General features: G+C 62.4%; 44 protein-coding genes and 4 tRNA genes. 34 read left to right on the top strand and 14 right to left on the bottom strand.

Going from position 1 to position 57,671, the window contains the following annotated elements:
• The first annotated feature begins 489 nt into the window (after window positions 1-489).
• The 10 genes from F8A90_RS12505 (at window position 490) to F8A90_RS12460 (ending at window position 10,009) form a co-directional block, all read left to right on the top strand.
• Window positions 490-566: transfer RNA gene (locus tag F8A90_RS12505), tRNA-Pro, on the top strand.
• An 86-nt stretch (window positions 567-652) separates the two neighbouring features.
• Window positions 653-729: transfer RNA gene (locus F8A90_RS12500), tRNA-Arg, on the top strand.
• 93 nt (window positions 730-822) lie between these two features.
• Window positions 823-897 (top strand) — tRNA-His (locus F8A90_RS12495).
• 68 nt (window positions 898-965) lie between these two features.
• Window positions 966-1,040 (top strand) — tRNA-His (locus F8A90_RS12490).
• 315 nt (window positions 1,041-1,355) lie between these two features.
• Complete coding sequence (gene tig, locus F8A90_RS12485; protein WP_043331301.1) at window positions 1,356-2,708, top strand: trigger factor; 1,353 nt, start codon at window positions 1,356-1,358, stop codon at window positions 2,706-2,708.
• A gap of 122 nt (window positions 2,709-2,830) precedes the next feature.
• A complete protein-coding gene (gene clpP, locus F8A90_RS12480) occupies window positions 2,831-3,451 on the top strand; it encodes an ATP-dependent Clp endopeptidase proteolytic subunit ClpP (protein ID WP_166018744.1) in 621 nt (206 codons plus the stop codon).
• A gap of 85 nt (window positions 3,452-3,536) precedes the next feature.
• Entirely contained in the window at window positions 3,537-4,826 is a 1,290-nt protein-coding gene (gene clpX / locus F8A90_RS12475) for an ATP-dependent Clp protease ATP-binding subunit ClpX (protein ID WP_043331299.1), read from the top strand.
• Window positions 4,827-5,058: 232 nt separating this feature from the next.
• Entirely contained in the window at window positions 5,059-7,467 is a 2,409-nt protein-coding gene (gene lon, locus F8A90_RS12470; protein ID WP_200017351.1) for an endopeptidase La, read from the top strand.
• A 177-nt stretch (window positions 7,468-7,644) separates the two neighbouring features.
• Window positions 7,645-7,917 carry an HU family DNA-binding protein gene (locus tag F8A90_RS12465; RefSeq protein WP_043331296.1) on the top strand — a complete coding sequence of 91 codons (273 nt, stop codon included), beginning with the start codon at window positions 7,645-7,647 and terminating at the stop codon, window positions 7,915-7,917.
• A 277-nt stretch (window positions 7,918-8,194) separates the two neighbouring features.
• The gene (locus F8A90_RS12460; protein WP_200017350.1) at window positions 8,195-10,009 is read left to right on the top strand and encodes a SurA N-terminal domain-containing protein; all 1,815 of its coding nucleotides are present in this window, start codon (window positions 8,195-8,197) and stop codon (window positions 10,007-10,009) included.
• Between the two features lie 213 nt (window positions 10,010-10,222).
• On the opposite strand, the gene F8A90_RS12455 is transcribed toward F8A90_RS12460, so the two are convergent.
• On the bottom strand, window positions 10,223-11,179 hold the full coding sequence (locus F8A90_RS12455; RefSeq protein WP_200017349.1) for a LysR family transcriptional regulator: 957 nt from the start codon (window positions 11,177-11,179) through the stop codon (window positions 10,223-10,225).
• Between the two features lie 264 nt (window positions 11,180-11,443).
• Between F8A90_RS12455 and F8A90_RS12450 the strand changes: the two genes are divergently transcribed.
• The 3 genes from F8A90_RS12450 (at window position 11,444) to F8A90_RS12440 (ending at window position 15,443) form a co-directional block, all read left to right on the top strand.
• Entirely contained in the window at window positions 11,444-12,442 is a 999-nt protein-coding gene (locus F8A90_RS12450) for an NADP-dependent oxidoreductase (protein WP_200017348.1), read from the top strand.
• Window positions 12,443-12,822: 380 nt separating this feature from the next.
• Window positions 12,823-13,974, top strand: a complete 1,152-nt coding sequence (locus F8A90_RS12445) for an iron-containing alcohol dehydrogenase (protein WP_200017347.1) — start codon at window positions 12,823-12,825, stop codon at window positions 13,972-13,974.
• A 212-nt stretch (window positions 13,975-14,186) separates the two neighbouring features.
• Entirely contained in the window at window positions 14,187-15,443 is a 1,257-nt protein-coding gene (locus tag F8A90_RS12440) for a CobW family GTP-binding protein (protein ID WP_200017346.1), read from the top strand.
• Window positions 15,444-15,472: 29 nt separating this feature from the next.
• Here the strand turns inward: F8A90_RS12440 and F8A90_RS12435 are convergent, their stop codons facing one another.
• The 4 genes from F8A90_RS12435 to queC are packed head-to-tail and all read right to left on the bottom strand — an operon-like array spanning window position 15,473 to window position 18,100.
• Window positions 15,473-15,760 (bottom strand): YkgJ family cysteine cluster protein, encoded by a 288-nt coding sequence (locus tag F8A90_RS12435; protein ID WP_084208108.1) that lies wholly within the window; start codon window positions 15,758-15,760, stop codon window positions 15,473-15,475.
• On the bottom strand, window positions 15,757-16,656 hold the full coding sequence (locus F8A90_RS12430; RefSeq protein ID WP_200017345.1) for a 6-carboxytetrahydropterin synthase: 900 nt from the start codon (window positions 16,654-16,656) through the stop codon (window positions 15,757-15,759). Before F8A90_RS12430 ends, F8A90_RS12435 begins: the two co-directional genes overlap by 4 nt.
• 8 nt (window positions 16,657-16,664) lie before the next feature.
• Window positions 16,665-17,357: a 7-carboxy-7-deazaguanine synthase gene (gene queE / locus F8A90_RS12425; RefSeq protein ID WP_200017344.1), complete on the bottom strand. Its 693-nt coding sequence runs from the start codon at window positions 17,355-17,357 to the stop codon at window positions 16,665-16,667.
• A complete protein-coding gene (gene queC, locus F8A90_RS12420) occupies window positions 17,357-18,100 on the bottom strand; it encodes a 7-cyano-7-deazaguanine synthase QueC (RefSeq protein WP_200017343.1) in 744 nt (247 codons plus the stop codon). The genes queE and queC overlap by 1 nt, the downstream gene beginning before the upstream one ends.
• Window positions 18,101-18,832: 732 nt before the next feature.
• On the opposite strand from queC, the gene F8A90_RS12415 reads away from it, so the two are divergent.
• A complete protein-coding gene (locus tag F8A90_RS12415) occupies window positions 18,833-20,560 on the top strand; it encodes a putative bifunctional diguanylate cyclase/phosphodiesterase (RefSeq protein ID WP_200017342.1) in 1,728 nt (575 codons plus the stop codon).
• Window positions 20,561-20,780: 220 nt separating this feature from the next.
• Here the strand turns inward: F8A90_RS12415 and F8A90_RS12410 are convergent, their stop codons facing one another.
• Window positions 20,781-21,743, bottom strand: coding sequence for a LysR family transcriptional regulator (locus F8A90_RS12410; protein ID WP_200017341.1), 963 nt, complete (start codon window positions 21,741-21,743; stop codon window positions 20,781-20,783).
• Window positions 21,744-22,125: 382 nt separating this feature from the next.
• Here F8A90_RS12410 and F8A90_RS12405 point away from each other — a divergent pair, with 382 nt between their 5' ends.
• From F8A90_RS12405 to F8A90_RS12390, 4 genes are all read left to right on the top strand, one after another.
• On the top strand, window positions 22,126-23,523 hold the full coding sequence (locus F8A90_RS12405; RefSeq protein ID WP_442778908.1) for an MATE family efflux transporter: 1,398 nt from the start codon (window positions 22,126-22,128) through the stop codon (window positions 23,521-23,523).
• A gap of 488 nt (window positions 23,524-24,011) precedes the next feature.
• Window positions 24,012-25,271 (top strand): D-amino acid dehydrogenase, encoded by a 1,260-nt coding sequence (locus tag F8A90_RS12400; protein ID WP_166018733.1) that lies wholly within the window; start codon window positions 24,012-24,014, stop codon window positions 25,269-25,271.
• Window positions 25,272-25,404: 133 nt separating this feature from the next.
• A complete protein-coding gene (locus F8A90_RS12395; RefSeq protein ID WP_043331285.1) occupies window positions 25,405-25,788 on the top strand; it encodes a RidA family protein in 384 nt (127 codons plus the stop codon).
• A gap of 230 nt (window positions 25,789-26,018) precedes the next feature.
• A complete protein-coding gene (locus F8A90_RS12390; RefSeq protein ID WP_200017340.1) occupies window positions 26,019-27,245 on the top strand; it encodes a LysR family transcriptional regulator in 1,227 nt (408 codons plus the stop codon).
• A 146-nt stretch (window positions 27,246-27,391) separates the two neighbouring features.
• Here F8A90_RS12390 and F8A90_RS12385 read toward each other — a convergent pair whose 3' ends face one another.
• From F8A90_RS12385 to phhA, 3 genes are all read right to left on the bottom strand, one after another.
• Entirely contained in the window at window positions 27,392-28,585 is a 1,194-nt protein-coding gene (locus F8A90_RS12385) for an amino acid aminotransferase (protein ID WP_166018731.1), read from the bottom strand.
• A gap of 1 nt (window position 28,586) precedes the next feature.
• Entirely contained in the window at window positions 28,587-28,925 is a 339-nt protein-coding gene (locus tag F8A90_RS12380) for a 4a-hydroxytetrahydrobiopterin dehydratase (protein ID WP_054555480.1), read from the bottom strand.
• 67 nt (window positions 28,926-28,992) lie between these two features.
• Window positions 28,993-29,868, bottom strand: coding sequence for a phenylalanine 4-monooxygenase (gene phhA, locus F8A90_RS12375; protein ID WP_200017339.1), 876 nt, complete (start codon window positions 29,866-29,868; stop codon window positions 28,993-28,995).
• A gap of 424 nt (window positions 29,869-30,292) precedes the next feature.
• Between phhA and F8A90_RS12370 the strand changes: the two genes are divergently transcribed.
• On the top strand, window positions 30,293-31,846 hold the full coding sequence (locus tag F8A90_RS12370) for a sigma-54-dependent transcriptional regulator (protein ID WP_043331281.1): 1,554 nt from the start codon (window positions 30,293-30,295) through the stop codon (window positions 31,844-31,846).
• Between the two features lie 348 nt (window positions 31,847-32,194).
• Window positions 32,195-32,716 (top strand): MarR family winged helix-turn-helix transcriptional regulator, encoded by a 522-nt coding sequence (locus F8A90_RS12365; RefSeq protein WP_200017338.1) that lies wholly within the window; start codon window positions 32,195-32,197, stop codon window positions 32,714-32,716.
• 7 nt (window positions 32,717-32,723) lie between these two features.
• Here F8A90_RS12365 and cfa read toward each other — a convergent pair whose 3' ends face one another.
• Window positions 32,724-33,902, bottom strand: a complete 1,179-nt coding sequence (cfa, locus tag F8A90_RS12360; RefSeq protein ID WP_200017337.1) for a cyclopropane fatty acyl phospholipid synthase — start codon at window positions 33,900-33,902, stop codon at window positions 32,724-32,726.
• Window positions 33,903-34,445: 543 nt separating this feature from the next.
• Window positions 34,446-34,823 (bottom strand): hypothetical protein, encoded by a 378-nt coding sequence (locus F8A90_RS12355; protein ID WP_175088637.1) that lies wholly within the window; start codon window positions 34,821-34,823, stop codon window positions 34,446-34,448.
• 430 nt (window positions 34,824-35,253) lie between these two features.
• Here F8A90_RS12355 and fdhA point away from each other — a divergent pair, with 430 nt between their 5' ends.
• Together fdhA and argE are read left to right on the top strand one after the other, a co-directional pair.
• Window positions 35,254-36,462 carry a formaldehyde dehydrogenase, glutathione-independent gene (gene fdhA / locus F8A90_RS12350; RefSeq protein WP_200017336.1) on the top strand — a complete coding sequence of 403 codons (1,209 nt, stop codon included), beginning with the start codon at window positions 35,254-35,256 and terminating at the stop codon, window positions 36,460-36,462.
• A 232-nt stretch (window positions 36,463-36,694) separates the two neighbouring features.
• On the top strand, window positions 36,695-37,933 hold the full coding sequence (argE, locus tag F8A90_RS12345; RefSeq protein WP_325096919.1) for an acetylornithine deacetylase: 1,239 nt from the start codon (window positions 36,695-36,697) through the stop codon (window positions 37,931-37,933).
• Between the two features lie 82 nt (window positions 37,934-38,015).
• Here argE and F8A90_RS12340 read toward each other — a convergent pair whose 3' ends face one another.
• Entirely contained in the window at window positions 38,016-38,954 is a 939-nt protein-coding gene (locus F8A90_RS12340; protein WP_200017335.1) for a LysR family transcriptional regulator ArgP, read from the bottom strand.
• 135 nt (window positions 38,955-39,089) lie between these two features.
• On the opposite strand from F8A90_RS12340, the gene F8A90_RS12335 reads away from it, so the two are divergent.
• Both F8A90_RS12335 and hppD read left to right on the top strand, forming a co-directional pair.
• Window positions 39,090-39,695, top strand: a complete 606-nt coding sequence (locus F8A90_RS12335; RefSeq protein WP_200017334.1) for a LysE/ArgO family amino acid transporter — start codon at window positions 39,090-39,092, stop codon at window positions 39,693-39,695.
• 356 nt (window positions 39,696-40,051) lie between these two features.
• Window positions 40,052-41,131, top strand: a complete 1,080-nt coding sequence (gene hppD / locus F8A90_RS12330; protein WP_200017333.1) for a 4-hydroxyphenylpyruvate dioxygenase — start codon at window positions 40,052-40,054, stop codon at window positions 41,129-41,131.
• Window positions 41,132-41,246: 115 nt separating this feature from the next.
• Here hppD and F8A90_RS12325 read toward each other — a convergent pair whose 3' ends face one another.
• On the bottom strand, window positions 41,247-41,735 hold the full coding sequence (locus F8A90_RS12325; RefSeq protein ID WP_043331273.1) for an Lrp/AsnC family transcriptional regulator: 489 nt from the start codon (window positions 41,733-41,735) through the stop codon (window positions 41,247-41,249).
• A gap of 557 nt (window positions 41,736-42,292) precedes the next feature.
• On the opposite strand from F8A90_RS12325, the gene F8A90_RS12320 reads away from it, so the two are divergent.
• Together F8A90_RS12320 and gltS are read left to right on the top strand one after the other, a co-directional pair.
• The gene (locus F8A90_RS12320) at window positions 42,293-44,017 is read left to right on the top strand and encodes a 2-isopropylmalate synthase (protein WP_200017332.1); all 1,725 of its coding nucleotides are present in this window, start codon (window positions 42,293-42,295) and stop codon (window positions 44,015-44,017) included.
• 457 nt (window positions 44,018-44,474) lie between these two features.
• Window positions 44,475-45,665: a sodium/glutamate symporter gene (gltS, locus tag F8A90_RS12315; RefSeq protein ID WP_233593315.1), complete on the top strand. Its 1,191-nt coding sequence runs from the start codon at window positions 44,475-44,477 to the stop codon at window positions 45,663-45,665.
• Between the two features lie 143 nt (window positions 45,666-45,808).
• Here the strand turns inward: gltS and F8A90_RS12310 are convergent, their stop codons facing one another.
• The gene (locus tag F8A90_RS12310; RefSeq protein ID WP_166018720.1) at window positions 45,809-47,305 is read right to left on the bottom strand and encodes an SLC13 family permease; all 1,497 of its coding nucleotides are present in this window, start codon (window positions 47,303-47,305) and stop codon (window positions 45,809-45,811) included.
• 523 nt (window positions 47,306-47,828) lie between these two features.
• Between F8A90_RS12310 and galE the strand changes: the two genes are divergently transcribed.
• The 8 genes from galE (at window position 47,829) to F8A90_RS12270 (ending at window position 57,364) form a co-directional block, all read left to right on the top strand.
• Window positions 47,829-48,851, top strand: coding sequence for a UDP-glucose 4-epimerase GalE (gene galE, locus F8A90_RS12305; protein ID WP_054555473.1), 1,023 nt, complete (start codon window positions 47,829-47,831; stop codon window positions 48,849-48,851).
• Window positions 48,852-49,036: 185 nt separating this feature from the next.
• Window positions 49,037-49,864, top strand: coding sequence for a 3'(2'),5'-bisphosphate nucleotidase CysQ (gene cysQ, locus F8A90_RS12300; RefSeq protein ID WP_200017331.1), 828 nt, complete (start codon window positions 49,037-49,039; stop codon window positions 49,862-49,864).
• 79 nt (window positions 49,865-49,943) lie between these two features.
• Entirely contained in the window at window positions 49,944-51,794 is a 1,851-nt protein-coding gene (locus F8A90_RS12295) for a phosphoethanolamine transferase (RefSeq protein WP_200017330.1), read from the top strand.
• Window position 51,795: 1 nt separating this feature from the next.
• The gene (locus F8A90_RS12290) at window positions 51,796-53,148 is read left to right on the top strand and encodes a UDP-glucose dehydrogenase family protein (protein ID WP_200017329.1); all 1,353 of its coding nucleotides are present in this window, start codon (window positions 51,796-51,798) and stop codon (window positions 53,146-53,148) included.
• Window positions 53,145-54,278 carry a glycosyltransferase family 4 protein gene (locus tag F8A90_RS12285; protein ID WP_200017328.1) on the top strand — a complete coding sequence of 378 codons (1,134 nt, stop codon included), beginning with the start codon at window positions 53,145-53,147 and terminating at the stop codon, window positions 54,276-54,278. Before F8A90_RS12290 ends, F8A90_RS12285 begins: the two co-directional genes overlap by 4 nt.
• 245 nt (window positions 54,279-54,523) lie before the next feature.
• A complete protein-coding gene (locus F8A90_RS12280; protein WP_200017327.1) occupies window positions 54,524-55,036 on the top strand; it encodes a DUF2489 domain-containing protein in 513 nt (170 codons plus the stop codon).
• A 20-nt stretch (window positions 55,037-55,056) separates the two neighbouring features.
• Window positions 55,057-56,211, top strand: a complete 1,155-nt coding sequence (locus F8A90_RS12275) for an amidohydrolase (protein ID WP_200017326.1) — start codon at window positions 55,057-55,059, stop codon at window positions 56,209-56,211.
• Between the two features lie 277 nt (window positions 56,212-56,488).
• Entirely contained in the window at window positions 56,489-57,364 is an 876-nt protein-coding gene (locus F8A90_RS12270; protein WP_043335655.1) for an OmpA family protein, read from the top strand.
• Window positions 57,365-57,671: the final 307 nt, after the last annotated feature.

Raw genomic sequence — 57,671 nt, 5'->3', positions numbered from 1 at the left:
CATCCGCAGGTCAGATGACGGCGCCTAGTCACAGGCGGGAGTGGGGCATGTCATGCGGTTATCGCCTTGAGTCTTCATCGGTAGAGGCGCAAGGAAAGGTAAAGGGTCCAAGCAGAGGCAGAAACAGATAGGGAGTGGCAAAGGGTGAAGCAGAGAGCGGAGTAAGGAGAAGGGTAGGGCGTATGGTAAAGAGTGGATGGCAGAGAGGTAGAAGGCATGAGGACAATAGTCAGTCCACCGGCGGTACTCAGCCGTCGCAAGTGATCACTGCGTCAGTGACAGAGTCGATGACAGGCATGGCGTCTTGTATCAGCAAGGAGAGATATTGGAGGCTGCAGCGCTGAATGCTCATGAGAGGTCATTGGCATGACAGCGCGAGGGGCAAACGATTCTCTTGGAAAGAATTCACGTAAGGGCTTGACCGCAGACGAAAGTTCGGTAGAATACGCCTCGCATCGACGGGGTTCGACGGTCGGTTGAAGACGGTTTCGGGATATAGCGCAGTCTGGTAGCGCGCCTGCTTTGGGAGCAGGATGTCGGGGGTTCGAATCCCTCTATCCCGACCACTTGGATACAACGTATCGCAAGGCTTCGGTCTTTTGAGACAGTATTCAGGGCTTTGTCCGGAGGTTGACTCGCAGTATCAGTTTCTGCGCCTATAGCTCAACCGGATAGAGCAACGGCCTTCTAAGCCGTAGGTTGCAGGTTCGAGTCCTGCTGGGCGTGCCATCGAGATGACGTTTGTCATCGAAGTGGATGTCGGAATGCTCTTCATAGAGCCTGATGACTGCGACCAGACGATGTGAAGATGTTCATGCAGTGGTGGGTGTAGCTCAGTGGTAGAGCCCCGGATTGTGACTCCGGTGGTCGTGGGTTCGAACCCCATCATCCACCCCATTGCATGTCAGCTTGAGCAGTATCAACGAGATGGAGACGACAGGCTTTCTGTCCAACCTCCAGAAGTGGTGGGTGTAGCTCAGTGGTAGAGCCCCGGATTGTGACTCCGGTGGTCGTGGGTTCGAACCCCATCATCCACCCCACGTCTCGATGAATATCAGGATGCTGCCTGGCCCACTTGGGCGGGCGGCATGCCGCAAAAGGGGGAGAAGGCCAATGGCTTTCTCCTCCTTTTTTTTGGTTTTTTCGCACTGCTCCATGCATGACGATTCCGGGTTGCCGGGCGCTCCAGGTGCCTGTCTGGCGGGTAGGTGGAGCAGAAAATGGCCGGGGTCCTTGAATAACTTGGACCAAGGCACCATATGAAAGGGTCATATCCGCGCTTGCCAGCGCGTGGCGGGGTTTCTACAATCTTCGCCTTTATGATTCGAACGCCACCAGTGGGTAGAGGAACTTTCATGCAAGCTTCTGTCGCAACGACTTCTCCGATCGAGCGCACGGTCACCATCACGGTGCCGGCTTCTGAAGTCGACCAGGCCGTCAACGCCCGTCTTCTGGAAACCGCCAAGACCGTTCGTCTGAACGGCTTCCGCAAGGGCCACGTGCCGATGGCAGTGGTGCAACAGCGTTACGGCAAGGACGTGCGCAACGAAATCGTTGGCGAGATCATGCGCCAGCATTACGTGACCGCCGTCACCGAAAACGAACTGAACCCGGCTGGCTGGCCGAAGATCGACGCGACCGTCGATGAAGCCGGCAAGGATCTGGAGTTCGTCGCGACTCTGGAAATCTACCCGGAAATCGAACTGAAGCCGATCGAAGGCGCTGAAATCGAGCGTCCGCAGGCGGAAGTGACCGACGCCGACGTCGAAGAGATGATCGAGACCCTGCGCAAGCAGAACGCCTCCTGGACCGACGTCGAGCGCGCTGCCGCTGACGGCGACCAGGTCAAGATCGACTTTGAAGGCTTCCTCGGTGAAGAGGCCTTCGAAGGCGGCAAGGCAGAAGGTCACGAGCTGGTGCTGGGCTCCAACAGCTTCATCCCGGGCTTCGAAGAGCAGCTGGTCGGCGCTGCTGCCGGCGACGACAAGGAAATCAAGGTTTCCTTCCCGGCTGACTACCAGGCCGAGCACCTCGCCGGTCAGGAAGCGACCTTCAAGGTCAAGGTCCACGCCGTCAAGGCTCAGGAACTGCCGGAAGTGAACGAAGAGTTCATCGCCCAGTTCGGCCTGGAAGCTGCCGATGTCGAAAGCTTCAAGGTGGAAGTGAAGAAGAACATGCAGCGTGAGCTGAAGAACGCGATCGAGAATCGCGTCAAGCAGCAGGTGCTGGCGGAACTGACCAAGGCCAACGACATCCTCGTGCCGCAGGCTCTGGCCGACCAGGAAATCGACGGTCTGAAGCGTCAGGCTGCACAGCAGTTCGGTCTGGGCGAAGATTTCGACGTCTCCCAGCTGCCGGGCGAGTTGTTCCAGGACCAGGCGGTCCAGCGCGTCAAGACTGGCCTGCTGCTCAGCGAAGTCGTCAGCAGCAACGAGATGGACGTCAGCGACGAAGAGCTGAATGCTCGCGTTGAAGAAATGGCTCAGCAGTACCAGGACCCGGCTCAGGTCACCGAGTACTATGGTTCCAACGAACAGGCTCGCAACCAGCTCAAGTCCGTGCTGCTTGAAGAGAAGGCCGTTGACAAGCTGCTGGCACAGGCTCAGGTTAAGGACGTTGCCATGTCCTACCAGGAAGCCCTGCAGGCTGCACAGCAGCAGGAAGAAGCAGAAGAAGAGGCTGCTGAAGCCGAAGGCGAGCAAGCCTGAAGCTTGGTTGACCCCTAGTGCTTGCTAGACCAGGACCCGGCTACGGCCGGGTCTCTGGTCAGTGGGCGGGGTAAAGTGGCATGCTCAATGGATATCAATGTCATCGGATGAAGGAAGCCCCCATGAACGACTTCGACATCAAGAATGCTGGCGGTCTGGTTCCGATGGTTGTCGAGCAGAATGCTCGCGGCGAACGGGCCTATGACATCTATTCCCGCCTGCTGAAGGAACGGGTGATCTTCCTTGTGGGTCCGGTTGAGGATTACATGGCCAATCTGGTCGTGGCTCAGCTGTTGTTCCTCGAGTCTGAAAACCCGGACAAGGACATCCATCTGTACATCAACTCGCCGGGTGGCTCCGTGACTGCAGGGATGGCGATCTACGACACCATGCAGTTCATCAAGCCCGACGTGTCCACCGTGTGCATCGGCCAGGCAGCCAGCATGGGTGCCTTGCTGCTGGCAGGCGGTGCCGCCGGCAAGCGCTACGCGCTGCCGAATTCCCGCGTCATGATCCACCAGCCGCTGGGCGGCTATCAGGGTCAGGCCACGGATATCGAGATTCACACCAAGGAAATCCTGACCATCCGTGAGAAGCTCAATCGCATTCTCGCGCACCACACTGGCCAGGACTTCGACACCATTGCCAATGATACCGACCGTGACAACTTCATGGCGGCCAATCAGGCAATGGAGTACGGCCTGATCGATGCCGTGCTGGAACGCCGTCCCGACGTGGAATGATCCCGCGTAAACGGCTGACCTGACGTCGGCAAACATGCATTTCCGGCGGCTCCCCGGGGAGTCGCCGCCATTGAGAGGTACGCGAATGGCTGACGGCAAAGGCAAGGACGAGAACGGCAAACTGCTGTACTGCTCCTTCTGTGGCAAGAACCAGAATGAAGTGCGCAAGCTGATCGCGGGACCTTCCGTCTACATCTGCGACGAATGTGTCGATCTGTGCAATGACATCATTCGCGAAGAGGTCCTCGAAGCCGACGCCGAAGGTGATGATGATCGCCTGCCGGCGCCGCGTGAGATTCGTTCCACTCTCGACGATTACGTGATCGGCCAGGACCGCGCCAAGCGTGTGCTGTCCGTGGCGGTGTACAACCACTACAAGCGTCTGCGTGCCGGTCAGAAGGCCGCGGATGAAGTGGAACTGGGCAAGTCCAACATCCTGCTCATCGGCCCGACCGGTAGCGGCAAGACGCTGCTGGCCGAGACGCTGGCGCGCCTGTTGAACGTCCCGTTCACCATCGCGGATGCGACCACCCTGACCGAAGCGGGCTATGTCGGTGAGGACGTCGAGAACATCATCCAGAAGCTGCTGCAGAAATGCGATTACGATGTCGAGAAGGCCGAGCGTGGCATTGTCTACATCGATGAGATCGACAAGATCTCGCGCAAGTCCGACAACCCCTCCATCACGCGTGATGTCTCGGGTGAAGGCGTGCAGCAGGCACTGCTCAAGCTGATCGAGGGCACCACTGCCTCGGTGCCGCCGCAGGGCGGTCGCAAGCACCCTCAGCAGGAATTCCTGCAGGTGAATACCGGCAACATCCTGTTCATCGTCGGCGGTGCTTTCGCTGGCCTGGACAAGGTGATCCGCGAACGCGCCGAGAAGGGCGGCATCGGCTTCAATGCCGAGGTCAAGAGCAAGCAGGACGAGAAGACCGTGGGTCGCGTGCTGGCAGACGTCGAGCCGGGTGATCTGGTCAAGTTCGGTCTCATCCCCGAGTTCGTTGGCCGCCTGCCGGTCATCGCGACGCTGACCGAGCTGGACGAAGATGCCCTGGTGCAGATTCTGACCGAGCCGAAGAACTCGCTGGTCAAGCAGTACTCGCGCCTGTTCGAGATGGAAGATGTCGAGCTGGACCTGCGCGAGGATGCGCTGCGTGCCGTGGCTCGCAAGGCCATCGAGCGTCGTACCGGCGCACGTGGCCTGCGCTCGATCCTCGAGTCCGTGCTGCTCGACACCATGTATGACATCCCGTCCGAGGAGAGTGTCAGCAAGGTGGTGGTGGATGAGTCGGTGATTGCCGGCGACAGCAAGCCGCTGCTGATCTACTCCAAGAACGAAGAGAGTCAGGGCAAGGTGGCCGGCAAGGACGGCTGAAACGTCCGGGCCTGAGTCGCACCAACGGGGGGCCGCAAGGCCCCCCGTTGCGTTTGCGCTCGCAAGCCATCTTTACCGTGATGCATTCGCGGGTCACGCACGGCTTCATTCAGCGTTGAGTTACCGCCAGGCGTGTCGGGATCATTGCAAAATCATGACCTTGCCCCCATGGTCTCAGTATCAAAGTGCCGTGTGAGGCGGCCCACCCACAGAATACCGAGGAACGTCTGCCATGGAGCAGAACGAAGATCAGACCCTGACACTTCCGCTGCTGCCGCTGCGGGATGTGGTGGTCTATCCCCAGATGGTGATTCCGCTGTTCGTCGGCCGGGAAAAGTCGATCCAGGCCCTCGAAGTGGCCATGGAAGGCGACAAGAAGATCCTGCTTGCGGCGCAGCGTGAAGCCAGTCAGGACGACCCGACGGCGGAAGACCTGTTCGCCATCGGTACCGTTGCCGACATCATGCAGCTGCTCAAGCTGCCCGATGGCACCGTCAAGGTGCTGATCGAGGGTAGCTCGCGCGCTGATATCCAGGCGATTCGCCTGCACGACGATGGCTACAGCATCGCCGATGTCGCGCTGCGTGATAGCCAGCCGCTGTCCGAGCGAGAGCAGGAAACCCTGGTGCGCGTGCTGCTCAACCAGTTCGAGCAGTATGTGAAGCTTTCGAAGAAGGTGCCCAACGAAGTGCTGGGCAGCCTGCAGGGCATCGAAGACCCGAGCCGTCTGGTGGATACCATCAGCGCGCATCTGTCGCTGGGCATCAACGACAAGCAGGCGCTGCTCGAGATGGACAAGGTGCGTGACCGCATCGAGCACCTGATGACGCTGATCGAAGCGGAGATCGACCTGTTGCAGGTCGAGAAGCGCATTCGTACCCGCGTCAAGGAGCAGATGGAGAAGTCGCAGCGCGAGTACTACCTCAATGAGCAGATGAAGGCCATCCAGAAGGAAATGGGTGAGCTGGATGACGTGCCCAACGAGGTCGAGCAGTACGAGCGTCGCATCAAGGATGCCGGCATGCCCAAGGAGGCAGAGGAGAAGGCCACTCAGGAGCTCAACAAGCTCAAGATGATGGGGCCGACTTCCGCCGAGGCGACCGTGGTGCGCACTTATCTGGACTGGCTGTGCGACGTGCCGTGGAAGAAGCGCACGCGTGTGCGTCACGACATCGACCACGCCGCCAAGGTGCTGGACGAGGACCACTACGGTCTGGATGAGGTCAAGGAGCGCATCCTCGAGTATCTCGCCGTGCAGAAGCGCGTCAAGAAGCTCAAGGGGCCGGTGCTGTGCCTGGTCGGTCCGCCGGGTGTCGGCAAGACCTCGCTGGGCAAGTCCATCGCACGTGCCACCAACCGTCAGTACACCCGTATGGCGCTGGGCGGCGTGCGTGATGAGTCCGAGATTCGCGGTCACCGTCGTACCTATATCGGGGCACTGCCGGGCAAGATCATCCAGCGCATGGCCAAGACCGGCGTGAAGAACCCGTTGGTGCTGCTCGACGAGATCGACAAGTTGGGCATGGACCACCGCGGTGATCCGGCCTCGGCCCTGCTAGAGGTGCTGGACCCGGAGCAGAACGACAAGTTCGCCGATCACTACCTCGAGCTTGATTACGATCTGTCCGAGACGCTGTTCATCTGTACGTCCAACTCGATGAACATTCCGGGGCCGCTGCGCGACCGCATGGAGATCATCCGTCTGCCGGGTTACACCGAAGACGAGAAGCTGGCCATCGCGATGCGCTACCTGGCGCCCAAGCAGCTCAAGGCCAATGGCCTGAAGCCGGGCGAGCTGACCTTTAGCGAAGCCTCCGTGCTCGAGCTGATCCGTTATTACTCGCGTGAAGCCGGTGTGCGTGAACTTGAGCGTCAGCTCGCCAAGGTCTGCCGCAAGATCGTGCGTGAGCGTGTGGTCGCCGAGGCAAAGGAGGGTGCACTGTCTTCCATGCACCTTGAGGCCGAGCAGGTCGAGCACTACGCTGGAGTTCGCAAGTACAGCTTCGGACTTGCCGATGCCGAAGACCAGATCGGCCGTGTCACTGGCCTGGCATGGACTTCCGTCGGTGGGGAGCTGCTGACCATCGAGTCCGTCGTCACGCCCGGCAAGGGCCGTGTCAGCAAGACCGGGTCACTGGGCGACGTCATGAAGGAATCGGTGAGTGCCGCCCACACCGTGGTACGTGCACGTGCCGAGGCCTTCGGTATCGAGGCTGAGCGCTTCGAGAAGGAAGACCTGCACATTCACGTGCCGGAAGGCGCCACGCCCAAGGATGGCCCCAGTGCGGGCGCTGCCATGGTCACCGCGATGGTATCCGCTTACTGTGGACGCCCCGTGCGCTGTGACGTGGCAATGACCGGTGAGGTCAACCTGCGCGGCGAAGTCATGCCGATCGGTGGCCTCAAGGAGAAATTGCTGGCGGCGCGACGCGGTGGTATAAAGCTTGTGCTGATTCCCGAGGAAAATCGCCGTGACCTCAAGGAGGTTCCGGACACCATCAAGGATGCACTCGATATTCGGCCGGTGCGCTGGATCGACGAAGTGCTTGAGGTGGCTCTAGCAGAAAAGTCGACTGCTGAGAAGGATGATTCTCGTTCAGACGATGCCAGTGGTCGTCAGACAATGATCAGTACACATTGACGGGATTTTTTTGGCCATGCCGCTGTCGAAACGGCGGCGTGGTGCGGTTTTGCGCGTGAGGTTGCTTGACAGTCGTTTGAGGGCGTTGCTATAAACTCCGCTTCGTCGCGATCGCGTTTAGCACCCGTAATTTTCGCGCTGATTTCTGGTAATTTTTGCAAATTCAAGGGGTGAAGAGTGAATAAATCCGAGCTGATCGAAGCCATTGCTGCATCTGCCGATATTCCGAAAGCAGCAGCTAGCCGTGCACTCGATGCGATGGTCGACACCGTCACTGATAGCCTGAAGAAGGGTGAGACCGTGGCACTGGTCGGGTTCGGCACCTTTATTGTCAAGGAACGTGCTGCACGTACTGGCCGTAACCCGCAGACTGGCGCTCCGATCGAGATCAGTGCTGCCAAGGTGCCGAGCTTCAAGGCTGGCAAGGCACTGAAAGACGCCGTCAACTGAGGTCTGCCTGCTTCGCAGGCACCCGGTGGCGCGGTACCGGTTCGGGAGTGGTCTGATGACTGCCGAACCGGCACCAGAACATCGAAGCGCATCGCCTGGCGATGCGCTTTTTTTGTGGCTGAACTCGGCCGTGTCGGCAGGGCGCAAGCGTTTGATGACCCTGGCGAGTCAGTCAGTCGTGCAAAGTCACCTGCATCTGTCTGCGGCATGCGTATAATCATCAGTCACTGAGTCGCGGCCCTTGTGGCCATTCCAATCCCTGTAGTTCGAGGCCTGCATGCTGCAACGAATTCGAGACCGGTCGCATGGCTGGGTGGCCAAGACGATCGTTGGTTTCATTGTCGTCACCTTTGCCTTCTTTGGTGTTGAGTCGATCATTGGCGCCTTCACTGCCAGCAGTGACGACGTGGCCACGGTCAATGGCGAAACCATCAGCCGCCAGGCGGTGGAAACCGAAGTCCAGCGTGCCATCCGTTCTGGCCAGGTAGCGCCGGAACAGGAGCGCGAGGCACGCAATCAGATCATCAACCAGATGATCGATTCCCGCCTGCTGGATCAATATGCCGAGGAAGGCGGCCTGCACATGTCCGATGCGCAACTCGATCAACTGATCGTGAGCATTCCGGACTTCCAGGATGACAAGGGGCGCTTCGATGCTGACCTGTTCCGCAATCGTCTGGCCAGCGCCGGCTATTCTCCCACCTCCTTCCGTCAGCAGCTGAGCAGCGACACCCTGCGTCAGCAGTTGACCGATGGCTTTGCCGCCAGTGCCTTCGTGCTGCCGGGCGAAGAAGAGAAGCTCAGCCAGTTGCAGCGTCAGACGCGTAGCTTCCGTTATGCCACGTTGAGCAGCGCGGACCTCGATGCGCCGGTGACGGTCAGCGAAGACGAGCTCAAGGCCTGGTATGACAGCCACCAGGACAACTACCGTCGCCCGGCACAGGTCAAGCTGGCCTACGTGCTGCTGGACCAGAACGAGCTGGCCAGCGGTGGCGATATCAGCGAAGACACGCTGAAGGTCGAATACGCGGCCAAGCGTGCCGATGCGCCGCGGGAAATCGCGCACATCATGGTCGAGAAGGGTGACGATGATGCGGCGGCACGTGCCAAGCTCGAGGGCGCACGTGACGCGCTCGCCAACGGCGAAGACTTCGCCGAGGTGGCGGCCGAGGTCTCGGAAGACAGCTCCACGGCCGAGGACGGCGGTGAGCTTGGCGTGATCACCCGCGGCATCTTCGGCGAAGACTTCGATGACGCGGCCTTCGCGCTGGATGAGGGTCAGGTCTCGGATATCGTCGATACCGGCGACAGCTTGCACCTGATCAAGGTGACCGGTCTGGATATCGCGCCCTTCGAGGACATGCGCGACGAGCTGCTGACGCAAGCCCGTCAGGCCGCTTCCCGCGACACCTTCAACGAGAAGGCGCAGCAGCTGAAGGACGAGAGCTTCGCGGCGGATGATCTGGCCAGCGTCGCCGAGGATCTGGACCTGCCGCTTGAGAAGACTGACTGGGTCGCGCAGGAAAACGATGACGAACTGCTGTCCGAGCCGGGTGTGATGGCAGCCGCCTTCGGTGACGAAGTGCTGGAAGATGGCTACAACAGTGACGTCATCGAACTGGATGACAGCCGTCGTCTGGTGCTGCGCGTCCTCGAGCAGCGTCCGGCCACCACGCTGGCACTGGATGAGGTCAAGCAGCAGGTGCAGCGCGAAGCCAAGGCCGACAAGACCGCCAAGGCACTCGAGGCACTGGCCGAGAAGCGTCTGGAGACGCTGCGCCAGGGCGGATCACTCGAGGGGATCGACTGGCAGCAGGCTGACGATGTCAGCCGTCAGGCCAGCACCCAGCTGCCGCAGAGTCTGGTCAAGCAGGCCTTCACGCTGGCGCACCCGCAGGATGGCCAGCCGGTCTACGGCAAGGCGTCACTGAGTGGTGGCATCGCGCTGATCGCTCTCACCGAGATCGGCGAGGCCGAGCCGGGCGAGATGGACCAGTTCCTCTCGCGTCTGGCCACGCGTCTGCGTGCTCAGGCCGCAGTCACGGGCCTGCAGGAATCTCTGCGTGAGCGTGCCGAGATCGAGCGCAACTGATCGAGCGCAAATGAGCCAGGCAACTGGCGTGGGCAGCTTTCCCTGCCAATGAGACCGTCACCCCCTGGGGTGGCGGTCTTTTTTTGGGTTCAAATCATTGGTTCAGGCCATTGTATTCAGGCCGTCGGGTTCAAGCATCGCGGGCTCAGGTAGCAAGCTCAGGCCGCCATGCTGTGTGCGGGTGCGGCGTCAGGTCACGAGTCCTGTCTCAAGTCACGAGCCCAGCCGCTGACGCAGCCGATGGGAGAGTTCGCGGTGGCGGGCTTGAATGCCTGTCGAGAGAGATTGACGCAGCCAGCGATGCCCGGCGTCATGATGCAGGCGTTCGTGCCACACCAGCCAGTAGGAGAAGCGGTTGATGGCGATGGGCAGCGGGCGCAGCACCAGCGGTAGCTGATCCAGCATGCTGATGGCCAGGCAGCCCGGAACGCATAGCAGCAGATCGCTATGGCAGGTGACACTGAAGGCGGCCAGGAAGTGGGGCTGGCGCATGACGACCTGCCGACTCAAGCCCAGCTCCGCCAGCTTGAGATCCACCGCACCACGCTCATCACCGCCCATGCTGATCAATTGATGGCTGGCGGCGACGAAGTCCTCCAGACTCAATGTCTCCTTCGCTGCCAGCGGGTGGTCCTGGCGCATCACGCAGACGAACTGGTCATCCCCGATCTCGCGCCCATGCACGCCGGCCGGCACCTTGGCGGTGGGCACGCACATCGCAAGCTCCGGCCCGCCTTCCTCGAGTTGCTGTTCGACATTGCCGCCGTAGGCCTGGATATCCAGACGGATGCCGGGTGCCTGCGCGTGCAGCGGGGCGATCTGGGGCGCCACGAAGGCGTGCATGCCGTAATCGGTGGTGGCCAGCTGGAAGCGACGTTGGCTATCTTCAGGCGAGAACTCGGGCGGTGCCAGCAGGGCGCCCAGCTCCTGCAGCAGGCGTGCGAGGGGCTGTCTGAGGGCCTCTGCGCGTGCGGTGGGGCGCAGACCGCGTTGCGCGCGCACGAACAGGGGGTCATCGAAGGCCTCGCGCAGCCGCCCCAGGGTGCGAGACACCGCAGGCTGGCTCAGATTGAGGCGCTCAGCGGCCCGCGACACGCTGCGGGTTTCCAGCAGCGCATGCAGCGCGACCAGCGTATTGAGATCATGGCGGGCAAGTTCAGCCAGGTGCATGGCAAGCGGTTCCCGGTAGCGAGGCGGCCCAGTCACTGGGATGAAAGTGTGCAGTTTCAACCGCGCATGATATCAGTCTCATGCATACCGGGATTTAGTTTCTGTCATTGGTGTGATATCGGGAGCGCGCGTAATCTGGTGATACTTCGTCGCCGAGCAGCGCTTGCGGCGGCCAGACGTCACAGGGTTGAGGCCTCGGGCCAGCGGCCTGATGACGATTCAGATCACTCGTCGTTTGACCAGATCATTCGCAAGGAGCATTGCATGCAGACACGCTATTACACGATCACCGACTATCCGAAAGGTACCCCGGAACGCGACCTGTTCCAGTTGCGTGAAGAGGAGTTGAGCGAGCTCGGCGAAGGCGAGGTGCGCATTCGCAACAGCTGGCTGTCCGTGGATCCCTACATGCGTGGCCGCATGAGCGGGGTGAAGACCTATATCGACCCCTTCGAGCTCAATGAGCCGCTGCAGGGCGCAGCCGTCGGTGAAGTGATCGAGTCACGTGACTCTCGCTTCAAGAGCGGCGACAAGGTCCGTCACATGGGCGGCTGGCGTGATATCGCGCAGCTCTCTGGTGATCAGGTTGAGCCGCTGCCGAGCATCGATGTGCCGGAGCAGGCCTACCTGGGCGTGCTGGGCATGCCGGGCATGACCGCCTGGACCGGCCTCAACATCATCGCCGAGATGAAAGAGGGTGATAACGTGCTGGTCAGCGCGGCCTCCGGTGCGGTCGGCTCGCTCGCCGTGCAGCTGGCCAAGGCCAAGGGTGGCACTGTCGTCGGCATCGCCGGCAGTCAGGAAAAGCTGGATTGGCTGGAGGCGCGCGGCGTCAAGGCGGTCAGCTACAAGGGCAAGGATGCTGAGCAGCTGACGAAAGCGCTCAAGGAGGCCTGCCCGGACGGTTTCGATGTCTACTACGAGAACGTCGGTGGTGACTGCCTGGTGGCGGCGCTCAACAACCTGAACGTCGGTGCACGCATCGCCGTCTGCGGCATGATCTCCAGCTACAACGATACCGAGGTGGCGGCGGGCCCCTCCAATATCTCGATGATCCTGATTCGCCGGGCGCGCATGCAGGGCTTCATCGTCTTCGATCACTGGGACAACTACAGCCGCTTCCTCGAGGAAGTGGGGCCGCAGGTCGCCAAGGGCGATATCGACTACGAAGAGACGGTGGAAGAGGGACTGGAACAGACGCCGGACGCCTTCCTCAAGCTGTTCACAGGCGCCAACAAGGGCAAGATGCTGGTACGTCTGTAACCTGAGACGGCAGCACTGAAGCCCCGAACACCTGACGCCTCGCGTACGCGCGGTGCTCAGGCATTCACGAAAGGCTCGCCACGGCGAGCCTTTCGCGTTGGTGAAAGCCATTCGCGTGGGTGAGTGCCATTCGCTTTGGTGAGAAGCTGTCACGTCGCGATGCGATTGGTGATTCACACGAACCAAAGACGTGCGCACTGTGCTCTACTTTCGTCGTAGATGCTGCTCTAGAATGTGCGCAACATTCGTGGGGTGGTGACGTCTTCATTTCGTTTTCGTGTCACCAGGCCCTCACGCGACACCCTGTGTCAGGTGGCGCCTGATCATGGCGGCGTTCTGCATTGCCGCCGTGCCGCCCCTGACTCTGCGAGGAGAGCATCATGCAGGACTTTACCTATCAGAACCCGACCCGCGTGCACTTCGGTGCCGGCCAGATCGCCAAGGTGCGTGACGAGATTCCCGCCGATGCCCGCGTGCTGGTCACCTATGGGGGTGGCTCCATCAAGAAGAACGGCGTGATGGATCAGGTGGAAGCGGCACTGGAGGACCATCAGTGGTGGAGCTTCGGCGGCATCGAGCCGAATCCGAGCTATCACACCCTGCTGGAAGCGCTGGAGGTCATCAAGCGCGAGAAGGTCGATTATCTGCTGGCAGTCGGGGGAGGCAGCGTCGCCGATGGCAGCAAGTTCCTCGCGCTGGCCGCCTGTCACGCCGGTGATCCGTGGGAGATTCTCGCCGAAGGCAAGCATCCCGAGACGGCATTGCCGCTGGGCGTGGTGCTGACCCTGCCGGCCACTGGCTCCGAGTCCAACGGCAATGCCGTGGTCACCAATTACGAGACCCACGACAAGCTGCCGATGTTCAGCGAACTGGCCTACCCGCGCTTCGCGGTGCTGGACCCGGCCACCACCCTGACCCTGCCGGAGCGCCAGAGCGTCAACGGTGTCGTCGATGCCTTCGTGCACGTCAGCGAGCAGTATTTGACCTACCCGGTCAACGCGCCGGTCCAGGATCGCTTCTCCGAGGGTCTGTTGCTGACCTTGATCGAGGAAGGCCCCAAGGTACTGAGCCAGCCGGATGATCTGGCCGTGCGCGCCAACATCATGTGGGCCGCCAATCTGGGCCTCAACGGTCTGATCGGGCGTGGTGTGCCGCAGGACTGGGCCACCCACATGATCGGTCACGAGATCACCGCACTGCACGGTGTCGATCATGGCCGCACCCTGACCATCGTGATGCCGGCACTGTGGGAAGAAATGTTCGAGGCCAAGCGTGCCAAGCTGGTGCAGTATGGTCGTCGTGTCTGGGGACTGGACGGTGATGACGAAAGCGTCGCCCGCGCTGCCATCGACAAGACGCGTGAATTCTTCACCCGCATGGGCGCGCCGGTATCGTTGAGCGAAGCCGGCATCGGTGCCGACAGCATCGACCAGCTGGTCGACAACCTGGCACGTCATGGCTTCACTGCCATCGGCGAGCACGGTGACATCACGCCGGACGTGGCGCGTCGTATCCTGACCCGCGCTGCCTGATCACGCACGTCAGTCAGGTCGCAAGGCAAGCCTGAAACCCCTCGTCACCTCTGGTGGCGAGGGGTTTTGCGTATGTCCCCTTGGCGGCGGCTTGCCGATTGCCGGATTGCGTCATGTCGCAAGGCAGGATTCGCTTCACGAGACGTCGTCGCCGGGCTTATTTTGTTACTCTATAACCTTTTGCACGCCCTTCATCCTGCGGAGAATTCAGCATGTCTCTGGCTTCACGCGGCGCCGATACCGGCGACGCCTCGACGGATTTAGCACGTCACACGCGGATACCGGTGCATCTGATCACCGGCTTTCTGGGAACCGGCAAGAGCAGCTTCATCCAGGCACTGGTCGCGGCCAAGCCGGCGGATGAGCATTGGGCGATCCTGGTCAATGAATTCGGGCAGGTAGGCATCGATCAGGCACTGTTTGCCGGACGCGAGGATGTCAGCGTCAAGGGGCTGCCCGGCGGGTGCCTGTGCTGTCAGCTGGCCTTCGTGCTGCAGGCGGGACTGGTCAGCCTGATCCATCAGACCCGGCCTGATCGTCTGATCATCGAGCCCTCGGGGCTGGGCCATCCCGCAGGGTTGATCGATGTGCTGCGCAGTGAAGGGCTGGCCTCCGCGCTTGAGCTCGAGGAAGTCATCACCCTGCTGGACCCGCGTGCACTGGACGATACCCGTACGCGTGAACACGGCACTTTCCAGGATCAGCTGACGCTGGCGGGGGGCGTGGTGCTCAGCAAGCGGGATCTGGCGACTGATGAGCAGCTGGCGGCCGCGCATGAGTTTCTGGAAGGGATGTGGCCGCGCAAGCGCTGGGTGGGTGAGCTGGGCAGAGCCGACGGCGAAAGTCAGCCGGCCCAGGCACGCATGGACGGTCAGGAGGTCGCGCTGATCGATTGGCTGCTGCCAGCAGGGCGTGAATCCCATCGCCAGGGCGGCTTGCACGCCAGCGACGCCCATCACGTCAGCGAAGATCGTGAGAACCAGCCCGAGATCAGCATGCCGGCTGCCCATCGCGCTGCGCGGGATAGGGCGCGTCTGGCGCAGGAGACCTCCACCAGTGAAAAGTTGTCAGCCTCAGGCGTGATGCCATTGCCCGGCGCACCGGTGATCGAGCAGGCCGAAGGGCTTGAGCATGCCAGTCTGGGATGGCGAATCGTGGCGGGCGAGGTGTTCGATCTTGATCAGCTGACCCGGTGGCTGGATGGACTGCCGCGCGACTGGCGGGTGAAGGGCATCTTTCACACGACGGAAGGCTGGCGCAGCTATAACCGTGCCAAGGGACGAGCCGAACTTGCGCCTTCCAGCTGGCGCGAGGACTCACGACTCGAGTTGATCGCACCGCTGGAGCAGCAGGGGCAGGAGGGGATGGCGACTGCGTTGCCGCTGGCGGATTCCCGTCAGCTGAATGCCGCCTTGCTGGCCTGTCGCAGCGAGGGTGCCGCCAGGCCCTTCAATTTCTTCGGCGAGTGAGCTGAGATCTATCCCTCAGGGGGCGTCTCTCACGTCAGGCGCTCCCACTCGCCGATCAGGCGCAGGGCCTCTTCGCTTGAATTGCCACACAGCTCGATATCGAAGTCGAAGTTGCCACACACGGCCGGTCGTTGTGGCGTTCCGAACAGCTTGCACAGATTCTCGTCATCCAATTGCACGCAGCGCACGCCTGCCGGCTTGCCATTGGGCATGCCGGGAATCGGACTCGAGATGGAAGGCGCGATGCAGCACCCCCCGCAGCCGGCGCGGCAGCCGGATGCGGGAGTGGCCGCGAAGTGGTGGGCGGTCTGCGTCATGATGGGACGGGCATTTCCTCATGCTCAGGCAGCACCAGCGGCTGGCGGGCGGTCTCTGGCGTGTGCCGCGCGATGGCGCCCTTGTTGATCCCTTCATAGGCTTCGACGCGAATGCTGTCACCGCTGTCGAGAGCGATCTGGCGCGCCAGCCAGTCGGCGATCCACTCGATGGTGGTCGGTGTCGGCAGCAACCAGACCTGCTTGCGCGGCAGGCGAATGCGGAATCTGCCCTGCGGTGCCTCATAGCTGAACACCAGCTCACGGCCGGGACGGTCGATCAGATCGCCTTCTTCGGCCAGGTAGCGGTCATTGAGCTTCTCGGCCCACTCGGCTTCCAGTGCCGTGTCACGCACGCCATTGCGTTCGATGACCAGCGGAGAGCGGTGACCATGCGCGATACGCTGACAGTTGCCGCTGTGATGACGCAGGCCATGGCTGTAGGTGTAGGCGGCACCCTCGATGCACTCATCGCGCAGGCGCACGCGCAGCGCCTCGACGCGCGGCGGCAGGCGGCGCGTCAGCAGCTTCTCGAAGTGGTTGGCCAGCACCACGGTGGTGACCTCGGCCACCGGCAGCAGGCAGAAGGCCTGACGCGGGCCGCGCACTTCCATGGCATAGGGCTGGGTGAAGCGCAGACACAGTCCTTCCGGGCAGTCCGTGACGCTCACGCCTTCGGCCTGACTGGGCACGATCAAGGTGTGATCGGCGTCCTGGTCGATCATGCGCTTGGCCCACGGCTTGACGTCGCCGAAGTCGAACAGCATGCCGTCATGGCCGACGGCGCCGTCCAGCTCCAGGTCCAGATGCTGACTGATGCCATGCAGGCCGCGAGTATTGCTCCACACCGAGGCATCCACCGCGGTGAGGGCCCTGACGAACAGGGTCTTGGAAGTCATTGCCGTCATCAATCGATACCACTGATCTTGTGAGTCTGCAGCGATAGCTGCCACTGGGGATTGGCCATGCAGTAACTGACGCACTGGTTCATCGGCGTATCCGTCGCCAGTACCTCGCGATAATGCTCGCGAGCGGCGGCTGGCGCGGGCAGGGCATCCAGGGCGGCGGTATCCAGTGGCTGCAGATAGAAGTGCGCGAAGTCCAGACTGACGAAGCGCTCCGGCAGCGCCTCCGGCTGCGGGTAGACGAGCTTGAGCTCATCGCCGCCGGTGAGGACCAGCTCGCTGGCACCCTTGGGGCTGACGCATAGCCAGTCGATGCCGGCGGGCGGCGCGACGGTGCCGTTGGTCTCCACCGCGATCTCGAAGCCGCGGGCGTGCATCGCGTCCACCAGTTCGTGGTCGAGCTGCAACAGTGGCTCACCGCCGGTGAAGACCACATAGGGCGTGGCGATGCCGGAGTGTTCCGGCCACAGGCTGGCCAGGAAGTCCGCCAGCTCGCTTGCCGTGCGGAACTTGCCGCCATTCTGGCCATTGGTGCCGACGAAATCGGTGTCGCAGAAGCGACAGACCGAGGTGTCGCGATCCTGCTCACGACCACTCCACAGATTGCAGCCCGCAAAGCGGCAGAACACGCTGGCGCGCCCTGCGCGAGCACCTTCGCCCTGCAGGGTGTAGAACGCTTCCTTTACCGTATACATCAGAGAGTGCCTGCGCCCTTGGCCGAATCGGCCGTGTCATACCCGAGCGGATCGCTCAGCCCATGGGCGGCGAAGGCAGCAAGGCGCTCGCGGCAGCTGCCGCATTCCCCACAGGCCAGTTCACGGCCTTCATAGCAGGTCCAGGTCTGGGCGTAGTCGAGCTGCATGGCGATGCCGGCGGCCAGAATCTCGTCCTTGCTGGCGTGCAGGAAGGGCGCGCGAATCTCCACCGGCGAGAAGTTGGCGATCGCGGCGACGGCATTCATCTTCTCGACGAATTCCGGACGGCAATCCGGGTAGAGCACGTGATCCCCGCCGTGGGCACCATAGAAGCACACGCCAGCCTCGATATTGACGGCCTTGGCGATCGCCAGGGACAGCAGGATCATGTTGCGATTGGGCACCACGGTCGAGGTCATGGAATCCTCGTCGTAGTCGGCCTTGGGCATCGCCTGGTCACTGTTGGTCAGCGCGGAGTTGTCGATCAGGCCATGGATGGCGCGAATGTCGACGACTTCGTGGGCGACGCCCAGTGACTCGCAGACCTGGCGTGCGACGTCGAGCTCACGCGAGTGACGTTGACCATAATGGAAGGAGAGGGCGTGTACCTCGAAGCCTTCCTTCAGCGCCTGGTGCAGGACGGTGTAGGAGTCCATGCCACCGGAGTAGATGACGACGGCGCGGGGGCGTTCTGCAGAGGAGGCAGAAGCGGAGACAGCGGAATTCTGGACGTTGAGAGTCATGACGGAGAATTTCTTTGACCGATGGATTCGGCGCCCGGGATCCGGTCCGGACGAAACGGGCGCCTATCCTACTCTTCCGCACGCCTTGATGCCACTCGCGCACTGGCGCGGGCCGCGGATACGTCGTCTGTTGCCGGGTTTCGAAGCGGCGATGGCAGCCAAGCGTTGAGTCGGCGAGAAAATAGCCTTGGTGCCCGCACCACAGGCTGGCATAGACTCGGAGTATTAGCGAAGCGTAGAGAGTGTCGACTGCGTGCTGCACGCTTGAACCTCTGGTGCATCCCCTGACGGCACGCACTTCGGGATGACGGGGTGAGGAGCAGGTTGAGGAGCCGGTTGAGTGGCTTGACGACTGGCTCCGGAAATGACGCCAGGAGCAGCGTCAGGTGACAGGCGAAGCGGGGAGGTATCTGGCGTTCAAAAGGGCACTCAAAAGGGTGATCAGAAGAGACAAAGTGCAGCACTCTGGCGCCTGGCAATGTCCATAGGAGGAGTAGCATGGGCGCTCGGACATTGCCGCATTAGCCATGCGGCCCGGGCCTTGCTGCAGCCAGCGGCGACAATGAAAGCAGGTGTAAGCAGATAAGCGCGAGATCAGCCGGAAGCGTGAATGACGTGTCATGTCCCGGCGGTGTTACCCGCGTTGCGCCAGCCAGCGGCCAGCATCACTGGCGACAGGCGGCCCTTGCGGGGCATCAAGCCATTTTCCTTATGACTGCAGGTGGAGTGAGCGTGCCTCTCGATATCTTGATCAAATTGCTGTCGTCCATCGAAGAGCCGTTGTGGATCCATGACCGCTTCGGCCAACTCGCCTGGACGTCGCCGCGCGCTCGCCAGGAAGACAGGGTGCCGGAGCTGCCATCCCCGCTGCCCAAGCAGCCGGAGCCTTGTGGCATCAGCGGCCAGCCCGGCTTCTGGTTGATGGGCATCACCGGCGAGCTGGGCGAATGGCTGCTGGTGCAGAAGGCCAATCTGCCGTGGCGCATGGCGATCTTCGATGCCGAGTGTCTGGTGGCCAACACCTGTGGCTGGCAGGAGCTGTTCGGCACCGAGCGGCCGCGTCTCGAGCCGGTCAGCGAGCGGCGAGTCCGCCTCAAGGCGCCGTTCTCGGGGCTGGCGGAGGCGCGGGCGGCCGGGGTGGATGACAAGGTCTTGATCGCCCTGCGCCGCCTGCAGCCCATCAACCTGCTGTCGCGCGATCGCTTCAATGCCCAGATCGATGAACTGCTGCTGGAAGAAAGCGTCGACGGCAGTATCGATGCCGGCATCATCTATCTGTCGCTGACCCACCTGGAGATCATCAACTCGGCGCACGGTGCCGAACGCATCGATCCGCTGCTGGAGCGGGTGGCAGAAGCCATGTCTCTGCAGTATCGCGACGCCTTGGTCTGCCGCCCCCTGGGCAATGCGTTCGCGCTGTTCTTCGTCGGGGATGAGGCCAGCCTGATCGCACGTGCCAACGAGCTGTGCGAACGGCTGGTGATGCTGATGCGACTGGATGGCAAGGCCTTGCCGGTCACGGCGCGGGTCGGCATCAGTCTGGCGCCGCAGCACGCACGCCGTGCCCATCGTCTGATGCATCTGGCCGAACTCGCCATGCTGCACGGCGAATACGATGACATCGATGTCTGTGGCCCCTTGCATGTGTTCTCGCCCGGCGCGCATATGCAGCATCTCAACGACTACCGCCTGACCAGTGACCTGCGCGAGCATCTCGAAGAGCTGGATCTCGCCTTCCAGCCCCAGTTCGACCTCGCCAGTGGCGAGGCCGTCGGCGTCGAGGTGCTGGTGCGCTGGGACCACCCCGAGCTTGGCACCATCGGGCCGGGGCGCTTCATCCCGCTGGCGGAGCAGTACGGCTTGATCGGCACCGTCGGCGCGCGGGTGATGGACACGGCCCTTTCGGCAACGCGTGACCTGGTGACGCCGAACGGCAAGCCGCTGTCGGTGGCGATCAATGTCTCGGCTCAGGAGTTTCGTGATCCCGGCTTCCCCGAGCGTGTCTCGGAGGCCCTGGCGCGCCATGACTTCGCGCCGGAACGCCTGGAGCTTGAGATCACCGAATCCTCACGCGTGCCGGATCTTGATCGCGTCGTGGAGCGACTGACCGGCCTGATCGAACGCGGCGTGCGCCTAGCGATCGATGATTTCGGCACCGGCTTCGCATCACTGCTCTACGTGCGTGACCTGCGTGCTTGCCGCCTCAAGGTCGATCAGCGCTTCGTCGGTAGCCTTGATCATGATGCCCGCGACCGCGCCATCGTCTCCCACGCGATCTCGCTGGCCGACAGTCTGGGCATGGAGGTGCTGGCGGAAGGCGTCGAGACCGCAGAGCAGGAACGCCTGCTGGTCGAGATGGGTTGCCATCTGGTGCAGGGCTTCCGCTATGCACGTCCCAAGCGCCTGCCGGAGCTGGTCGAGTGGCTCAAGCGCAAGCCGTCGATCCATCCCTGTCCCTGAGAGTTTCGCTCTGAGAGCGCTTGATGAAAGGGGCGGAAGTGAAAGGCGCTTGAAATGAAGGCGCTTGAAATGCAGGGGCCTGAAATGAAGAGGCCTGAAACGAAAACGCCCGCCACGCAGTGACTCTGCGTGGCGGGCGTTTTCATGGTGAGCATTCGGGTCTGGCAATGGCCGCGAGAGGTGGCGGCTTGCATTCAGACTCGAGAGTCGTGGCGACGTCTCATGCGCTGCAACCGCTACCGTAGCCGTACATGTTCTCGAAGCCCGGAATGCGCTGCTCCCAGACGGGCGGCGTGCCGACGACCTCCTGCAGGCAATCGCTGAAGCGACGCGTCTTCTGCGGCAGGTACTGGCGGTGCGGATAGACCAGGTGGATCGAAGGCAAGGGCTTCATCGGCACGTTGGTCAACAGCGGCACCAGTTCACCATCCAGGATCTCGTCCTTGATGTTGATCGCGGACACCATGCCATAGCAGGCACCCGATTTGATGGCACCGATCAGCACGTCGGCATCATTGACCTTGAGACGCGAATCCAGCGCCACCTTTTCCTCGACACCGCTCTCGGTGCAGACGCGCAGGCGATCGAGAATGAAGCCATCGCGGGAATATACCGCCGCCGGCAGGCCAGACAGATCGGCGGGGGTCTGCGGCATGCCGTGACGCTCGATGAAGGCCGGCGAGGCACAGATCAGGTGACGGTGTGCAGCCAGCGGACGCGCGATCAGGTTGGAATCTTCCAGCTCCGACATGCGAATGGCCAGGTCATAACCGCCGCCGATCAGGTCGGTCAGGTGGTCTTCCAGGCGCACTTCCACCTGGGTATCCGGGTAGCGCTCCATGTACAGGCGTACGGCCTGGGCGACATAGGTGCGTCCGAAATGGCTCGGGCTGGTGATCTTCAGGATGCCGCGCGGGCCATCCTGATAGGCGCCGGCCACATCATCGGTATCTTCCAGCACTTCACGCAGACGCAGTGCGTGCTGATGGATCTCGCGCCCCGCATCCGTCAGGGCCAGCGAGCGGGTCGAGCGATTGAACAGGCGAATCTGCAGTTCTTCTTCCAGACGACTGATCTGCTTGGAGACCACCGAGCGGTTGACCTGTCGATGGTCAGCCGCCTTGGAAAAACTCTGTGCTTCTACCACATCGAGAAACAGCAACAAACGGGATGCTTTATCCACGGTCTGACCTCTCGTGATGCCATGGGGAGGGGAACACTCTGCCAGCCATCCATGAGGCAGTCAGTGCATATAAAGCGACGGTCCATCTTCGGTAGCAGTCGATAATCGGTGACATTGCATGGGGCGTCATCACGAATCCTGATGACGGAAATCCCTGACAAGGTCAGTTTATCACGGTCACTGTTTCCTCTAATACCACGCATCAACGCGTTTCTCGCTCTTCCTGTTGCCGACAATGCATCAAAGACATGTCTCACTGAGCCTATCTGGGGTCTGGCGAAATCCCTAGAATCGTCACTCCAGCGTCACACAAGTGTTCCGACGCCTTTACCTTCATCCAACCAGTCATGCTCGACATGCTGGGAGTGAGTTCATGTCTTCTATGTCCACCGAAGCTTCTGCAACATCGACCCCGCCAACGTCGGGAAGTCCGACGACGCGTGAGCTGATGTCACGCCTGTGGCGCAGCACCTTGCCGATGACGCTCGGCATCATGGGACTGCTGGGCTTCAACCTGGTCGATGCTGCCTTCGTCTCGCATCTGGGCACCGCGCCACTGGCTGCGCAATCCTTCACCTTCCCGCTGACCTTTCTGATCATCGGGGTACAGGTCGGCATGGGCATCGCGATCGCCGCGATCGTCTCGCGTACCCTGGGTGCCGAGGATGAGGCGCGTGCGCGGCGTCTGGGCGGTGTAGTGCTGCTGGGATCCGGTGTGTTGATGGCACTGCTGATGCTGCTCTTGTGGGTCATCAGGGTGCCGGCCTTCGAGCTGCTGGGTGCCAATGCCGCCGAGATGAAGCTGATCGAGGTCTACTGGGGCCCGTCACTGATCGCCAGCTGGCTGGGGGCCATGGCCTATGTGCTCTACAGCCTGTTCCGCGCCCACGGCGACACACGCCTGCCGGGCGAGATGATGCTGCTGACCAGTATCTTCAATCTGGTGCTGGACCCGCTGCTGATCTTCGGCGCGGGGCCACTGCCCGGCTTCGGTCTGGCGGGGGCTGCCTGGGCGACCGTGCTCTCCTTCGGGGCCGGGCTTGCCATCACGGCGTTCAAGATCTCGCGCCGCGACTGGATGGAATATCGCGGCCTGTGGGCCGAATGGCAGGCTTCGCGCCGCCAGCTGGCGGGGATCGCGATACCCGCGATCCTGTGTCAGATGATGCCGGCCCTCTCCGCGATGCTGGTCACTGCCATCGTCGCGGGGCTGGGTCAGACGGAGGTGGCCGCCTGGGGTATCGCCTCACGCCTGGAAACCTTCTCGCTGATCGTGGTGCTGGCCCTGACCATGTCGCTGCCGCCGTGGCTGGGGCGCTGTTATGGTGCCGGTCGTTGGCAGGAAATTCGTCGCCTGATGAACCTGGCTGCCCGCGTGGTGGTGATCTGGCAGCTGGTGCTGGGCATCATCGCGGCGGTATTGGCGACACCGTTGGCCTATGTGCTGGTGGGCAGTGACGAGGTCTCGGCGGCGCTGGCGGTCCTGCTGCCGTGGATGTTGCCCAGTTACTCCTTCCTCGGCATCTGCATGCTGGTCGTGTCGGCTGCCAACGCGCTGGGGTGGCCGCTGCGTGCCACGGCGCTGTCATTCGTGCGTCTCTTCATCTGCTTCATGCCGGCGGTATGGCTGGGGGCACATCTGGATGGGCTGCGCGGTGTCGCCATCGGCTCGGCCATCGGCAATCTGCTGGCGGGTGTGGTGGCATGGCGTGTCTATCGTCAGGCCCTGGGCAACCGGGGCAAGTCAGTGCGTGATCATGCCTATATCGCGACGACCTGATCTGACTGAGCGGAGCTGAGAAGCGGGCATGACGGTCTGTCCATGGCGGTCTGCCTATGAGGGGCAGATAGCGAGGGCCTGAACGCCAAGGTCTGATCGCGGCGGCCCGCGTGAGATGTCGTGCGGTGCTGCCTGCCGTCAGTCGCTTGCCACAAGATTCTGCCAGGAAGTCCTGTCAGCAGCCCTTGCCAGAAGTCCCGTCAGCAGTCCGCTGAGACGCACCGAAAGCGGCCATTCCAAAAATGGCCGCTTTTTTGTTTTTTATCACTGCCATGATATGAAATTTACCTGCTTATTTTCTGATACGCAGCCTCATAACAGAATATTAACCGTGGTTTGCGCCTCTATACTGGATGCATTCAGGTCAAGCCACTGTGAGTCGCCTTGTCGACCGGTGACGGCCTTCATCGTCTTTATTCGCTGCCGAGTGCGCGAATACGCCTGTCATTTGCCGTGGGGCGCGGCTTGCAGTCATGGGGTAGGCCAACATGAAGATTCTTGTACTCGGTAGTGGCGTCGTCGGTGTCACCAGTGCCTATTATCTGGCGCGTCAGGGGCATGAGGTCACGGTCGTCGACCGTCAGGCCAGCCCGGCGATGGAAACCAGCTACGGCAACGCCGGTCAGGTCTCCTTCGGCTTCTCCTCGCCGTGGGCGGCGCCTGGCATTCCGCAGAAAGCCGTCAAGTGGATGTTCCAGGAGCATGCGCCGCTCAAGATCCAACCGCGCATGGACCCGCAGATGGCCAAGTTCATGGTCAAGATGTTCGCCAACTGCAACGCCGACCGTTATGCCGTCAACAAGGAGCGCATGGTACGGGTCTCCGAGTACAGCCGTGCCTGCATCAATGCCCTGCGCGAAGAGACCGGGCTGCGCTACGAAGACCGTCAGAAGGGGCTGTTGCAGCTGTTTCGTACCCAGGCGCAGGTCGATGCCGTGCAGAGCGACATGAAGGTGCTGGCGGGCTGTGGTGTACGCCATCAGCTGCTGGACGCCGATGCCTGCGCCACGGTGGAGCCGGCACTGACCCGCGTGCCGGGCAAGTTCATCGCCGGCCTGCACCTGCCGGATGACCAGACCGGCGATTGCCACCTGTTCACCAACCGGCTGGCGGATTACTGCCGTGACACCCTGGGCGTCAATTTCGTCTTCAATACCACCATCCAGCGTATCCAGCGCAGCGGTAGCCGCATCGAGAAGGTCATCACCGACCGTGGCGAGATGACCGCAGACAGCTACGTGATGTGTCTGGGCAGTTACTCGCCATTCCTGGCGCGTGATCTGGACCTGGATCTGCCGATCTATCCGGTCAAGGGCTACAGCCTGACCGTGCCGATCATCAATGCCGATGCCGCGCCGCAGTCCACCGTGATGGACGAGACCTTCAAGGTCGCGCTGACACGCTTCGATGATCGCATTCGCGTGGGTGGTACGGCGGAGCTTGCGTCCTTCGATCTGTCGCTGCTCGAGAAGCGCCGTGCGACCATCAACATGGTGGTGCGTGATGTCTTCCCGGAAGCGGGCGACTATGCCAAGGCGGAATTCTGGGCCGGCCTGCGACCGATGACGCCGGATTCCACGCCGATCATCGGCGGCACCAAGTACGACAATCTGTGGTTGAACACCGGACATGGCACCCTGGGCTGGACCATGAGCTGCGGCAGTGCGAGTCTGTTGGCGGACCTGGTGGATGGCCGCAAGCCCACGATCGACCCCAATGGTCTCAGTCTTGGGCGCTACGCTGCCTGATGCTCGGCGCAGTGTTGTCCGTGACAGTTTCTGGTTCAGTGGTTGCGCCAGGGGGCTGCCAGGTAGCGCGTAATGCAGTGAAGTCGTCTTTTTCGAGTGTCTCTCCGTCAACTGATTGAACAAGGAATTGCGCATGACCAAGCAGATTATCTCTACCGAGTCCGCACCGGCTGCCATCGGCCCGTATTCCCAAGCGGTGCGCACGGGTAATCTGGTGTTCCTGTCCGGCCAGATCCCGCTGGACCCGGCGACCATGGAAGTGGTGGAAGGCGGTTTTGAAGCCCAGGCAGACCAGGTGTTCCGCAATCTCAAGGCGGTGTGTGAAGCTTCCGGTGGCAGCCTGGATCAGCTGGTCAAGGTCAATCTGTTCCTGACCGATCTCAGCAACTTCGCCGTGGTCAACACCCTGATGGAGCAGTACTTCAGCCAGCCGTATCCGGCGCGTGCGGCCGTCGGCGTCAAGGAGCTGCCCAAGGGCGTGCTGTTTGAAGCAGAAGGCGTACTGGCACTCTCCTGATCGCTTGTCCTTGGTTGGTCTGAACGAACGATTGGCGCGAATCGATGTTTCGTTTCTCACTCCCCTCGCTGATTCATCAGCGGGGGGAGTGTCGTTTCAGGGGTCGTGACGTCCTGTAGGCAGCTTGAGCGTGACATTTGGCGCCAGCATGATTAGCGTAAGGCTAAATGAGCCGGCGTCCAGCGCTGACTCTCGGAGCATCGCGGGCGAACCCTTCAAGGAGCAACACCATGGCGCAGTCAGATACAGGCACCCGTGAACCCGGCATACGGCTGCGTCAGCTGGAAATGCTGTGGGCGGTAATCGAGTGTGGCTCGATGAAAGGCGGTGCCGCGCAACTGGGCATCAGTGTGCCGGTAGTCTCACGGGGCTTGGCACAACTAGAGCAGACACTGGGCTATTCGTTGTTTCTGCGCGAGGGCGGCAAGTTGGTGCCGACCCCGGAAGCCGAGCGTCTGACGCCCTCACTCGCCCGGATGTTCAGTGCCCAATCCGAGCTCAGGCGACTGGCCTTCGGGCCGGGCAGCGGCAAGCGCCCGCGTCTCGTGCTGGCGGTCACACCGGGTCTGGAGGCCTTCAGTGCCGGTTGGCTGACGCGCATCGCGGCCAGTGAAGCCTTGAGTGAGTGGCTGCCGAGTCTGGAAGTGCTCGAGGTGTCACAGCATGATCTCGCCATCCGCGAGGGCCGGGTCGCGATGGCGGTGAGCCTGGAAGCACCGCCGGAGCCACAGGGCGGCAAGCGTGCCAAGACAGCGGCGGCACGCGCCCGCGAGCTCAAGGCCAGCCTGCGACAGCGTGCGCGCGAGGAGACGACACTCATCGAAGGCGATGACGACGAGGCAAGGTCTGCCGCCAAGTCTGCCATGCCCGAGCTGGGGGATACGCCGGAGCTGCCGTTTGACGTCGAGGAGGATGCGCACAATGTCGACGGGGCCGCTTCCCGAAAAGGGACAAGTGAAGAGGCCAGTGACGAGGTGCAAGCCGAGGTACCGCCCGCGCTGAAGCTGCCCTTGATGCTGCTGTGGCCCTCGCGCTGGCCGCTGCTGGACAAGCCGCTGACCCTTGCGCGCCTCAATGAGCGGCCCTTCGTGGACCTGCCCGAAACCAGCAGTCAGGGACGCTTGATTCGGGGGCTGCTGAAGCGTGAGCGCGTGACGCCGACGAGTCTGCTGGAAGTTGCCACGTCGGCCAGTGCCGGGCGTCTGGCGCGCTCGGGCAGTGCCGCCACCATCATTGATGCGCTGTCGGCGCTGCAGGTGCTCGAGGACGCCAGAGGCGACCTGATCGGCCTGCCGCTCTCGATGCGCAGCGAGCGCTATCTGGAGCTCAAGTGGAAGATGTCGACGGCCGAGGAAGGAGAGTCGCTGTACGCGGTGCAGGCCCTGCTGGTCAGCCTGCTCGAGGAGGAGGTGGCGGCGAGTCTTGCCCGTCTGCCGCAGGCGGACGAGGAAGGCTGATCGGCATGATGGCGCAGGTAACTGGCTGAAGCCTTGCCTCAGACTGGAGAGCAGATCAGAGAACAGGTCAGACAACCGACCATTCAAGAAAAACCCCGCCAATTGGCGGGGTTTTTCTTGTCTTTCACGACAGCGCTCGCTCGGGCTTAGCCCTTGACGACGGTCGCGATGGCCTTGGCCACATAGGGCAGGTTCTCGGTGGAGAAGCCTGCCACGTTGGCACGGCCGGAGCGCACCATGTAGATGCCGAACTCGTCACGTAGGCGATCGACCTGTTCCGGCGAAAGGCCAGTGTAGGAGAACATGCCACGCTGTTCGGCGATGAAGGCGAACTGCTCATCCAGACCATACGGCTTGAGCGCCTCGACGAAATCACGACGCAGGCCGTTGATGCGCTCACGCATCTCGGTCAGCTCGCTTTGCCACTCGCCGCGCAGGGTGTCGTCCTCGAGGATGTCGATGACCACTGCACCGCCATGGGCCGGCGGGTTGGAGTAGTTCTCGCGCGCGGTGATCGCGGCCTGGGTGCGCACGTCCAGCATGCTCTCCTCGTCCTTGGCGATCAGGATCAGGCAGCCGGTGCGCTCGCAGTAGATGCCGAAGTTCTTGGAGCAGGAGCTGGTGATGATGGCTTCATCGACATTCTCGGCCAGCAGGCGCACGCCGTAGGCGTCTTCTTCCAGACCGTCACCGAAGCCCTGATAGGCGAAGTCGATCAGCGGCAGCAGCTTGCGTGCCTGAACGACTTCCAGTACCTGGTCCCACTGCTCGCGGCTCAGATCGAAACCGGTCGGATTGTGGCAGCAGGCGTGCAGCAGTACCACGTCACCTTCCGGAATCGTCTTGAGCGTCGCCAGCATGCCGTCGAAGTCGAGGCGGTTGTTCTCGTCGACATACGGGTAGTTATGACGCGTGATGCCGGCGGCGTCGAAGATGCCCAGGTGGTTCGGCCAGGTCGGGGTGGACAGCCAGATATCACGGCCCTTGAGGTTGCTGGCGATGAAGTCCGCCGCCAGACGCAGGGCACCGGTGCCACCGGGCGCCTGGGTGGCGCTGGCGCGATTGGCGGCCAGTACCGGCGACTCGGCACCCAGCACCATCGGCAGCACGACCTTGCCGAAGCGCGGGTCACCGTGGGAGCCGATGTAGGTCTTGGTGACTTCATTCTCGACCAAGCGGCTCTCGGCTTGCTTGACCGCACGCATGACCGGCGTATTGCCGTTGGCATCGCGATAGACGCCCACGCCGAGGTCGACCTTCTGCGGGTTGGTGTCCTTGTTGAAGGCTTCGATCAGGCCGAGGATGGCATCCCCGGGTACACGCGCAATCTGCTCGAACATCTTATTTCGCTACCTCGTCGGTTCTGGCGGCCATGATGAAATCGTTCTTGTGCAGACCCTTCATCTCGTGGGACCACCAGGTCACGGTGACCTTGCCCCACTCGGTGAGAAGTGCCGGGTGGTGCCCGACTTCCTCGGCAATCTCGCCTACGCGATTGGTGAATGCCAGTGCCTGCTTGAAGTTGCGGAACGTGAAGCACCGTTCCAGTTGCATGATGCCATCGCGATTGAGCAACTGCCACTCGGGAATCGCGGTCTTGAGCGTCTCGATGTCGCTATCGCTGACCTTGGGCGCATCGAAGCTGCAGGCTTCACAGGACTGTCTGGCGAGTTCTGTCATGTCACTATCTCCGGCTTGAGGAAAGAGGGTGGGACGCGTGATAAGGAGCGCAAGGCCGCCGGTGCGATCAGCGTGGCGCGAAGCGCGGCGTCTTGAGGCCGAGTGCCATCGCCTCGTGCACCAGCGCCATGATGTCGCGGCTGGCGAGTTCATGCAGATCGTCCAGTGACTCAAGGACATAGTAGAGCGGCTGCAGGATGTCGATGCGATACGGGGTGCGCAGTGCCTCGACGGCATCGAAGGGCAGATGCGCGGGATGTTCGAGACTGTCTGCAAGCTCGCCCAGGGCATAGCGGGTCTCGCGCGGCGAGGAGATGATGCCGCCGCCGTAGAGGCGCAGGGCGCGACTGCCATCGGGTTGAGTCTCGCGCAGCATGCCGAATTCCACCGTCATCCAGTAGAGGCGGGCCAGATAGACGCGCTCTTCCTTGCTGGCGGCGAGACCGAGGCGTCCGTAGGTGGCGGTGAACTCGGCGAAGGCGGGGTGAGTGAGCATCGGGCAGTGACCGAAGATCTCGTGGAAGATGTCCGGTTCCTGCAGATAGTCGAGTTCTTCCGGGGAGCGGATGAAGGTGGCGACCGGGAAGCGCCGCTCGGCGAGCAGCTCGAAGAAGCGCGTAAAGGGGATCAAGGCCGGCACGCGAGCGGTTCGCCAACCGGTGGCGGCCTCCAGGACCCGATCGATCTCGCCAAGCTGGGGGATACGGTCCTCTGGCAGGGCAAGGCGCTCGAGCCCTTGTAGATACTCGCGACAAACACGCCCCTCGACCAGTGCCATCTGGCGCGACATTAAGGTCTGCCAGGTGGCGTTCTCCTGATCGCTGTAATGGATCCGGCCTCGGGCATCCGGCTCATGGGCAACGTAGCGGGTACCCTTGGCTTGTGAGCCGGGCTGAGCTTCCTGGGATGTCTGTGGCCAATGACGACCCTGCGGTGCGTTCATGCAACCTCCCCAACCAGATGGCGGCGCTGCCGAGCAGGCTGCCGTGTTGTCATTATGGCGTACATGCCAGTCCTTGCATGTCGATGACAACGCTAGGCCCTGTCGGGTGGCGTTGACCAGTGGTCAGGCGTGGCTTCGCATAGCAGATAACGCTGCGTTGGTGCGTGTCTTGTCACATAATTGTGACACTGGAGCGGTAATCGGGCGCACCCTGTGCCATTCGGGCGTTCATGCACCTCTGCATTACTGTCTTTTGTAAGGAATACTTTACGACGTTTTTGATAACGCTTACGTTAACGTCATTCAGCTGTCCGTCGCCAAGCCCTCCGTCACTCGAGTGGCGACGCCAGGCCGGCGACACCATTTCGACAACAATTCCAGTGACAATGCCAACAAGAATTCCAACGACAATGCCGAGAACGCCATGCGCCTCAAACTGACCTGCCAGAATCGAATCGGGATTCTGCGCGACATCCTGGCTCCCTTTGCCGATTACGGCCTCAACGTGCTGCGCGGGGAGGTCGGCGGGGAGGCCAACAACTCCATCTATCTGCATGTGCCCAACATGCTGCGCATGCAGCTCTCGACCCTGAAGCCGACCCTCGAGGAGATTCCCGGGGTCTTCAAGGTCAGTCGCGTCAGCCTGATGCCCACCGAGCGACGCCATCTGGAGCTCAATGCACTGCTGTCATCGCTGTCAGACCCGGTGATGTCCATCGACATGGATGGGCGCGTGGTGGCGGCCAATCGCGCGGCGGGCAAGTTGCTCGGAGTGCGTATCGATGAGGTGCCGGGACTGGCGCTGACGCGTCATGTCCAGGATGTCGATCTGCCGGAGCTGATCCGGCGCAACAATGCCCGCGTCAATGGCCTGCGCCTGCGGGTGGGAGAAGAGACCTTCCTCGCCGATATCGCGCCACTGCACACCGAGAACGAGGATGTCGCCTCGCTGGCGGGCGCCGTGGTCACCCTGCATCGTGCAGACCGTCTTGGCTCGCGTATCTACCAGATCCAGCGCACCGAGGTGCGCGGTTTCGAGGCCATCTTCCAGGCGAGCCGTCAGCTGTCGGCGGTGGTCAAGGAGGCTCGCCGCATGGCGCCGCTGGATGCGCCGCTCCTGATCGAAGGCGAGACCGGCACCGGCAAGGAGCTGCTGGCGCGGGCCTGTCACCTGGCCAGCCCCCGCGGCCAGGCCCCCTTCATGGCGCTCAATTGCGCGGGGCTGCCAGAGTCGATGGCCGAGACGGAGTTGTTCGGTTATGCCCCGGGCGCCTTCGAGGGCGCGCGGCCGGAGGGCAAGCTGGGCCTGCTGGAGCTGACCAGTGGCGGCACCATCTTCCTCGATGAGGTCGGCGAGATGAGTCCGCGCATGCAGGTCAAGCTGCTGCGCTTTTTGCAGGACGGCGGTTTCCGCCGTGTCGGCAGCGATGAGGAGACCTTCCTCGATGTGCGCGTGATCTGCGCTACCCAACAGGACCTGCCGGCACTGTGCAGCGAAGGGCGCTTCCGCCATGACCTCTTCCATCGCCTCAATGTGCTGTGCGTGCAGATTCCGCCACTCAGGGAGTGTCTGGATGGACTCGAGGAGCTGGCACGGCATTTTCTCGAGCGGGCAGTGCGCCAGATCGGCGCTCGCGTACGGGATATCTCGCCCGAGGCCATGGCGCGTCTACAGGGCTATCACTGGCCGGGCAACGTGCGTCAGCTGGAGAACGTGCTGTTCCAGGCCGTCTCGCTGTGCGATGGCGAGGTGATCGAGGCGCAGCATCTGCGTCTGACCGGCGAGGCGCGTGATGAGGGTCTCGACAATATCGACCTCACCGGCAGCTTGGGTGATATCCATGACGAGGTCGAACGGCGCATCCTGGCGCATCTCTACCCCGAGTATCCGTCCAGTCGATTGCTGGCCAAGCGCCTGGGGGTCTCGCATACCACCATCGCCAACAAGCTCAAGCGTCACGGCATCGCACAGGAATGACCCGCGGTGCAGGTGATGGTGGGAGAGAACAGACAACAGGGCGAGAGGAAAGCAGCAAAGCAGGAAATAGGTGAAAGAGAAGGAGAAAGAGAAGGAAGGGTAAAAGACAGGCAAGAAGACAGGATCGGAGAGGCGCTTGAATGCGTGTCTGGATATCGTAACTGGTGAATTGTTTTGCTCGCTAATAAAGGGTATGATTCTTATATTGTTAGCAAGCTAACATAGGTGGCGTCTGATATCGGCGGCAAGCGCCGCCCTGACACCGTACCAATCAAGGCTCTCGTGGGTCTCTCGCTCAGTACTGATGAGGGGGAGTGTCATGGGAGCTTTCATGTCGAGAGACGCTATATGAACGCACATTCTCCGGGGACGGATTCGACTCAGGAAATCCCGTTTCACGAGCAGATCAAGCCATCGCTGGGCGGCCAGGTCGGTCGGGTCCATCGTCTATGGCGCACCGCCATTACCAGCGCGGTGCGCAGCCTGGACATGACGGAATCGCGTTGGACGGTCATGGTCCATCTGGAAAAGCTCGGCGAGGGCTGTACCCAACAGATGCTGGCCAGTGAGCTGGGCATCGAGATGCCGTCGCTGACGCGCACCCTCAACCAGCTCGAGGCTCAGCAGCTGATCGCACGCGTGCCGCACGAGACCGACAAGCGAGCGCGTTGCCTATGGTTCACCGAGCAAGGTCGCCAATGCCTGACCCTGTTGACGGAGCGCATCGAACGAGTACGGGCCGAGCTGTACGTCGGCTTCGATGACGAAGTGCTCAATGCCTTCGCCCGAGCTCTTCTCCAGTTCGAAGACAATGCCAGTGCCAGCATCGCGCGCTCCCAGGCCGAATATCAGCGCAGTCGTCAGGGATGACATCCGATCAACGTGGCGCGTCGTAGCGCCCTGCGGTGCCATGGGTGAATACCACCTGCCACAACTGCAGCTGGCGGGCGCGGAAGGCGCCCGCGCAGGCACCGAGATAGTATTCGAACATGCGCTTGTCACGCGGTGAGTAGGTATCGGCCAGCTCATGCCAGTGCTGGTCGAGATTGGCGCGCCACGCCATCAATGTCGGGTCATAGTCGGCGCCGAAGTTGTGCCAGTCCTCCATCACCAGATGTGCTTCGCTGGCGCGTACCAGCTGACTGGCGCTGGGCAGTACGCCATTGGGGAAGATATAGCGATTGACCCAGGGGTCGGCCGAGATATCACTCTGGTTGGAGCCGATGGTATGCAACACGAAGCGTCCGCCGGGGCGCAGCAGGTGCGCGGCATGGGCAAAATAGGTGGCGTAGTTCTTGTGGCCGACGTGTTCGAACATGCCAATCGAGGCGATGGCATCAAAGCTGCCCACCGTGCGCCTGAAGTCAGGGTCGCGATAGTCCTTGAGCAGGATTTCCACCGGTAGCCCTGCGCAATGCTCGCGCGCCAGCGCGGCCTGCTCGGCGGAGATGGTGATACCGACGACCTCCACGCCGTAATGGCGCGCGGCGTAGGCGGCCAGGCTCCCCCAGCCACAGCCGATATCCAGCAGGCGCATGCCGGGCGTTAGCCCCAGCTTGCGGCACACCAGATCCAGCTTGGCCCGTTGCGCCTTGTCCAGGTTCTCCGCGCTGATCGGCAGGTCTTTCCAGTAGCCGCAGCTGTAGCACAGGGTGTCATCCAGCATGCGCGTGAAGAGGTCATTGCCGAAGTCATAATGCACCTTGCCGACCACGCCGGCGCGGCGGCGACTCTGCAGATTGATCACTCCGGCCTGCAGTCGATAGGCGATACGCTCGCTGGTGGTGTGGGCGCGGCTGCCCAGGCCATGCCGCAGCAGGCGACAGATCATCTCGTCGATCTGCTCGCAGTCCCACCAGCCTTCCATGTAAGCCTCGCCCAGTCCCAGGCTGCCTTGCTGCAGCACCCGCCGGAACAGGTCCGGATGGCGGACGCGAATGTCCCAGGGGTCAGGTCCGTTGAGCCTGACGCCGGAACCTGCCAGCAGATGTTCGACGGTGCGTCGATGACGGGTGTCGGGGAGTGCAACGGGGGCCAGGCGTTGTTCGATACTCATGGAAAAGCCTCCTTGACGGCGCGCGGGCGCAGAGAGTCCTGATGGGTTCGTCATGGCGTATGGCAGTGATCGACAGTCCTCGGGCGATAGGGCTGTCGAACGTCTCGCATGGCAATGCGCGAGCTTTATTCAGTGAGATGCATGCTGCGCGATTCATGTCGCGAGCCCCATGCAACAAGGTTCATGCATGTTCAGTGTCCGAGTCGCCGCAGGTGTGCCAGTCCGGCGGCGGGTGCTCACTCTTCACCAATCTCATATGTCGATCAGGGGCGGCGCTGGGACAGCTTTCATCTCAGCATAGTCAAGAGTCGTCTAATGGGGCGGTGCAATTGACTGATTTCTGGGGCAACCCAAGGTTGCGGTCTCGAAACTCAGGCTCCGCAGTGTCGGTTTTCCCGTGCCATCCTCGGGTGTCGGAACGCAAGAAAGCCGCCCCTGGGGGCGGCTTTCTGACGGATGCTGTGCATTCATTTCGCCGTCGTTACGGCTTTCGCTTTCGCGTTCGATCGCGCTGTCAGGTCACGCTACCTGACGGGGAACGCCTCAGCGGCAGCGTACGGTCCAGACGACCTTGTAGCCTTCGCCTTCATGGGTGGCGGCAGCCATTTCGGTGTCTTCATTGACGGTACCGCCTTCCAGCTGGTCATTGCCATCGGCAGCCTTGGCGGTGGCGTCGTGCGGGCCGAAGACGCGCGAGTCGAGCACATCGTACTTGTCGCGGTCCTGCTCTTCACACACCTCGAGTGCGCGCTCCTTGACCTGTGCGATGGCATCATCGCGGTCTTCATCGACGGCGCTGACTTCGTAGCGCGTGTCCTGCTTCTCTATCACGCTGGTGTTGCCGCAACCGGCAATGAAGGCGGAACCGACGATGGCCAGGGTCATGCAGGAATTGCGCAGGGCATTGGATGTCAGGGTCATGATCTCTCCTTGAAGTGTCTTTCAGAGCTGTCTTCCCGAGCCGTCATGAAAACGGGCTCGGGTCGCAATTTCTGTCGTCAAGATGACGCTGACATCAGTACTGGGGGGTATGGGCGCGCGCTTCAAGTGTCGAGATGCATCGACGCTGACTGTCGCCTGCCGCCAACAGCAGAGGCGCGAGGCACTGGCGAGCGGGCTGCGGGATAGCCGAAGTGACACTTTGGTCGTGAACTGTCTCATTCAGGTATGTCGATGCCTCATCTGGACAGCCTACCTGTGACAACTGGCCTAGTCTGCAGAAGCCCTTGCGGTTGGACGCCACCGACCGCGGGCTGGTGGCCGGTGCAGGAAAAGTGACGGGCGGCGCAAGCCAGCTTGTCTGCCTGACGCCGGCCACGTGCCAAACCCCCATGCCAGTCAGGAGCACGTCATGTCAGCCAATGCCAATCGCGGAGTTGTCTACCAGGGAGCGGGGAAGGTGAGTGTCGAATCACTGAACTATCCGACCCTGGCGCTGGGAAATCGCAAGTGTGAACACGGGGTCATCCTCAAGGTCGTCTCGACCAATATCTGCGGCAGTGATCAGCACATGGTGCGAGGCCGCACCACGGCGCCGCAGGGCCTGGTACTGGGCCACGAGATCACCGGTCTGGTCGTCGAGGCCGGGCGCGATGTGGAATTCATCAAGGTGGGTGACATCGTCTCGGTCCCCTTCAACATTGCCTGCGGCCGCTGCCGCAACTGCAAGGAAGGCAAGACGGGCATCTGTCTGAACGTCAATCCGGCGCGTCCCGGCGCGGCCTACGGCTATGTCGACATGGGCGGCTGGACTGGTGGTCAGACGGATTACGTCATGGTGCCCTATGCCGACTTCAACCTGCTCAAGTTCCCGGATGCCGACCAGGCGATGGAGAAGATCCGTGATCTGACGCTGCTGTCCGATATCTTCCCCACCGGTTTCCACGGCTGTGTGACCGCGGGGGTAGGACCGGGCTCCACGGTGTATATCGCGGGCGCCGGGCCGGTCGGGCTGGCGGCGGCCGTCTCCGCTCAGCTGCTGGGTGCGGCCTGTGTCATCGTCGGTGACATGATCCCCGAGCGCTTGCAGCAGGCCGAGAGCTTCGGCTGCGAGACCATCGATCTGCGTCAGGAAGGCTCGATGGAGGACAAGGTCGAGGTGATTCTCGGCGAGCGCGAAGTGGATTGCTTCGTCGACTGCGTCGGCTTCGAGGCGCATGGCTGTGGGTGTGACCATGGCCGTGAGCAACCGGCCACGGTGCTCAACTCGGCAATGGCGCTGACGCGTGCCGGCGGCCAGATCGGAATCCCCGGCCTCTATGTCACCGAAGACCCGGGCGCCGAGGATGAGGCCGCCAAGGTCGGGGCGCTGTCGATGCGCTTCGGGCTGGGCTGGGCCAAGTCCCACTCGCTGCACACGGGCCAGTGCCCGGTGATGAAGTATCACCGCCCGCTGATGCAGGCGATCCTGTTCGGGCGCGTCAATATCGCCGATGCGGTCAATGTGCAGGTCATCAGTCTGGAAGAAGCGCCGCAGGGCTATGCGGATTTCGATGGCGGCGCTGCCAAGAAATTCGTCATCGATCCTCACGCCATGGTGCGCAACGGCCGTGCCGCCTGATGCCATCACGGCCTGAATCCCGCCCGTAGCGGAGTTCTGTCACCACAGACGACGCTGCCACGCCCTTTCAGCGGGTGTGGCAGCGTCGTCTTTTTTGAAGCGTGCCTGCCAGGCGGATGTTGCAGCCAGGCCCTTGTTGTCGAAGAGGCGCTGCGCTATACCGGTGAGCATATGAGGCCAGCGCGCTGCGTGTGGTGCTCTCCGCTCTGACTGTATCTGCACAGGAATGCCCATGTCCGCTTCAGCGTCCCCCATCGCCAGTACCGCCAGCCTGATGCCACAGCACGCCGATTTTTCCGACTGGCCCAACAGCCGCGACTGGCTGGCGCACCTGGTCAGCTTCAATACCGTGTCACGCGAGTCGAATCTGGCGTTGATCCATTGCCTGCGTGATGCCCTGGAAGTGGTCGGCGTCAGTGCCGAGGTCATCCACAACGATGGTGGCGACAAGGCCAATCTGCTGGCGGTGATCGGGCCGGAAATCGAGGGGGGTGTGGTGCTCTCCGGGCACACCGATGTGGTGCCGGTGGAGGGGCAGGCCTGGGATAGCGATCCCTTCACGCTGCGTGAGGCCGAGGGTCGCCTCTATGGGCGCGGTTCTTCTGACATGAAGGGGTTCATCGCCTGCTGCATGGCGGCGGTGCCGGCGCTGGTGGATGCCCAGCGCGCGGGCACGCTCAAGAAGCCGGTGATTCTTGCCTTTTCCTATGACGAGGAGATCGGCTGTCTGGGGGCGCCGCGCATGATCGCGCGCCTGCGTGACCGCCTGCCGCGTCCGGCGGCGGTGCTGGTGGGCGAGCCGACCATGATGGCGATCGTCGATGCCCACAAGGGCATTACCGATCTGCGCACCACGGTGACCGGCAAGCCGTCGCATTCCAGCCTGGTCTATCAGGGGGTGAGCGCCATCCATCTGGCGGCGCGCATGGTGACCTTCATCGAGGACCGCATGCAGGCGCGCATCGACTGCGGCCATCTGGACGAACGCTTCGATGTGCCCCACGCCAGTCTGCATGTCGGGCGTATCGAGGGCGGCACGGCGGTCAACATCACCGCCGGGGAGTGCATCTTCGACTGGGAGCTGCGCCATCTGCCGGGCGAGGATGTCGAGGCGATGCTGGCGGAGATCGATGCCCACGCCGAGCGTCTGGTCGCCCCTTATCGAGAGCGGGCACCTGAAGTGGCGATCCGCAGTGAACGCACGGTGGAAACGGTGCCTTCATTGGGGCATGGCGATCGGGATCCGGCCATTCGCCTCTGCCAGCGCCTGCTGGGCGATCAGCGGGCCAGCGAGGCCGTGGCGTACACCACGGAGGCGGGCCAGTTCCAGAGCGAAGGCTGGCCGACCGTGGTCTGCGGGCCAGGCTCCATCGGGGTCGCGCATCAGGCCAACGAGTACATCGAACTCAGCCAGCTGGCGGCCTGCGATCGTTTCCTGGCCCAGCTGGTGCGTGAGCAGCAGGGCGGTTGAGGCTCCTGTGTTGAGCCTTTTGTTCTGAGCCTCCTGCGCTGAGCCTCTTTTGCTGGGCCTGATGCCCGGATGAAGCGTGCGCTTACAGCATGCCGGGGCGGGGCGTCTCCTGCTCCGGCATCGGGCGCAATGCCGTGGCACATTCCCGCAACAGATGGTCGGTGAGCTTGTCCAGCGTGCTGCCACCGTGGCGCCAGTGATGCCAGTAAAGCGGCACATCGAGGGCATGGTTCGGCGCGATATCCACCAGCTCACCACTGGCCAGCAGATGCGCCGCCTGCTGTTCGGGAATCATGCCGTAGCCCATGCCGCTCAAGGCCAGGCGCACGAAACCTTCCGACGACGGGCAGAGGTGGTGGGGGAAGGGTTCATCGAAGCCCATGGTCGACAACAGCCGGTGTTGCAGGCGGTCATCACGGCCATAGACGATGGCAGGCATGCGACGCAGGGTCTCGGCCGCCAGTATGGGCGGGATGGCGCGGCCCTTCTTCGTGATATGGCGTTGCACGAAGTCCGGGCTGGCCAGCGCCCGATAGCGCATGCTGCCCAGCGGGTGTGAGCGCGCACCCTGCACCGGGCGCGGTGTGGCACAGATGCAGCCTGCGACTTCTCCATCGCGCATGCGCCTGAGCGCCACTTCCTGATCTTCCACCAGCATGTCCAGCAACAGCTCGCGCTCGCGACAGAAACTGCCGGTGACGGTCGGCCACCAGGTGGCCAGTGAATCGGCATTGATGGCGATACGCAGCCGCTGTTCGCTCTCGCCGAGGGCGGGAATCTGGTCGAGAAGGTCATGCTCCAACAGGCGCACCTGCTGGACATGATTGAGCAGGCGCCGCCCGAGCGGCGTCGGCCCCAGGCGCGGTGTACGCACCAGTACCGGCTGCCCCAGCCGTGCCTCCAGCAGCTTGATGCGCTGCGAGACCGCTGACTGCGTCAGCCCCAGAGCTCGCGCCCCACGTTCAAAGCCCGCCTGATCGATGACGGCCGCCAGTGCCTCCAGCAGTTTATAGTCCAGCATCAGTATTCCTTATGATCCATTCCTTGAATCAATTTCCTTGATGGATTCATCCTAGCGTACTCTGCCTGCCTCAGCACTGACAGTCGTGGCATGCGTCGTCAGTCACGGCAACGACACGACGAAAGGACAGGCGATATGTGGTGGTCATTCTTCAATGGGGCAGGGGTAGGCGCAGGCTTGATCATCGCCATCGGGGCGCAGAATGCCTTCGTGTTGGGGCAGGGGCTCAAGCGCGAGCATCAATGGTGGGTGGCGGGGCTCTGCGCGCTGTGTGATGGCGTGCTGATCATCGCCGGCGTGCTCGGGCTTGGCGCGCTCATGCAGCAATCGCCGCTGTTGATGAGCTTTGCCCGCTGGGGCGGCGTGGCGTTTCTGCTCTGGCAGGCATTCAAGGCGTTGGGGCGCATGCGCACTGGTGGTCAGCTGACGGCAAGCAATGCCCTCAAGGCCAGTCTCGGCAAGGTGCTGGCGGCGACATTGGCCGTCACGCTGCTCAATCCCCAGGTCTATCTGGATACGCTGGTGATGCTGGGCGCGATCGGCGCTCAGCAGCCGTCCCCTGAAAGCTTCATCGTCGGGGCGAGCCTGGCCTCCATCGGCTGGTTCTTCGGCCTGGTGGCATGTGCCGGCTGGCTGGCGCCACGTCTGACCAGCCCGCGTGCCTGGCAGGTCATCGAGGCCTTCATCGCCACGATTCTGCTGTGGGTGGCCTGGCAGCTGGGCAGCGGTGCCTGGCTCTAGCGGCCAACGCAAGACGGGCATGCGGCAGTCGCAGGCGCGACGCGCCGATAGATGTAAAGAAAGCATGACGCAGTGTCAGGCGCTCGCGGCAGTGAGAGCGCCCCGGGTGAACAGTGTCGAGAGGACCGTCAACGCCATGGCAGAGTTTCGTTACATGTCTGGCGTGGGGGGAGGCAGGGTACGGCACCAATGAGGGCGCAAGGTGCATGGGCAGGGCGGCAGGCAAGGCATAGATTCCCGATAACGGAATCGGGACATCACAGGTGATCCGCGGCGCGTTTGCCTGTCATGAAGGATGTTGCCCGCCTTCTCTCTACCTTGCCTGCCTTGTCGGCAGCCTGACTCAGGAACACCTCATGAACGCACCGGCGCGTATCGAACAGCACAATCCCATCGGCACGGACGGCTTCGAGTTCGTCGAGTTCACGGCCCCGGATGCGGCCGGCATCGATGCCCTGCGCAAGTTGTTCAACCAGCTCGGATTTACCGAGACCCGTCGCCATCGCTCCAAGCAGGTGTTCCTGTTCCAGCAGCATGGGATCAATGTGGTGCTCAACGCCGAGCCGAATAGCCCGGCGGCGGAATTTGCGGCGATTCACGGCCCGAGTGCCTGTGCGATGGCCTGGCGTGTGGCGGATGCCGAGCAGGCGCATCGCTACGCATTGGCGCACGGTGCGCGCAGCGTCGAGCATCCGGTCGGGCTGGGCGAGGTGGGCATCCCCGCGGTGCAGGGCATCGGCGGTTCCGTGCTGTACTTCGTGGACCATCACCGTGAGCGCTCGATCTACGATACCGATTTCGTCGCCATCGACGGCGCAATCGAGAATGCCAACAGTGTCGGTCTGCATACGCTGGATCACCTGACCCACAATGTCGGGCGTGGCCAGATGGATGTGTGGGCAGACTTCTATGCGCGTATCGCCAACTTCCGTGAGATCCGCTATTTCGATATCGAAGGCAAGATGACCGGGCTCTTCTCGCGCGCGATGACGGCGCCCTGCGGCAAGATGCACATTCCCATCAACGAGTCCGCCGATGATGACTCCCAGATCGCGGAATTCATCCGCGAATACAATGGGGAAGGCATCCAGCATCTGGCGATGGCGACGGATGATATTCATGCCACCGTCAAGGCGCTCAAGGCCAATGGCGTCACCTTCCTGACCACGCCGGCCACCTATTATGAGAAGGTCGATGCGCGGGTGCCCAACCACGAAGAGAATGTCGAGGACCTCAAGGCATTGAACCTGCTGGTCGATGGTGCGCCGGGGGAGGGGATTCTGTTGCAGATCTTCACCGAGACGGTGATCGGGCCGATCTTCTTCGAGATCATCCAGCGCAAGGGCAACGATGGCTTTGGCGAGGGCAACTTCAAGGCGCTGTTCGAATCCATCGAGGAAGACCAGATACGCCGCGGTATCATCGGCGGCGAGTGATCATGATAGTGCTTCAGCAGCACAAAAGCCCCGCCAGTGGTAGCCGGCGGGGCTTTCGTGCTGGGTAGCCGAGCTAGAAAATTCGAGTTGAAAGACCTGGTTTGTACAGTCGGGCTCAGGAGGTCGTCGGGACGCGCTGGTGATCGATCACCTGACGCAGCACGAAGCTCGAATGCACGCCGGTCACCCCCTCGATGCGGGTGATCTGCTTGAGCAGCAGGTCGTGATAGTCATCCATGTCCTTGACCACCACCTTGAGCTGGTAGTCGGCTTCCTGGCCGGTGATCAGCAGGCATTCCATCACCTGGGGCAGCGAGGCGATGGTGTCCTCGAAGTTGGTGAAGCGCTCCGGGGTGTGGCGGTCCATCGAGATATGCAGCAACGCCATCAGACTGAGTCCCAGCTTGCGGGCATCTATCTGGGCGCGGTAGCCGGTGATCATGCCGCTTTCTTCCAGCGCACGGACACGGCGCAGGCAAGGTGACGGGGACAGGCCAATGCGCTCCGCGAGTTCCTGATTGCTGATGCGACCCGAGTGCTGAAGCTCGTCAAGAATGCGACGGTCGAAGCGGTCCAGTGTCGGGAGAGGAATATTCTGGCTCATTTTCGCAATCCATTAGCGATGAAGATGTGAATGGTGAAATAATCTGCTTTTAAGATGGCGATGTCATGTGGTTTTCGCAATCGTCCGCCCTGATATGCGGCATATACTGTAATCACTGCTCAGCGATGAAGACGCCCGCTCGAGTCGTGGCTATCGCATGACATGACGCACGACGCGAACGACAGACCTGAGCAGGATGAGCCACCGGCGCTGGCGACTCGCCTCATGCAACCGGTGAACGCGGAATGCAGTCGGCTTCTGATCGAAGCGAGGCTGCCGAAAGGGCTCTGATGGTGATCCCATCGTCCTTCTCTCCACGCTGGTGACCGTGATCCGGTCCCGGAGCTTGCGGCGGGCAGTGACGTTACGCTGCCCCCGACTTGCTTGCTTGCCCTGCTGACGGCAAGCTTTCGGATGCAAGGCTTCCAAGCCTTCGTCATCTCACATTTACTCAGGCGCCCCGATTGGGACACTGTTGAGTGCGAAAGGTGCCATCGATCTCCCGTTTCGGGCCTCGATTGCCGGTTTTTCGCACCCAGACCGCCAAGGACACGACCATGACTGCTGCATCCACGCCAAGTGCTGCCTTCGACCACACCAAATATCGCCCCGTGACCCCTGTTGCACTGACCGACCGCCAGTGGCCGTCGCGTACCGTGACCCAGGCGCCGCTATGGGCGAGTGTCGACCTGCGTGATGGCAATCAGGCGCTGCTCGAGCCGATGACGGTCGAGCAGAAGAAGCTGATGTGGAAGCTGCTGGTCAAGATCGGCCTCAAGGAGATCGAAGTCGGTTTCCCCTCCGCCAGTCAGCTCGATTTCGACTTCGTGCGCTGGTTGATCGAGGAGGATCAGGTCCCGGAAGGCGTCAGCATCCAGGTGCTGGTGCAGGCGCGTGAGCACCTGATCGCGCGTACCTTCGAATCGCTGGTCGGTGCGCGTGATGCCGTCGTTCACGTCTACAACTCCACCTCCACCGTGCAGCGTGAGCGGGTGTTCGAGATGGACCGTGACGGCATCAAGGCCATCGCCGTCGAGGGTGCACAGCTGGTCAAGGACTACGCCGAGCGCTATCCGGACACCAACTGGGTGTTCCAGTACTCGCCGGAGAGCTTCACCTCCACCGAGATGGATTACGCCGTCGAGGTGTGTGAGGCGGTGATGGATGTCTGGCAGCCGACGCCGGAAAAACGCTGCATCCTCAACCTGCCGGCCACGGTGGAAGTGGGCCCGGCCAATCACTTCGCCGATCAGGTCGAGTACTTCATCAAGCACCTGAGCCGTCGTGACTGCGCGATCATCTCGCTGCACACCCACAACGACCGTGGTGGAGCCGCCGCTGCTGCCGAACTTGGCCTGCTGGCCGGCGCTGACCGCATCGAAGGCACCCTGCTGGGCAATGGTGAGCGCACCGGCAACATGGACTTGATCACCCTGGCGATGAACCTCTACAGCCAGGGCATCGATCCGGAGCTGGATCTCTCCAACCCGGACGAGATCATCCAGGTCTACACCGAGTGCACCAATCTGCCGGTTCACCCGCGTCACCCGTGGGTCGGTGAGCTGGTCTACACCGCTTTCTCCGGCAGTCACCAGGATGCCATCCGCAAGTGCCTCAAGAAGCAGCAGGCGGATGAGCCGTGGCAGGTCGCCTATCTGCCCATCGACCCGCAGGATCTGGGTCGCGACTTTCAGGCGGTGATCCGCGTCAACAGCCAGTCCGGCAAGGGTGGCATGGCCTTCCTGCTCGAGCGCGATCACGGCATCAGCCTGCCGCGCTGGATGAGTCTCGAGCTTGCGCCGCACGTGCAGAAGGCCAGCGAGCAGGTCAGTGGTGAGCTGTCCAGCGACCAGATTCGCGCGATTCTCGATGCCAGCTTCAAGCGTGAGGCGCCGCTGAGTCTCAAGGGCTATCGTCTGGATCGCGAAGGGGCCGAGAAGCTCACCGCGACACTGGTCGATGACAAGGGCGAGCAGATCGCGCTGGCCGGTGAAGGCAACGGTGCCATCTCCGCCTTCATGGATGCCTGGCAGCGTCACACCGGCTCCACCGTCAGCGTGGTGGATTACGGTGAGCACGCCCTCGGTGAAGGCAGCGATGCCGTCGCGGTGGCCTTCGTGATGCTCAACCTGGATGGCAAGCGTGTCTGCGGCATGGCTGAAGATGGCGATACCGTGAGCGCGTCGCTCAAGGCCGTGCTGTCGGCGGTCAATCGCGGTCTGGAAAGCAGTGCGCGCAGTGAAGCGGAACGTGCCGAGGAAGCCGGTCCGGTCGCTGTGTGATGACAACACACCTCATGCGTGACTGATCCGGGGCATTTTTGCCTCTCTCGAGACCCTCGCTCATCAGAGCGGGGGTCTTGGCGTTTCGAGACAGCGCAGAAGCTGCCCGGCTGACGCTCACGCCCGCGGTTGCCGGCCTTGCGCGGAAACGCTTGCGTGGAAAATACGTGTCATGCTCGTCAGGCCGCTATAGACTTTTGTCTGATGTTGACGGCTCAGTCAACATCCGGACTTGCACCGGTGCCCACCCTGCGTATCATCGCTGCACCCGCATAATGATAACGATCTGGTGGCAGACCGGATTCGAGAACACAACAATTCCAAGCGGTGCAAAGGCAAACCTCCTGATTGCAGAGATAATGGATGCGTCCCCATCCATGCTCTGATCGGGCATCGCCAGTGCACCTCTCGTTCAGGAGGTCCGCTAGAACAACCCACAACTACTCATCGGTATCGCATGATTCAACTTGATGCTATCACCACCCTGTTGCTGGCGGCGCTTGTCCTCGTCGTTGGCCATCTGATCGTCGAGCGCGTGCGCGTGCTGCGCGAATTCAATATCCCCGAGCCTGTGGTCGGCGGCCTCATCGCTACCATCATCGTTACCGGCCTGCGCGGCCTGGGTTACGAGTTCCAGTTCTTCGGCGGTCTCCAGACTCCCTTCATGTTGCTGTTCTTCGGCTCCGTTGGCCTGTCGGCAGATGTTCGCATGATTCGTGCCGGCGGCAGCAAGCTGGTGCTGTTCCTCGCGCTTGTCATTGGCCTGCTCATCCTGCAGAACCTGCTGGGTGTCGGTGTTGCCAGTCTGTTCGGTCTCGATCCGGTGCTGGGTCTGCTCGGCGGTTCCATCACCATGTCCGGTGGTCACGGCACCGGCGCGGCATGGGCCAACGTCTTCGCCGACGAATATGGCATCAATGGCGCGATGGAAGTCGCGATGGCCTGTGCCACCTTCGGGCTGGTGTTCGGTTCCCTGATCGGTGGGCCGACGGCGCGTTTCCTGATCAATCGCATGAAGCGCGAAGGGCAGGACATCAACGCCCAGGTCAGCGATTCCGAATATGACGAGACGGAAGTCCAGCACCCGCTGAATACGGCCAATGCCCTGAAGACACTCTTCATGCTACTGCTCGGGGTCGTCTGTGGTCAGCAGCTGCAGTCACTCACGTCGGGCACCGCCTTCTCGCTGCCGACCTTCGTGTGGGTGCTGTTCAGCTGTATCGTCATCGGCAACGTGGTGCGCGCCTTCGGCGACAAGCACCTCAATACCCACGCCGTGGATGTGCTGGGCAACATCAGCCTGTCCATCTTCCTGGCGCTGGCGCTGATGACGCTCAAGCTCTGGGATCTGGCCAATCTGGCACTGCCGATTCTGGCCATCCTGCTGGCACAGGTCGCACTGGTGTTCCTGTACACCACCCAGGTCACCTTCCGCCTGATGGGCAAGAACTATGATGCTGCGGTACTGGTAGCAGGCAATTGTGGTTTCGGCATGGGTGCCACACCGACGGCGATCGCCAACATGCAGGCGGTCACCCAGCACCACGGGCCGTCGCGTCTGGCCTTCATCATCGTGCCGGTGGTGGGTGGTTTCCTGATCGATATCGCCAACTCGCTGATCATCAAGGGCTTCCTCGGCTTCTTCTGAACATGACTGCAGGTGTCATGATGAGATGTCGCAGAATCTGCCTGGCATGAACGACAACGCCGGACTCCTATGGAGTCCGGCGTTGTCGTTTCGGGGAGCCCCCCTTGCGGCGCGCGTGATGGGTCACGTGCGCTGTCAGGGCATCAGCTCCACAGCGCCACGATCAGGCCATAGGCCAGCAGGGTGACGACCACGGTACCGGCCAGGTTCAGGAAGAAGCCGGCGCGCATCATGGTCTGGATCTTGAGGTGCCCGGTGGCGAACACGATGGCGTTGGGTGGCGTGGCCACCGGCATCATGAAGGCACAGCTGGCCGCGATGGCCGCCGGCACGGTGATCAGCAGCGGGTCGATGTCCAGTGACAGCGCAAGCGCGCCCAGCAACGGCAGGAAGGCAGCCGCCGTTGCGGTATTGGAGGTGACCTCGGTCAGGAAGATGATCACCAGTACCACGATGCCCACGAGCCCGATGAGCGGCAGCACGCTGAACATCGACAGCTGTCCGGCGATCCACTCGGCGAGGCCCGAGCTCTTGATCACGCCCGCCAGCGCCAGGCCCCCCCCGAACAGCAGCAACACGCCCCAGGGCAGGTCACGCGCATCTTCCCACACCAGCAGGCGGCGCCCGCGTGAGGTGCCGGAGGGAATCGCGAACAGGCCCACGCCGATGGCCATGGCGATGCCGGTATCCGACAGCCAGGCAAGGCCCATCTGGTTGATCAAGGGGCGGAACATCCACAGCAGGGCGGCTACCAGGAAGGCGATGCCGACTCGCTTCTCGGCGCTGCTCATGGCGCCCAGTGCCTTGAGTTCACGGCTGATCATCTCGCCGCTGTCTGCCGTCTCGGACTTGAAGGAGAAGGGCGTGCGCGTCAGCCACCACCAAGTGATGGTGCACATCGCGATGGCGACCGGCAAGCCGACGACCATCCACTGGGCGAAACCGATCTCGATGCCCTGGTCACTGGACAGGTAACCCGCCAGCAGGGCATTGGGCGGCGTGCCGATCAGGGTCGCGATACCGCCAAGGCTGGCGGAGTAGGCGATGCCCAGCAGCAGGGCGGCAGCGTAGCGCTTCAGTTCCGGGTCATTGCTGTCGCGCTCGTCCTGACCACTGGACATCAGGCTGACCACTGACATGCCGATGGGCAGCATCATGATGCTGGTGGCGGTGTTGGACACCCACATGCTGATGAAGCCGGTGGCGATCATGAAGCCGGCGATCTGGCGGCGCGGCGAGTGGCCGGCAAGCTTCAGCGTATGCAGGGCCACGCGGCGATGCAGGTCCCAGCGTTGCATGGCGATCCCGAGCAGGAAGCCACCGAGGAACAGGTAGATGGTCGGGTTGGCATAGGCGGCGGTGGTGCTCTTGATGTCATCGATGCCAAGTGCCGGCACCAGCACGATGGGCAGCAGTGAGGTCACCGGAATCGGCAGGGCCTCGGTGGCCCACCAGGTGGCCATCAGCAGGGCAAGTCCGACGCAGAGCCAGGCGCTGTCCGGCATGTCGCCCGGTGCCGGTGTCAGCCAGGTCAGCAGCAACAGGAGGGGCCCGAGTATCAGGCCGATGCGCGCCGCGAGTGGCGCTTGTGGCGGCGTAGTGGATTGATCAGCGACGTGATCGGGAGATTGCTCAGGCATGTCGACTCCAGAGAAGCCGGTCGGCGACTGGCTTCCTCATCATGGTGGTCATCGTGTTGTTGGTATGGGTCATGGTAGGTGATGGCGAGTTGTCATGTTGGTGTTATTCATGACATGTCGTGCATGTACCTGCGATCGGGGTGGCGTGCACGGCGAGTCATGTTGCCTGCCTTGTCAGAAAGACGCTCGCGAGTCGATCAGCTGGGCGCGCAGGCGGCAAGGCGCGGCCATTGTCTCAGCATTGCGGCGCGGCTCAATAGCCTTCATTGCCTGTTTTGAAACTCCCGTGAGTGAAACCTTGACGCCGCGCAAGCGCGACGCTTGATCCGAGGCGCTCAAACCCCGAGCCAGGCCCTGTATGACGCCATCTTGCACGGGTCAGGTTGCTGTCTGGCGACAGACGCTGTCGTTGGCTGTGGACTTGTGAGCGCAAGGGCTGGAAGGTAGGGTTAGCAGCCATGAACAGGGCCAGCGCAGGACTACTGCGCGGCCCACTGTCGCGTTACTTTCACAAGGAAGATGATTGATGATTCTGGTCACGGGTGGTGCAGGCTACATCGGCTCTCATACGGTATTGGCGCTCATGGAGGCCGGTCATCAGGTGCTGGTGCTGGACAACCTGTCCAATGCCAGTGAAGCCTCTCTTGCGCGTGTGGCGACGCTCGCCGGACGCGAAGTGCCGTTCGTCGAAGGCGATATCCGCAATGGCGCGCTGCTCGACAGCCTGTTCGAGCGTCACGATATCGAGGCCGTGGTCCACTTCGCCGGACTCAAGGCGGTCGGCGAGAGCGTCGCCAAGCCGCTGGCCTACTACGACAACAACGTCAACGGCACCCTGGTGCTGTGTGACGCCATGGCGCGTGCCGGCGTCAAGCGTATCGTGTTCTCTTCCTCGGCCACCGTGTATGGCGATCCGGCGTCCACGCCGATCCGTGAAGACTTTCCGACTTCCGCGACCAACCCCTATGGCCGCTCCAAGCTGATGGTCGAGGAAGTGCTGCGCGACCTGGCCGTCGCGGATGACAGCTGGCGTATCGCGCTGTTGCGCTACTTCAATCCGGTGGGTGCCCACGAGTCCGGCACCATCGGTGAAGACCCCAACGGCATCCCCAACAACCTGGTGCCGTACATCAGCCAGGTCGCCGTGGGCCGCCTCGAGGAACTGGCCGTGTTCGGGGATGACTACCCGACGCCGGATGGCACCGGGGTGCGCGATTACATCCACGTCGTCGACCTGGCCGATGGCCACCTCAAGGCGCTGGATTACCTGGCCGGTGATGCACGTGATGGCGTTCACACCTATAACCTGGGTACCGGTACCGGCTACAGCGTGCTGGACATGGTCAAGGCGTTCGAGAAGGCCAGTGGTCGTCCGGTGCCGTATCGCATCGCACCGCGTCGTGCCGGTGATATCGCCGAATGCTGGGCGGAGCCGGACAAGGCCTTCAACGAACTCAAGTGGAAGGCCGAACTCGGTCTCGACCGCATGATGGCCGACAGCTGGCGTTGGCAGTCACGCAACCCCAACGGCTATCGCAGTGCCTGAAAACTGACACTGCATGGGCAGTGCGCCTGAGTTGACCGAGCTTGAATTGACCGAGCTTGAGTTGATGGCGCTTGAGTGAAGACCTCTCGAAGCGGTCGCGGGCAGCATCCGCGGCCGCTTTTGCGTATGATGACGGCGGGCCCAAGGGCCCGTGTCGACTCCTTCGAATTCTCTGCGAGACCCCCATGCCCCAGTCTGATGTCACCCTCGATCTTGAACTGCTGACGGCCATTGAACAGCTTTGCCGCGAAGCGGGGCGGGCGATACTCGCCGTTGCCCGTGGGGGAGATCTCGGCACGCGCGCCAAGGCCGATGACAGCCCTGTCACGGCGGCGGATATGGCAGCGCATCATGTGCTGGTCGAGGGGCTGGCTCGCCTGACGCCGCAGATTCCGGTGCTCTCGGAGGAGAGCGACAAGGCCGATATCGCGGCGCGGCGTGACTGGCAGACCTTCTGGCTGGTCGACCCGCTGGATGGCACGCGTGAATTCGTCACCGGCAGCGATGAATACACCGTCAACGTGGCCTTGATCCAGGGCTCGCGCAGCGTGCTGGGCGTGGTGGATGCGCCGGTACTGGAGACGACCTGGAGCGGGCTTGCCGGTGTGGGGGCCTTCCGGGAAGACGTCGCCGGGCGTGTCGAGATCGCGGTCAGCCCGGAGCCTGAGGTGTTGAGAGTCGTGGCCAGCAAGTCGCATCTCGATGCGCGCACGGCGGCACTGATCGAGCGCCTGGCGCCGGTGGAGAACGTCAGCTGTGGCAGCTCGCTCAAGTTCTGTCGCATCGCGGAAGGCAATGCGGATCTCTATCCGCGCTACGCGCCGACCAGCGAGTGGGACACCGCGGCGGCCCAGGCCGTGCTGGAAGCGGCTGGCGGCCAGGTCTTCGATGCCGAGTCATTGCCCGCACAGCCGCGCCGCCTGGACTACAACGCCCGCGACACGTTGGTGAACCCCTTCTTCATTGCCTGTGGCCAAGCGGATGGTCGCTGGCGCCAGGCGCTGGACGTCTGAGGGTGGCCGGGGCTCGATGGCTCGTGCATCTATTGGCCCGCGTAAGGGGTGAAGCGCTCATGTCATGGCGGGGACGCGCATGAAGGGCCTACTGCAGCGCCTCGTCTATCGCCTGTTTGCGCGCAGTGATCAGGCGAGCAAGCGGGCCGGGGTGATTTCCGCCATCACGCTGTCCCTGCTGGCGAGTCTGGTGCCGTTGATCTACCACGGCCTGCTCGAGGGTGGCCTGATCCTGTTCGGCAACCTGTTGCTGTGGCCGTGTCTGTTGGCGGCGCTCCATCGCCCGCGCTGGCGTTGGCCGGCGCTGGGGCTGATGGCGGCGCTGGGCGTCAACCTCTCGGCAAGTGTGGTCAGCGCCGTCTATTACGACTCCCGCTACGGCCTGGCCTTTGCGCTCAGCTCGCTGGATACCAGTCGCAGCGAATCGATGGCGATGCTGTTCAAGTTCCCGCTGGCCCTGATCGTTCCGCTGGGGTTCTTCCTGTTGGCGCTGTCACTGGGCAATCGCTTCGGGACAGGGCTGGCTCGTGCCCGACTGGGCGGGCGCAGCGGAATCGCCTTCGTGCTCTGGTTGCTGATGCTGCTGGCCGGTAGCTGGCAGTGGGGGCGGGCCAGCGTACCGTTGGTCATCACCACGCTGTCGGTCTCGCCGGGCTGGAATCTGGCCACCACCTCGCATGCCTGGTGGGAGAAGGAGCGCTACAAGGCGCTGATGGCGGATGACTATGATTTCGGTGGCGTCTCGCGCAGCCCCGAGGTGCCGGATGACGCTGTCTTCGTCCTGATCATCGGCGAATCCCAACGCCGCGATCAGCTGTCGCTGTATGGCTATTCGCGCGCCACGACGCCGAATCTCGATGCGCGCCGCGATGAGCTGGTGGTCTTCGATCAGGCCATCGCCCCGGCGCCGCAGACCGTGCTGGCGGTACCGATGCTGGCCAGTCTGACCGACCCGCGAACCTTCTCGCCGCGCTATCTGGACGCCAATCTGATCTCGCTGGCCAATCAGGCCGGCTATCATACCGAGTGGCTGTCGCGCCAAGGGCTCGATATCACCTCCGAGCGCACCTGGATCACGGCCATCGCCCAGCGTGCCGATATCGCTCGCACCATCATGACCGATTATGACGACGGCTTGCTGGATGCGCTCGATGAGGCGCTGGCGCGCGAGGTCGAGGGGCCGCGGCTGATCGTGCTGCATCTCTACGGCAGTCACCCGCCGGCCAGCCTGCAGTACCCGGATTCATTGCGCTATTTCCTGACCCCGGACAGCCGTTCGCCGCTGACCGATGCCTACGATGACAGCATCCGCTTCACGGACCAGGTGATCGAAGGGGTCTTCCAGCGTCTCGAGGGGCGACCTGCCGGCGTGCTCTATCTGTCGGACCACGGCCTCGAGCATGATCCGCTCAGCGACGCCTATGTGCATGGTGGTGACCGCCCCAGTCAGGCACCGTATCGCATTCCGCTGTGGCTTTGGCAGACAGGGCAGGCGCCCAATCCCGCGCGCGAGCTGGCGCGCCTGCGCGCGCACGCCGGTGAGCCTTTCGCCAGTTTCGATCTGCCCTATCTGGCCAGCGACTGGCTGGGCATCCGCTTCTCCGGTGACAAGCCGTGTCTGTCGCCTTGGGCGGTCTGCTATCAGCCGCGTGAGCGTCACCCGGTGCTGGACCAGCTGGGACGGCTGAACTTCTACGAGGACCTGCCGTCGGACTTTCTTTCCCGTCCTCTCGCGCCGGGTGCCGAAGAGCTCGAGGAAGCGGTCGAGGCGACCACCGAGCTGCTGGAGCGCCCGGAGTTCATGTCCGGGCAAGGCGCGAAGCGCGGTGGGCAAGCATCACAGCCGGATTCCCGTGTGACGCCGCCAGAGGATTCGTCGGCGTTCACCTTGTCACCTGCTTCATTACCTTCAGAGAATCTCAAGGACTGACATGAAAATCACTGTCTTCGGAACAGGCTACGTAGGCCTGGTGACTGGCACCTGTCTGGCCGATGTCGGCCATGACGTGATCTGCATGGACGTTGATGCGGCCAAGATCGATGGCCTCAAGCAAGGCGAGATCCCCATCTTCGAGCCGGGGCTGGAGAGCATGGTGCTGCGCAATGTCGAGGCCGGTCGTCTCAACTTCACCACTGACGCCCGTCAGGCCGTCGAGCACGGCGTGTTGCAGTTCATCGCCGTGGGCACGCCGCCGGATGAAGATGGCAGCGCCGACCTCAAGTACGTGCTGTCCGTCGCCACTACCATCGGCGAGCACATGAATGACTACAAGGTCATCATCGACAAGTCCACCGTGCCGGTGGGCACGGCGGACCGTGTCACGGCGCGAGTCGCCGAAGTGCTCGCCGAGCGCGGCGAAAGTATCGATTTCGATGTCTGCTCCAACCCGGAATTCCTCAAGGAAGGCGCGGCGCTGGAGGACTTCACACGTGGCGCGCGCATCGTGGTCGGCACCGATTCCGAGAAGGTGCGCGAGCGTATGCGCGAATGCTATGCCCCCTACAACCGCAACCATGAAAAGCTGATGTTCATGGATGTGCGCGCCGCCGAGCTGACCAAGTACGCCGCCAACGCGATGCTGGCGACCAAGATCAGCTTCATGAACGAGATCTCCAATCTGGCCGAGCGCCTGGGCGCGGACATCGAGGAAGTGCGTCGCGGCATAGGCAGTGACCCGCGCATCGGCTACCACTTCATCTATCCGGGTTGTGGCTATGGTGGCTCCTGCTTCCCGAAGGATGTCCAGGCGCTGGCGCGTACCGCAAGTCAGATCGGCTATGACGCCGAGCTGCTGACCGCCGTGGAATCCGTCAACAAGCGCCAGAAGGTCACGCTGTTCGACAAGCTGTCGCGGGCCTTCGATGGCGACCTCAAGGGCAAGACCATCGCTGTCTGGGGTCTGGCCTTCAAGCCCAATACCGACGACATGCGCGATGCGCCGAGCCGCACGCTGATGGAAGCACTGTGGACGGCGGGTGCGACCGTGCAGGCCTATGACCCGGAAGCCATGAAGGAATGCCGGCGCATCTACGGTGAGCGTGATGAGCTGGTGCTGGTCGCGGACCGTCAGCAGGCGGTCAAGGGCGCCGATGCGCTGGTGATCTGCACCGAGTGGAAGGAATTCCGCACCCTGGATGGCGAGTGGCTGAAGGCGCAGCTCGGCTTCCCGGTGGTGGTCGATGGCCGCAACCTGTTCGAGCCTGCCGCCATGAAGGCCGCCGGCCTGATGTACTACGCGGTCGGCCGGGGTGACTCCATGCGTCGTGTGCAGGAGGCGTCGTGAGCACTGGTGCAGGCAAGCTGGCCGCGATCGCCATTCGTCAGGTCGAGAAGAATACCGGTGCCAGCCGCAATGCCTTCGAGCAGGCGGATGCGTTGCGCGCCCTGGGCTATCGCGTGGTGATTCTCGCCGAACGCGGCAAGCCCGAACTGGCTCGTGCACACGGCGCGGAGCTGGTGCGCTTGTGGCGGTGGCCCTTCAAGGGGGCGTATCGACGTTTCTGGTTCAATCGCCGCGTTCAGGCCTGGGCCAACCGCCATGCGCCCGATCTCCTGATCAGTCATGGTGACTGCGAAAGCCCGGATACCGTCTATCTGCACAATTGTGTGCACCTTGCCTCGCAGTGCATCCATGGCCGTGAGTTGCCTGGCGACCACGAAGTGGCGGCGATTCATGATCACGTGCTCAAGGGGGGCAAGTTCCGTCAGGTCGCGGTCAATTCGCGCATGATGGGGGAGGACCTGATGGCGCGTTATGGTATCGCGCCCGAGCGAATCGAGATCAGCTATCCGGGCTATGACCCGCAGCAATTCACGGTCGAGCGTGCACACGCAGGGCGCACCGCCCAGCGTGAGGCATTGGGCGTGGCCGAAGATGAGCTGCTGGTCGGGCTGGTGTCATCCGGCAACTTCACCAAGCGCAACGTGGCAGGGTTCGTGGCGATGGCGGCGCTGATGGAGCAGGCCTCACCGGGCCGCTATCGCTTCCTGGTGGTAGGCAAGGATGATGCCGCGCCGTATCAGCAGCAGGCGCAGGCGGCGGGTGTGGCCGAGCGCATGATCTGGCGCTCGACCATCCCCGAGGTCGAGACGCTCTACGGTGCGCTGGATCTGTTCGTGATGCCGGCCCATATCGAGGAATTCGGGCGTGTCGCGCTGGAGGCGATGGCCTGCGGTGCGCCGGTGCTGCTCAATGCGCGGGTCGGCTCGGCCGAGTTGCTCGATGACTACCCTGAGCTGGTCATGGCGGCAGAGTCCACGCCACAGCAGTGGGCCGAGCGCTGCAGCCATCTGCTCGAGAGCGACACGCAAGCGTTGAGCATTGCGCTGGCCAGCCTGGCACGCAATTACTCGCATCAGGCACAGAATTTCAAGCTCAAGGCCAGTTTCGAGGCCTTGATGGCGGGGCGCTGATGGCCAGACGATGAAAATCTGCGCCGACAGCTCGACCACTCGCGTATCGGGCGAAGCATGAGTGCGACAGAGCAAGGCGTACAAGAGTGACTGGCACGACTGGCTCCGTATCCCTGATGCGGGGCCTCTTGTTGACGAAGGGCGTGGGCGAGGGCGGGCTACGTGGTCATCGGTCGCAGTGCCCCGCCTTGGGTGTCGCGTGTGCAGTCCCTATACTCATGGCTTGTTTACCGCAGGAGAAAGGCATGTCCCTGACTATCAGCATCATTCTGGCCGTCATCGCGATCATCATCATCGCGGGATTGGCGTTCTATGCTCTCAAGCTGCGCCGCGAGGTCAAGGTGCGTGAGGCGCGCCGCGAGCAAGAGCTCATCCAGGCGCGTGCCAACTGTCTGGAAAGCCTCGAAGCCATCGCACGCGCCATGCAGGCCGGGCAGGTCGATATGGTGGAGGGCGGTCTTCGCTGCAAGGTGCTGATCGAGATTCTCGATACCAGGCTGGCCGAAGATGAGGTGCTCTCGGTCTTCGGTGTCCTGCATGGGCGGGTGTCACACCTGCATACCCATTCGGCGCGCAAGGAGCTGTCGCCGCGTGAACGCCTGGCTGAAGACAAGGAGCGCATCGCCGTCGAGGAAGCCCTGGCGGAGCCACTGCAGCTGGCGGCGAGTCGCGTGCTGAGCAACATGGAGTTCTGGTATCAGCATTACCTGGGGCGCAAGCGTCCCGCTTCGCCAGCAGATCTGGGGCAGGCCGCCTGATGAGTCTTCAAGAGGCAGGCATGAACACGACACTTTCCTTGTTGGACACGCCGCTGGCTGAGCTGCGTCACGCGCTGCACCGCTCACCGGAACTCTCCGGACAGGAAGCCGCCACGGCGGCCTGCATCGCCGGCTGGATGCGAGAGGCCGGTGCTGAAGTGGTCAGCGGGCTGGGCGGGCATGGTCTGGCCGCCATCTTCCGCGGTACCGCGCCAGGCCCGCGCGTCATGCTGCGCTGTGAGCTGGATGCTCTGCCCATCGATGAGACACCGCGTGGTGACTGGTCCTCCTGTCATCCGCATGTCGGTCATCTGTGCGGCCATGACGGGCATATGAGCTGGATGCTGGGCGTGGCGCAGCGCCTGGCGGCGTCTCCAGTCGCGAGGGGCGAGGTAGTGTTGCTTTTCCAGCCCGCCGAGGAAACCGGCGAAGGTGCGCGTGCCGTCGTGCGTAGCAAGGCCTTTGCCGCACTCAAGCCGGATCATCTTTACTCGTGCCATAACTTGCCGGGGCGCCCTCTCGGGGAGGTCAGTGTGCGCGACCATGCCTTCACCTGTGCTTCACGTGGCATGATCGTGCGCCTTTCCGGGCTCTGTGCGCATGCAGCTCACCCGGAAAATGGTCGCAGCCCGGCGATGGCCATGTGTCGCATCATGCAAGGCTTGTCACGTCTGCCGTTGCAATTTGCCGATGAGACCGGACTGGCGATGGTGACCCTGATCCATGCGCGGCTAGGTGAGGTCGCGTTCGGCACCTCGCCGGGCGACGCCGAGGTGATGGTCACCCTGCGCACCGAAAGCGATGACATGATGAAGGCACTGGCTGAAGCGGCGGTCTCACTGGCGCGCAGCGAGGCGGAAGAAGACCGTCTGGGCATCGATGTGGACTGGTGTGACACCTTCGATGCGACCTGGAATTCTCCCGAGGCGAATGACATGATTCGCCGTGTAGCGCGACAGCAAGGTATTGATTGCGTGGAACTTCCTCAGGCGCATCGCTGGTCCGAGGACTTTGGCGTGCTGGCACGAGACTGCCATGCCGCCATGTTCACATTTGGCGCTGGTGAGGAAATGCCGGGGCTTCACCACCCCGATTACGATTTTCCTGATACGCTGTTGACGCCTGGCGTCGAGATCTTCGAGGGGCTGGTGCGCCAGCACCTTGGAAGAGGGTAAAACAGGGGTTTTACAGCGTCGCCATTCTGATACAGTTAGTGTCAAAGTTTTTCGACGTTGCAAAAAACACTGTTTTCCTTCAACGTATGCCTGAGGATCGGTACCGTTTTCAAGGGAAACAGACCCGATCAGAGCTGGAAGGACGCACCTGCATGTGCTTTCTTCTTAAAGGAAGATTTGAATAAAATTCCTTTCATCGTAACGAGTTCGGCTCTTATACTGAGTCGATACGTAACACCCTCGTTACATATTGCGCTGTGTTAAGAAGGAGTCTTACATGAAAAGATCTACGACTGGCCTGGTTCTGGGTTCTGCATTGGTTGTTGGCCTGTCTGGCTGCGCAAGCTCTGCTTCCCAGTCTTCATCTGCTGAGAAGCCCTGGTACAGCCAGCCGTTCGTCTGCGGTCTGGCCGGTGGCCTGATCGGTGGCGGGATTGGTTACGGCGTCTCTGGCGACAGCGACGAAGACACCGGCGCTTCTCTGGGTGCTGTCGGCGGCGCGACCGCTGGCGCACTGCTGTGTGCAGACGATGCTCCGAAGTCCATGGACGACGATGGCGACGGCGTGCCGAACGACCGTGACGAATGCCCGGGGACTCCGGCAGGCGTCGCTGTTGATGCGAAAGGCTGCCCGCTGGACACCGACGGTGACGGCGTTGCTGACTACAAGGACCAGTGCCCGGGTACCCCGGCCGGCGTCACTGTTGACGCGAAAGGCTGCCCGCTCGATTCCGACGGTGACGGCGTGCCGGACTACCAGGACCAGTGCCCGAACACCCCGGCCGGTGCCAAGGTCAATGCCCTGGGCTGCGTCGCTGACCTCGTCCTGCGTGACGTGAACTTCGAGTTCGACTCCGCCAAGCTGACTGCCAACGCCGAGAAAGTGCTGAACGGTGTGGCGGCCAAGCTGGTCTCCAACGAGAACGTCCGCGTTCGCGTCGAAGGTCACACTGACTCCGTGGGTTCTGACTCCTACAACAAGCAGCTGTCTCAGAAGCGTGCTGACTCCGTGAAGGCCTACCTGGCTTCCGAAGGTGTTGGCGCCAACCGTATCCAGACTGTGGGTTACGGTGAAGAGCAGCCGGTCGCCAGCAACGATACCGCTGCAGGCCGTGCCGAAAACCGTCGTGTCGAGCTTGCTGAAGTCAAGTAAGCCGATCGCGGTAAGCTGAATCAGACGGGGCGCCTCAGGGCGCCCCGTCTGCGTTCTTGTCATGCATGACCTTCAGTGGCCAAGCGTATCTTTACGACTTTTGAACGGGCTGCTAAGGTCTTGCCTCGTTCATGTTCCCGCGTCATGTGTCCATACCCTGCCTGGTCGCTCGATCAGCATGGGGCAGTGGGCGGCGCCCCAGGCATTGTAGGCCGGGGTCAATGACGTGAGGGGTGTGATCGTCATTGCCCTCATTTCGAGCCGACGCCCCGCGTTCGGCCAAATTCGCTTCACGTGACCCTTGGTA

The organism is Cobetia sp. cqz5-12, from assembly GCF_016495405.1.
GTDB lineage: Bacteria > Pseudomonadota > Gammaproteobacteria > Pseudomonadales > Halomonadaceae > Cobetia.
The sequence above is the reverse complement of the archived record's forward strand: the minus strand, read 5'-3'. Positions and strand labels throughout refer to the sequence as shown.

Coding starts and splice junctions, on each gene's coding strand:
- F8A90_RS12310 (WP_166018720.1), bottom strand. CDS start 47,305: ATGCCTGAGCAATCTCCCGATCACGTCGCTGATCAATCCACTACGCCG.
- clpP (WP_166018744.1), top strand. CDS start 2,831: ATGAACGACTTCGACATCAAGAATGCTGGCGGTCTGGTTCCGATGGTT.
- F8A90_RS12445 (WP_200017347.1), top strand. CDS start 12,823: ATGCAGGACTTTACCTATCAGAACCCGACCCGCGTGCACTTCGGTGCC.
- F8A90_RS12380 (WP_054555480.1), bottom strand. CDS start 28,925: ATGACAGAACTCGCCAGACAGTCCTGTGAAGCCTGCAGCTTCGATGCG.
- F8A90_RS12455 (WP_200017349.1), bottom strand. CDS start 11,179: ATGCACCTGGCTGAACTTGCCCGCCATGATCTCAATACGCTGGTCGCG.
- cysQ (WP_200017331.1), top strand. CDS start 49,037: ATGCCCCAGTCTGATGTCACCCTCGATCTTGAACTGCTGACGGCCATT.
- F8A90_RS12340 (WP_200017335.1), bottom strand. CDS start 38,954: ATGCTGGACTATAAACTGCTGGAGGCACTGGCGGCCGTCATCGATCAG.
- phhA (WP_200017339.1), bottom strand. CDS start 29,868: ATGAACGCACCGCAGGGTCGTCATTGGCCACAGACATCCCAGGAAGCT.
- F8A90_RS12295 (WP_200017330.1), top strand. CDS start 49,944: ATGAAGGGCCTACTGCAGCGCCTCGTCTATCGCCTGTTTGCGCGCAGT.
- hppD (WP_200017333.1), top strand. CDS start 40,052: ATGAACGCACCGGCGCGTATCGAACAGCACAATCCCATCGGCACGGAC.
- F8A90_RS12320 (WP_200017332.1), top strand. CDS start 42,293: ATGACTGCTGCATCCACGCCAAGTGCTGCCTTCGACCACACCAAATAT.
- F8A90_RS12450 (WP_200017348.1), top strand. CDS start 11,444: ATGCAGACACGCTATTACACGATCACCGACTATCCGAAAGGTACCCCG.
- fdhA (WP_200017336.1), top strand. CDS start 35,254: ATGTCAGCCAATGCCAATCGCGGAGTTGTCTACCAGGGAGCGGGGAAG.
- F8A90_RS12275 (WP_200017326.1), top strand. CDS start 55,057: ATGAACACGACACTTTCCTTGTTGGACACGCCGCTGGCTGAGCTGCGT.
- queE (WP_200017344.1), bottom strand. CDS start 17,357: ATGTATACGGTAAAGGAAGCGTTCTACACCCTGCAGGGCGAAGGTGCT.
- argE (WP_325096919.1), top strand. CDS start 36,695: ATGTCCGCTTCAGCGTCCCCCATCGCCAGTACCGCCAGCCTGATGCCA.
- F8A90_RS12395 (WP_043331285.1), top strand. CDS start 25,405: ATGACCAAGCAGATTATCTCTACCGAGTCCGCACCGGCTGCCATCGGC.
- cfa (WP_200017337.1), bottom strand. CDS start 33,902: ATGAGTATCGAACAACGCCTGGCCCCCGTTGCACTCCCCGACACCCGT.
- queC (WP_200017343.1), bottom strand. CDS start 18,100: ATGACTCTCAACGTCCAGAATTCCGCTGTCTCCGCTTCTGCCTCCTCT.
- F8A90_RS12385 (WP_166018731.1), bottom strand. CDS start 28,585: ATGTTCGAGCAGATTGCGCGTGTACCCGGGGATGCCATCCTCGGCCTG.
- F8A90_RS12440 (WP_200017346.1), top strand. CDS start 14,187: ATGTCTCTGGCTTCACGCGGCGCCGATACCGGCGACGCCTCGACGGAT.
- tig (WP_043331301.1), top strand. CDS start 1,356: ATGCAAGCTTCTGTCGCAACGACTTCTCCGATCGAGCGCACGGTCACC.
- F8A90_RS12405 (WP_442778908.1), top strand. CDS start 22,126: ATGTCCACCGAAGCTTCTGCAACATCGACCCCGCCAACGTCGGGAAGT.
- F8A90_RS12460 (WP_200017350.1), top strand. CDS start 8,195: ATGCTGCAACGAATTCGAGACCGGTCGCATGGCTGGGTGGCCAAGACG.
- F8A90_RS12435 (WP_084208108.1), bottom strand. CDS start 15,760: ATGACGCAGACCGCCCACCACTTCGCGGCCACTCCCGCATCCGGCTGC.
- gltS (WP_233593315.1), top strand. CDS start 44,475: ATGATTCAACTTGATGCTATCACCACCCTGTTGCTGGCGGCGCTTGTC.
- F8A90_RS12400 (WP_166018733.1), top strand. CDS start 24,012: ATGAAGATTCTTGTACTCGGTAGTGGCGTCGTCGGTGTCACCAGTGCC.
- F8A90_RS12430 (WP_200017345.1), bottom strand. CDS start 16,656: ATGACTTCCAAGACCCTGTTCGTCAGGGCCCTCACCGCGGTGGATGCC.
- F8A90_RS12325 (WP_043331273.1), bottom strand. CDS start 41,735: ATGAGCCAGAATATTCCTCTCCCGACACTGGACCGCTTCGACCGTCGC.
- F8A90_RS12390 (WP_200017340.1), top strand. CDS start 26,019: ATGGCGCAGTCAGATACAGGCACCCGTGAACCCGGCATACGGCTGCGT.
- F8A90_RS12280 (WP_200017327.1), top strand. CDS start 54,524: ATGTCCCTGACTATCAGCATCATTCTGGCCGTCATCGCGATCATCATC.
- F8A90_RS12270 (WP_043335655.1), top strand. CDS start 56,489: ATGAAAAGATCTACGACTGGCCTGGTTCTGGGTTCTGCATTGGTTGTT.
- F8A90_RS12365 (WP_200017338.1), top strand. CDS start 32,195: ATGAACGCACATTCTCCGGGGACGGATTCGACTCAGGAAATCCCGTTT.
- F8A90_RS12370 (WP_043331281.1), top strand. CDS start 30,293: ATGCGCCTCAAACTGACCTGCCAGAATCGAATCGGGATTCTGCGCGAC.
- clpX (WP_043331299.1), top strand. CDS start 3,537: ATGGCTGACGGCAAAGGCAAGGACGAGAACGGCAAACTGCTGTACTGC.
- F8A90_RS12290 (WP_200017329.1), top strand. CDS start 51,796: ATGAAAATCACTGTCTTCGGAACAGGCTACGTAGGCCTGGTGACTGGC.
- lon (WP_200017351.1), top strand. CDS start 5,059: ATGGAGCAGAACGAAGATCAGACCCTGACACTTCCGCTGCTGCCGCTG.
- F8A90_RS12355 (WP_175088637.1), bottom strand. CDS start 34,823: ATGACCCTGACATCCAATGCCCTGCGCAATTCCTGCATGACCCTGGCC.
- F8A90_RS12335 (WP_200017334.1), top strand. CDS start 39,090: ATGTGGTGGTCATTCTTCAATGGGGCAGGGGTAGGCGCAGGCTTGATC.